Annotated in this window: 61 protein-coding genes (1 of these 61 only partly in view); 45 read left to right on the forward strand and 16 right to left on the reverse strand. The window is 63.1% G+C overall.

The features are described 5' to 3' along the window. The 5 genes from ACYP01_RS08040 to ACYP01_RS08060 form a co-directional block, all read left to right on the forward strand. Positions 1-468, forward strand: a 468-nt coding sequence (locus tag ACYP01_RS08040; RefSeq protein ID WP_459679301.1) for a pyrroline-5-carboxylate reductase family protein, incomplete at its 5' end; no start/stop codon positions are given. Positions 469-594: 126 nt separating this feature from the next. Continuing rightward, a complete protein-coding gene (locus tag ACYP01_RS08045) occupies positions 595-831 on the forward strand; it encodes a helix-turn-helix domain-containing protein (RefSeq protein ID WP_003941845.1) in 237 nt (78 codons plus the stop codon). A 244-nt stretch (positions 832-1,075) separates the two neighbouring features. Next, positions 1,076-1,177: a 30S ribosomal protein bS22 gene (locus tag ACYP01_RS08050; RefSeq protein ID WP_003402602.1), complete on the forward strand. Its 102-nt coding sequence runs from the start codon at positions 1,076-1,078 to the stop codon at positions 1,175-1,177. A 217-nt stretch (positions 1,178-1,394) separates the two neighbouring features. Beyond that, on the forward strand, positions 1,395-2,528 hold the full coding sequence (locus ACYP01_RS08055) for an NAD-dependent epimerase/dehydratase family protein (RefSeq protein WP_007735316.1): 1,134 nt from the start codon (positions 1,395-1,397) through the stop codon (positions 2,526-2,528). Continuing rightward, positions 2,525-3,562 carry a lysophospholipid acyltransferase family protein gene (locus ACYP01_RS08060; protein WP_007735315.1) on the forward strand — a complete coding sequence of 346 codons (1,038 nt, stop codon included), beginning with the start codon at positions 2,525-2,527 and terminating at the stop codon, positions 3,560-3,562. Before ACYP01_RS08055 ends, ACYP01_RS08060 begins: the two co-directional genes overlap by 4 nt. Positions 3,563-3,601: 39 nt before the next feature. Here ACYP01_RS08060 and ACYP01_RS08065 read toward each other — a convergent pair whose 3' ends face one another. Further along, on the reverse strand, positions 3,602-4,597 hold the full coding sequence (locus ACYP01_RS08065) for an HAD family hydrolase (protein ID WP_003941873.1): 996 nt from the start codon (positions 4,595-4,597) through the stop codon (positions 3,602-3,604). Between the two features lie 200 nt (positions 4,598-4,797). Between ACYP01_RS08065 and ACYP01_RS08070 the strand changes: the two genes are divergently transcribed. The 12 genes from ACYP01_RS08070 to ACYP01_RS08125 all read left to right on the forward strand — a co-directional run bounded on the left by ACYP01_RS08070 (position 4,798) and on the right by ACYP01_RS08125 (position 13,552). Beyond that, a complete protein-coding gene (locus ACYP01_RS08070) occupies positions 4,798-5,058 on the forward strand; it encodes a glutaredoxin family protein (protein WP_058227478.1) in 261 nt (86 codons plus the stop codon). A gap of 140 nt (positions 5,059-5,198) precedes the next feature. After that, on the forward strand, positions 5,199-6,086 hold the full coding sequence (locus tag ACYP01_RS08075) for a redox-sensing transcriptional repressor Rex (RefSeq protein WP_007735314.1): 888 nt from the start codon (positions 5,199-5,201) through the stop codon (positions 6,084-6,086). Beyond that, positions 6,083-7,444, forward strand: coding sequence for a glutamyl-tRNA reductase (locus ACYP01_RS08080; protein WP_003941867.1), 1,362 nt, complete (start codon positions 6,083-6,085; stop codon positions 7,442-7,444). Before ACYP01_RS08075 ends, ACYP01_RS08080 begins: the two co-directional genes overlap by 4 nt. After that, positions 7,441-8,415, forward strand: coding sequence for a hydroxymethylbilane synthase (gene hemC, locus ACYP01_RS08085; protein WP_019744374.1), 975 nt, complete (start codon positions 7,441-7,443; stop codon positions 8,413-8,415). Before ACYP01_RS08080 ends, hemC begins: the two co-directional genes overlap by 4 nt. A gap of 60 nt (positions 8,416-8,475) precedes the next feature. Further along, positions 8,476-10,038: a bifunctional uroporphyrinogen-III C-methyltransferase/uroporphyrinogen-III synthase gene (locus ACYP01_RS08090; protein WP_003941969.1), complete on the forward strand. Its 1,563-nt coding sequence runs from the start codon at positions 8,476-8,478 to the stop codon at positions 10,036-10,038. A gap of 75 nt (positions 10,039-10,113) precedes the next feature. Then, positions 10,114-11,088 (forward strand): porphobilinogen synthase, encoded by a 975-nt coding sequence (gene hemB, locus ACYP01_RS08095; RefSeq protein ID WP_007735309.1) that lies wholly within the window; start codon positions 10,114-10,116, stop codon positions 11,086-11,088. A gap of 49 nt (positions 11,089-11,137) precedes the next feature. Continuing rightward, entirely contained in the window at positions 11,138-11,800 is a 663-nt protein-coding gene (locus tag ACYP01_RS08100) for a hypothetical protein (protein ID WP_003942024.1), read from the forward strand. A 57-nt stretch (positions 11,801-11,857) separates the two neighbouring features. Continuing rightward, positions 11,858-12,013, forward strand: a complete 156-nt coding sequence (locus ACYP01_RS08105) for a hypothetical protein (RefSeq protein ID WP_003941930.1) — start codon at positions 11,858-11,860, stop codon at positions 12,011-12,013. A gap of 15 nt (positions 12,014-12,028) precedes the next feature. Continuing rightward, positions 12,029-12,466 carry a hypothetical protein gene (locus ACYP01_RS08110; protein WP_003942066.1) on the forward strand — a complete coding sequence of 146 codons (438 nt, stop codon included), beginning with the start codon at positions 12,029-12,031 and terminating at the stop codon, positions 12,464-12,466. Further along, the gene (locus ACYP01_RS08115) at positions 12,459-12,974 is read left to right on the forward strand and encodes a hypothetical protein (protein ID WP_003941872.1); all 516 of its coding nucleotides are present in this window, start codon (positions 12,459-12,461) and stop codon (positions 12,972-12,974) included. Before ACYP01_RS08110 ends, ACYP01_RS08115 begins: the two co-directional genes overlap by 8 nt. Next, entirely contained in the window at positions 12,967-13,239 is a 273-nt protein-coding gene (locus ACYP01_RS08120; RefSeq protein ID WP_007735305.1) for a hypothetical protein, read from the forward strand. The genes ACYP01_RS08115 and ACYP01_RS08120 overlap by 8 nt, the downstream gene beginning before the upstream one ends. A 31-nt stretch (positions 13,240-13,270) precedes the next feature. Next, on the forward strand, positions 13,271-13,552 hold the full coding sequence (locus tag ACYP01_RS08125) for a metal-sensitive transcriptional regulator (protein WP_003942012.1): 282 nt from the start codon (positions 13,271-13,273) through the stop codon (positions 13,550-13,552). 12 nt (positions 13,553-13,564) lie between these two features. Here ACYP01_RS08125 and ACYP01_RS08130 read toward each other — a convergent pair whose 3' ends face one another. Beyond that, entirely contained in the window at positions 13,565-14,176 is a 612-nt protein-coding gene (locus tag ACYP01_RS08130; protein WP_003942004.1) for a TetR/AcrR family transcriptional regulator, read from the reverse strand. Between the two features lie 254 nt (positions 14,177-14,430). Between ACYP01_RS08130 and ACYP01_RS08135 the strand changes: the two genes are divergently transcribed. The 9 genes from ACYP01_RS08135 (at position 14,431) to ACYP01_RS08175 (ending at position 24,022) form a co-directional block, all read left to right on the forward strand. Further along, a complete protein-coding gene (locus ACYP01_RS08135) occupies positions 14,431-15,177 on the forward strand; it encodes a 3'(2'),5'-bisphosphate nucleotidase CysQ (RefSeq protein WP_042453014.1) in 747 nt (248 codons plus the stop codon). Further along, positions 15,174-16,079, forward strand: coding sequence for a sulfate adenylyltransferase subunit CysD (gene cysD, locus ACYP01_RS08140; protein WP_042453017.1), 906 nt, complete (start codon positions 15,174-15,176; stop codon positions 16,077-16,079). Before ACYP01_RS08135 ends, cysD begins: the two co-directional genes overlap by 4 nt. After that, positions 16,079-17,980, forward strand: a complete 1,902-nt coding sequence (gene cysN, locus ACYP01_RS08145) for a sulfate adenylyltransferase subunit CysN (RefSeq protein WP_007735300.1) — start codon at positions 16,079-16,081, stop codon at positions 17,978-17,980. Before cysD ends, cysN begins: the two co-directional genes overlap by 1 nt. Positions 17,981-18,004: 24 nt before the next feature. Next, the gene (locus ACYP01_RS08150; RefSeq protein ID WP_003942015.1) at positions 18,005-18,364 is read left to right on the forward strand and encodes a nuclear transport factor 2 family protein; all 360 of its coding nucleotides are present in this window, start codon (positions 18,005-18,007) and stop codon (positions 18,362-18,364) included. Further along, complete coding sequence (locus ACYP01_RS08155) at positions 18,358-19,149, forward strand: SDR family oxidoreductase (RefSeq protein WP_459679360.1); 792 nt, start codon at positions 18,358-18,360, stop codon at positions 19,147-19,149. Before ACYP01_RS08150 ends, ACYP01_RS08155 begins: the two co-directional genes overlap by 7 nt. A gap of 22 nt (positions 19,150-19,171) precedes the next feature. Next, on the forward strand, positions 19,172-20,317 hold the full coding sequence (locus ACYP01_RS08160; RefSeq protein WP_459679363.1) for a sulfotransferase family protein: 1,146 nt from the start codon (positions 19,172-19,174) through the stop codon (positions 20,315-20,317). Between the two features lie 88 nt (positions 20,318-20,405). After that, positions 20,406-21,467, forward strand: a complete 1,062-nt coding sequence (locus ACYP01_RS08165) for a DUF1214 domain-containing protein (protein ID WP_459679365.1) — start codon at positions 20,406-20,408, stop codon at positions 21,465-21,467. Between the two features lie 24 nt (positions 21,468-21,491). Next, positions 21,492-23,150 (forward strand): ABC transporter substrate-binding protein, encoded by a 1,659-nt coding sequence (locus tag ACYP01_RS08170; protein WP_039973476.1) that lies wholly within the window; start codon positions 21,492-21,494, stop codon positions 23,148-23,150. Continuing rightward, positions 23,147-24,022 (forward strand): TIGR03619 family F420-dependent LLM class oxidoreductase, encoded by an 876-nt coding sequence (locus tag ACYP01_RS08175; protein WP_054187829.1) that lies wholly within the window; start codon positions 23,147-23,149, stop codon positions 24,020-24,022. Before ACYP01_RS08170 ends, ACYP01_RS08175 begins: the two co-directional genes overlap by 4 nt. Here ACYP01_RS08175 and ACYP01_RS08180 read toward each other — a convergent pair. Further along, on the reverse strand, positions 24,013-24,573 hold the full coding sequence (locus ACYP01_RS08180) for a TetR/AcrR family transcriptional regulator (RefSeq protein ID WP_314674978.1): 561 nt from the start codon (positions 24,571-24,573) through the stop codon (positions 24,013-24,015). The two genes, ACYP01_RS08175 and ACYP01_RS08180, sit on opposite strands and share 10 nt — an antisense overlap. A gap of 131 nt (positions 24,574-24,704) precedes the next feature. Between ACYP01_RS08180 and ACYP01_RS08185 the strand changes: the two genes are divergently transcribed. Further along, entirely contained in the window at positions 24,705-25,721 is a 1,017-nt protein-coding gene (locus tag ACYP01_RS08185) for an ABC transporter permease (RefSeq protein ID WP_054187827.1), read from the forward strand. A gap of 40 nt (positions 25,722-25,761) precedes the next feature. Here ACYP01_RS08185 and ACYP01_RS08190 read toward each other — a convergent pair whose 3' ends face one another. Both ACYP01_RS08190 and ACYP01_RS08195 read right to left on the reverse strand, forming a co-directional pair. Then, complete coding sequence (locus ACYP01_RS08190; protein WP_024487810.1) at positions 25,762-27,693, reverse strand: acyl-CoA dehydrogenase family protein; 1,932 nt, start codon at positions 27,691-27,693, stop codon at positions 25,762-25,764. Between the two features lie 59 nt (positions 27,694-27,752). Further along, positions 27,753-28,100, reverse strand: a complete 348-nt coding sequence (locus ACYP01_RS08195) for a hypothetical protein (protein ID WP_459679369.1) — start codon at positions 28,098-28,100, stop codon at positions 27,753-27,755. Between the two features lie 110 nt (positions 28,101-28,210). On the opposite strand from ACYP01_RS08195, the gene hemL reads away from it, so the two are divergent. The 7 genes from hemL to ACYP01_RS08230 all read left to right on the forward strand — a co-directional run bounded on the left by hemL (position 28,211) and on the right by ACYP01_RS08230 (position 36,140). After that, positions 28,211-29,536 (forward strand): glutamate-1-semialdehyde 2,1-aminomutase, encoded by a 1,326-nt coding sequence (hemL, locus tag ACYP01_RS08200; protein ID WP_037129903.1) that lies wholly within the window; start codon positions 28,211-28,213, stop codon positions 29,534-29,536. A gap of 66 nt (positions 29,537-29,602) precedes the next feature. After that, complete coding sequence (locus ACYP01_RS08205) at positions 29,603-30,262, forward strand: histidine phosphatase family protein (protein WP_459679371.1); 660 nt, start codon at positions 29,603-29,605, stop codon at positions 30,260-30,262. Next, positions 30,259-30,864, forward strand: coding sequence for a TlpA disulfide reductase family protein (locus ACYP01_RS08210; RefSeq protein ID WP_007735280.1), 606 nt, complete (start codon positions 30,259-30,261; stop codon positions 30,862-30,864). The genes ACYP01_RS08205 and ACYP01_RS08210 overlap by 4 nt, the downstream gene beginning before the upstream one ends. 2 nt (positions 30,865-30,866) lie before the next feature. Then, positions 30,867-31,715, forward strand: coding sequence for a cytochrome c biogenesis CcdA family protein (locus tag ACYP01_RS08215; protein ID WP_007735278.1), 849 nt, complete (start codon positions 30,867-30,869; stop codon positions 31,713-31,715). After that, positions 31,712-33,376 carry a cytochrome c biogenesis protein ResB gene (gene resB / locus ACYP01_RS08220; protein WP_003942064.1) on the forward strand — a complete coding sequence of 555 codons (1,665 nt, stop codon included), beginning with the start codon at positions 31,712-31,714 and terminating at the stop codon, positions 33,374-33,376. The genes ACYP01_RS08215 and resB overlap by 4 nt, the downstream gene beginning before the upstream one ends. Then, positions 33,373-34,335, forward strand: a complete 963-nt coding sequence (ccsB, locus tag ACYP01_RS08225; RefSeq protein ID WP_047268895.1) for a c-type cytochrome biogenesis protein CcsB — start codon at positions 33,373-33,375, stop codon at positions 34,333-34,335. The genes resB and ccsB overlap by 4 nt, the downstream gene beginning before the upstream one ends. A 143-nt stretch (positions 34,336-34,478) precedes the next feature. Next, a complete protein-coding gene (locus tag ACYP01_RS08230) occupies positions 34,479-36,140 on the forward strand; it encodes a MinD/ParA family ATP-binding protein (protein WP_459679376.1) in 1,662 nt (553 codons plus the stop codon). A gap of 25 nt (positions 36,141-36,165) precedes the next feature. Here ACYP01_RS08230 and ACYP01_RS08235 read toward each other — a convergent pair whose 3' ends face one another. Next, the gene (locus tag ACYP01_RS08235) at positions 36,166-36,372 is read right to left on the reverse strand and encodes a hypothetical protein (protein ID WP_003941996.1); all 207 of its coding nucleotides are present in this window, start codon (positions 36,370-36,372) and stop codon (positions 36,166-36,168) included. A 165-nt stretch (positions 36,373-36,537) separates the two neighbouring features. Next, entirely contained in the window at positions 36,538-36,750 is a 213-nt protein-coding gene (locus ACYP01_RS08240) for a BldC family transcriptional regulator (protein WP_003942029.1), read from the reverse strand. 291 nt (positions 36,751-37,041) lie between these two features. On the opposite strand from ACYP01_RS08240, the gene ACYP01_RS08245 reads away from it, so the two are divergent. Next, a complete protein-coding gene (locus ACYP01_RS08245; RefSeq protein ID WP_030535490.1) occupies positions 37,042-37,428 on the forward strand; it encodes a DUF4229 domain-containing protein in 387 nt (128 codons plus the stop codon). Further along, entirely contained in the window at positions 37,425-38,528 is a 1,104-nt protein-coding gene (gene cds1 / locus ACYP01_RS08250) for an L-cysteine desulfhydrase Cds1 (protein ID WP_003941980.1), read from the forward strand. The genes ACYP01_RS08245 and cds1 overlap by 4 nt, the downstream gene beginning before the upstream one ends. On the opposite strand, the gene ACYP01_RS08255 is transcribed toward cds1, so the two are convergent. Next, positions 38,426-39,049, reverse strand: a complete 624-nt coding sequence (locus tag ACYP01_RS08255) for a GNAT family N-acetyltransferase (protein WP_054187825.1) — start codon at positions 39,047-39,049, stop codon at positions 38,426-38,428. The two genes, cds1 and ACYP01_RS08255, sit on opposite strands and share 103 nt — an antisense overlap. A 122-nt stretch (positions 39,050-39,171) precedes the next feature. On the opposite strand from ACYP01_RS08255, the gene ACYP01_RS08260 reads away from it, so the two are divergent. The 4 genes from ACYP01_RS08260 to ACYP01_RS08275 are packed head-to-tail and all read left to right on the forward strand — an operon-like array spanning position 39,172 to position 41,217. Beyond that, positions 39,172-39,909 (forward strand): lysophospholipid acyltransferase family protein, encoded by a 738-nt coding sequence (locus ACYP01_RS08260; RefSeq protein WP_054828445.1) that lies wholly within the window; start codon positions 39,172-39,174, stop codon positions 39,907-39,909. Positions 39,910-39,963: 54 nt separating this feature from the next. Next, positions 39,964-40,215: a helix-turn-helix domain-containing protein gene (locus ACYP01_RS08265; protein WP_003941869.1), complete on the forward strand. Its 252-nt coding sequence runs from the start codon at positions 39,964-39,966 to the stop codon at positions 40,213-40,215. Positions 40,216-40,220: 5 nt separating this feature from the next. Further along, positions 40,221-40,787 (forward strand): Clp protease N-terminal domain-containing protein, encoded by a 567-nt coding sequence (locus ACYP01_RS08270; protein WP_459679382.1) that lies wholly within the window; start codon positions 40,221-40,223, stop codon positions 40,785-40,787. A gap of 49 nt (positions 40,788-40,836) precedes the next feature. Beyond that, positions 40,837-41,217 carry a phage holin family protein gene (locus ACYP01_RS08275; protein ID WP_003941998.1) on the forward strand — a complete coding sequence of 127 codons (381 nt, stop codon included), beginning with the start codon at positions 40,837-40,839 and terminating at the stop codon, positions 41,215-41,217. Between the two features lie 12 nt (positions 41,218-41,229). Here the strand turns inward: ACYP01_RS08275 and ACYP01_RS08280 are convergent, their stop codons facing one another. Next, positions 41,230-42,099, reverse strand: a complete 870-nt coding sequence (locus ACYP01_RS08280; protein WP_019744341.1) for a 1,4-dihydroxy-2-naphthoate polyprenyltransferase — start codon at positions 42,097-42,099, stop codon at positions 41,230-41,232. A gap of 49 nt (positions 42,100-42,148) precedes the next feature. On the opposite strand from ACYP01_RS08280, the gene ACYP01_RS08285 reads away from it, so the two are divergent. Beyond that, positions 42,149-45,397, forward strand: a complete 3,249-nt coding sequence (locus ACYP01_RS08285) for a BTAD domain-containing putative transcriptional regulator (protein ID WP_387390729.1) — start codon at positions 42,149-42,151, stop codon at positions 45,395-45,397. 21 nt (positions 45,398-45,418) lie between these two features. On the opposite strand, the gene ACYP01_RS08290 is transcribed toward ACYP01_RS08285, so the two are convergent. The 7 genes from ACYP01_RS08290 to ACYP01_RS08320 all read right to left on the reverse strand — a co-directional run bounded on the left by ACYP01_RS08290 (position 45,419) and on the right by ACYP01_RS08320 (position 50,650). Then, positions 45,419-46,246 carry an ABC transporter permease gene (locus tag ACYP01_RS08290; protein ID WP_003941848.1) on the reverse strand — a complete coding sequence of 276 codons (828 nt, stop codon included), beginning with the start codon at positions 46,244-46,246 and terminating at the stop codon, positions 45,419-45,421. Then, positions 46,243-47,250 carry a daunorubicin resistance protein DrrA family ABC transporter ATP-binding protein gene (locus ACYP01_RS08295; RefSeq protein ID WP_003941960.1) on the reverse strand — a complete coding sequence of 336 codons (1,008 nt, stop codon included), beginning with the start codon at positions 47,248-47,250 and terminating at the stop codon, positions 46,243-46,245. Before ACYP01_RS08295 ends, ACYP01_RS08290 begins: the two co-directional genes overlap by 4 nt. 88 nt (positions 47,251-47,338) lie before the next feature. Then, positions 47,339-48,478, reverse strand: coding sequence for an o-succinylbenzoate--CoA ligase (menE, locus tag ACYP01_RS08300; RefSeq protein WP_459679387.1), 1,140 nt, complete (start codon positions 48,476-48,478; stop codon positions 47,339-47,341). Continuing rightward, positions 48,475-48,777, reverse strand: coding sequence for a DUF3349 domain-containing protein (locus ACYP01_RS08305; RefSeq protein ID WP_003941976.1), 303 nt, complete (start codon positions 48,775-48,777; stop codon positions 48,475-48,477). The genes menE and ACYP01_RS08305 overlap by 4 nt, the downstream gene beginning before the upstream one ends. Positions 48,778-48,781: 4 nt before the next feature. Next, the gene (locus ACYP01_RS08310) at positions 48,782-49,117 is read right to left on the reverse strand and encodes a DUF3349 domain-containing protein (RefSeq protein WP_387390734.1); all 336 of its coding nucleotides are present in this window, start codon (positions 49,115-49,117) and stop codon (positions 48,782-48,784) included. 54 nt (positions 49,118-49,171) lie between these two features. Next, positions 49,172-49,435 carry a hypothetical protein gene (locus ACYP01_RS08315; RefSeq protein WP_003942079.1) on the reverse strand — a complete coding sequence of 88 codons (264 nt, stop codon included), beginning with the start codon at positions 49,433-49,435 and terminating at the stop codon, positions 49,172-49,174. Between the two features lie 15 nt (positions 49,436-49,450). Next, positions 49,451-50,650 (reverse strand): inorganic phosphate transporter, encoded by a 1,200-nt coding sequence (locus ACYP01_RS08320; RefSeq protein ID WP_007728486.1) that lies wholly within the window; start codon positions 50,648-50,650, stop codon positions 49,451-49,453. Positions 50,651-50,934: 284 nt separating this feature from the next. Between ACYP01_RS08320 and ACYP01_RS08325 the strand changes: the two genes are divergently transcribed. The 4 genes in view from ACYP01_RS08325 to ACYP01_RS08340 are tightly spaced (at most 60 nt apart) and all read left to right on the forward strand, a layout consistent with a single transcriptional unit that may run on beyond the window. After that, a complete protein-coding gene (locus ACYP01_RS08325) occupies positions 50,935-52,359 on the forward strand; it encodes an ABC transporter substrate-binding protein (RefSeq protein ID WP_283543059.1) in 1,425 nt (474 codons plus the stop codon). A gap of 60 nt (positions 52,360-52,419) precedes the next feature. Next, positions 52,420-54,678 carry an ABC transporter permease gene (locus ACYP01_RS08330; RefSeq protein WP_063314759.1) on the forward strand — a complete coding sequence of 753 codons (2,259 nt, stop codon included), beginning with the start codon at positions 52,420-52,422 and terminating at the stop codon, positions 54,676-54,678. Beyond that, entirely contained in the window at positions 54,671-55,414 is a 744-nt protein-coding gene (locus tag ACYP01_RS08335; protein WP_003942056.1) for an ABC transporter ATP-binding protein, read from the forward strand. The genes ACYP01_RS08330 and ACYP01_RS08335 overlap by 8 nt, the downstream gene beginning before the upstream one ends. Next, positions 55,411-55,887 carry the 5' portion of an ABC transporter ATP-binding protein gene (locus ACYP01_RS08340; protein ID WP_003941866.1) on the forward strand. The gene runs 282 nt beyond the window's last position, so 477 of the gene's 759 nt are visible here — the first part of the coding sequence; it begins with the start codon at positions 55,411-55,413; the stop codon falls past the right edge of the window. Before ACYP01_RS08335 ends, ACYP01_RS08340 begins: the two co-directional genes overlap by 4 nt.

A 55,887-nucleotide genomic window follows, 5' to 3' on the forward strand; every position in this document is an offset into this window, starting at 1 on the left:
CGCGTCATGCCGAACACCCCCATGTTGGTCGGGGAGGGCGTGAGCGTGCTCTCGCCCGGACGGCACGTCAAGGCCGAGCATCTCGAGCTCGTACGCGGCATCCTCGGCAGCGTCGGCAAGGTGGTCACGGTTCCCGAATCGCAGATCGACGCGGTCACGGCTGTCTCCGGTTCCGGCCCGGCCTACTTCTTTCTGGTCGCCGAAGCGATGATCGACGCGGGAGTCGGTCTCGGCCTGACGCGCCCAGTCGCTACCGAATTGGTGGTGCAGACGATGGTCGGTTCCGCAGCGATGCTCGATCGCACCGGCGACAGCGCGACGGATCTTCGCGCCGCGGTGACGTCACCGGGCGGAACGACGGCTGCGGCACTGCGTCAGCTCGAAGCGGGCGGCCTGCGGACGGCGTTCTTCGATGCCTTGGATGCCGCCAAGTCGCGCTCGGCCGCAATGGGTGCAGCTGCGGATTAGTCGTCCGTTTAGCCACACCCGTCGCTTTAACCCCACCAGTACAGCTAAGCTCGACTTAGTACGTACGTGTCTGTTCCGCCGGAGGGGAAGCCGGCGGCGCGAGTCGTGCTGGAGGTATGTGGATTAATGGTGTCTGCAAACAAGCCGTCCATGGGTTCGTCCCACGACGGAAAGCCGGCAGTGGCCGGCACGCAATTCCTCACTGTTGCTGAGGTAGCAACTTTGATGAGGGTGTCGAAAATGACTGTGTACCGGTTGGTACACAGTGGCGAATTGCCCGCTGTACGAGTGGGCCGTTCGTTCCGTGTACATGCGAAGGCAGTACACGATTACCTCGAAACCTCGTACTTCGATGCCGGCTGACCAGCCGGTTCGAAGAGGATGACCTCGGCGTGAGCCGAGTCGCGGGCACAGCGGTTGCTGTGCCGGAGGCTCGGTTTATGCCGAGTGACTCCACACCGGTACGATGAGTCACTGTCGTACCAGCAAGCTGGTGTCGTAAGGCGCTGAGCTAGTTAAAACGAGGGCCAGGCGCCAATTGCTTGGCGCAGGCGTACGTGACCGGCGTGCGCAGGAACGCTAGAGAAGAACGTGAGGGACACCCGCTATGGGTTCAGTGATCAAGAAGCGTCGCAAGCGCATGTCGAAGAAGAAGCACCGCAAGCTGCTTCGTCGTACCCGAGTACAGCGCAGGAAACTCGGTAAATAAGCAGTACCGGTTGATGCCCGCCACCCCTTCCGGGGTGGCGGGCATCAGCATATTCGGGGGGAAGCGATGTGTGCCACGTCTCATTGGCTGGGCGGTTTGTCTTGAATGGCCGAAATTTGGGTAGTCAGCGCGGGACCCCCTCTGCCCGTAAAGTGGGGGAAAATCGCGGGAGGGACGCTTCGGCAGAGCGCGTTTCTACTGGATATGGGGGTACTTGGTGGTTGAAGGTGACAACACTTCAGGGGGCACGACGCCTCGCGTCGTACTGGTGACCGGGGCGAGCAGATTTCTCGGCGGCTACCTGGTGACCAGGCTTGCGCAGAATCCGTCGATCGAGCGTGTCATCGCCGTCGACGCCGTCAGTCCGAGCAAGGACATGATGCGCAGAATGGGCCGCGCGGAATTCGTGCGAGCAGACATCCGCAATCCGCTGATCGGCAAAGTGATCCGAAACGCCGAGGTCGACACCGTCGTGCACGCGTCGACGCTTCAGAAAGCCCCCAAAGCCGGCAGCCGCGCCGCGATGAAGGACATGAACGTCATCGGCGCCATGCAACTGTTCGCGGTCTGCCAGAAAGCGCCGACGGTTCGCAAGGTGATCCTGCGCTCGGCTTCGGTCGTCTACGGGTGCAGTGCCAAGGATCCCGCTCAGTTCACCGAAGAAATGAGTGCGCGCCGCCGGCCGCCGGGCGGATATGCCCGCGACAGCCTCGAGATCGAGGGATACCTCCGTGGAATGGGGCGTCGGCGCCCGGACATCTCGGTCGGGATTCTGCGGTTGGCGCCGTTGATCGGACCTCAGCTGACTGCAACCGTCGGGCACTACGTCACCGCCCCACTCGTGCCCACCATCGTCGGGCGCAACGCGCGCCTGCAATTGCTCCACGTCGAGGATGCCCTCGCGGCGCTGGAGAAGGCGACCATCGGACACGCTTCGGGTACGTACAACATCGCCGGCGACGGAGTGGTCATGATGTCGCAGGCGATCCGCCGGGCAGGCAGGGTGGAAGTTCCCATGCCGCTCGCTCTGTTCCGCAGCGTCGGGAGCGCGTTGGTGGGGTCGTCCATGAGGCTGTACACCGACGAGCAACTCGAGTACTTCCGGTTCGGCTGCGGACTCGACACCACTCGCATGCGCAGCGAGCTGGGGTTCGAGCCGCGATGGACCACCATGCAAGCACTCGACGATTTCATGCGTGCGATGCAGACGCGCCGGATCATCAAGTCCGAGTGGATCGATCGGGCGGAGAATGCGTTGACCACCATCCTCGGCGGTGACACCGCCGCGGCGGCAACAAGTGCAGACGTGATGCACATGCCGCTGTCGGGACGAAGTGCGGTGAAGGGGTGACTGACGTGGCGAAGGTAATTCCCCTGCGGCCCAGCGCAACTCACACCGGAAAGTCGGCAACTTCCCGTTCGCGTGAGTCGGTCACCGGTGCGGAGCGTGACATCCGTGAACAAAGTGAACGTCGGCATCCGTCCGGAGTGTCCTCGGCGGCCGACCACGGCGGTGAGAGCACGTTCGTCGATTCGGCCAGGTCGGCGATCGTCGACCAGATCGCCTCGGCAGCAGAATTCCTCCGACGTCGGGTGTCCGGCGACTACGAGGTCGACGAGTTCGGATTCGACCCGCATTTCGCGGACAACGTCGTCATGCCGATGTTGCGCCCGTTGTTCGAGAAGTGGTTTCGCGTCGAGGTCAGTGGGATCGAGAACATTCCCCTCACCGGGGGAGCGCTTGTGGTCGCCAACCACGCCGGTGTGATCCCGATCGACGGACTGATGACGTCGGTTGCCGTGCACGATCACCATCCAGCGCATCGTCCACTGCGAATGTTGGCTGCGGACATGGCATTCGAGATGCCAGTGGTGGGTGGACTGGCGCGCAAAGCCGGTCATACGTTGGCCTGCAACCCCGACGCCGAGCGTCTGCTCAACGACGGTGAAGTCGCGGCCGTGTTCCCGGAAGGATTCAAGGGCATCGGGAAACCGTTCAGTGAGCGGTACAAGTTGCAGCGGTTCGGGCGCGGTGGCTTCGTGTCGGCCGCAATGCGAACCGGTGTTCCGATCATTCCGTGCTCGATCGTGGGTTCGGAGGAGATCTATCCCAAAATCGGTGATCTCACCACACTCGCACGCGTTCTCGGTCTTCCGTATTTCCCGGTGACACCGCTGTTTCCACACTTCGGGCCGCTCGGCCTGGTTCCGTTGCCGTCGAAGTGGTACATCGAGTTCGGAAAGCCCATCGTCACCGACACCTTCGAGAGCGGTGCCGCCGACGATCCGATGGTCCTGTTCGAGGTCACGGACCACGTCCGGGAAACCATTCAGCAGACGCTGTATCGACTGTTGGCCAAGCGTCGCAACGTCTTTCTCGGCTGAGTTCGGTCCGGATCGCTGCTCGATCCGGACCGAACCCGCTCAGACGTTCTGTTCTTTGCGCCTGGCGAGAATTGCCGCGAGCGCCCCGCCGACCGCTCCGAGCACCAGCGCCGTCGGTACGCCGATCTTGGCGGCCTTTCGTCCGGTGCGGAAATCGCGAACTTCCCACCCGCGGTTCTTCGCGAGTTCACGAAGATCTGCGTCGGGATTGATCGCCACCGGTGTCCCCACCAACGAGAGCATCGGAACGTCGTTGTGGCTGTCGGAGTAGGCGGAACAGCGCTTGAGATTGAGTCCTTCACGCACCGCCAACGTCCGTACGGCGTGCGCCTTGCCCATGCCGTGCAGGATGTCGCCGACGAGTCGGCCGGTGAAGACGCCGTCCTCACTCTCGGCGACAGTGCCCAAGGCGCCGGTCAATCCCAGTTTCTCGGCGATGACCTGAGCCAGTTCGACCGGAGTTGCCGTCACCAACCACACCTGTTGTCCGGCGTCGAGGTGCATCTGGGCCAACGCCCTCGTGCCTGGCCAGATCTTGTCGGCGATGACCTCGTCGTAGATCTCCTCGCCGAGGCGGGCGAGTTCGGCGGTGGATCGACCGGCCACGAAGGACAGTGCTTTCTCGCGGCCTTCGGCGACGTCGTCGCTACTTTCTCGGCCGGTGACTCGGAACTTGATCTGCTTCCACGCGAAATCCACCAGATCCGAGGTCTTGAGATACTTTCGTGCAGCGAGACCACGGGCGAAGTGGATGATCGACGCACCCTGCACCATGGTGTTGTCGACGTCGAAGAATGCGGCGGCCGTGAGGTCGCGCGGAACGGCCGGGGGCTCTTCGCCGGTTTCCGGTTCTGTGGGGTTGGCAGCTTCGTGCAATGCCAGAGCTGCGTCAGCGCTCGCCTCGCCGGCGAGATTGGCTCGAACTTCCGACTCACTCGGGCCCAGCGGATTCTTCACATGGCGACGTCCGGGGAGAATGACCCCGGCAAGCCCTGATCCGAATCCGGAGCCGTTCGGTAGTGATCGCGCAGGCACCCGCACCTCCCGTGTTGCATTCTCGAGCAGAGAACTCTTCGAGTCAGCCTATCCTCCGCGATGAGGCCCGATGGGTTGGATGGTGACCTTCCCTGTGGTGTGTGACGTTCCTCTCCGCCGATTTGGTACCGAGTGGGGCTCCGGAGGCACACTCGACCGATCAAGTAGATGGCGTCCCCGTAGAAGAAAGGTATGCGTCGATGACTGCAGCTACGCATGAAGTGACCCTGTTGACACGCGCAGGATGCGCGTCCTGCGTCGGCGCGGCGGAGGTCCTGCGACGGGTCTGTTCCGAGTTCGAGCTGGAATTGACGTGCATCGACGTGGACGAAGCTGCCGCGACGGATCCAGAGCTGAGAGCGGAGTACGGAGACAGATTGCCCGTCGTTCTTCTCGACGGACGCGAGCACGGTTACTGGGAAGTCGACGAGGAGCGCCTTCGTGACGATTTACGCAAGTAAGGCAACCCTCAAAGTTGTCCGCGGAGCCGCTTTGCAGGTGAACGGCACATCGAACCCGTCTCGAGCAACTTTGTGCATGGGTTCACAAGCGGTTACCGTGGTGTGAACATTCCCCCGGAGCATCGTGGAGGTCGACAGTCGTGTCGACCGGACGAGGAGCCAGCGACGTGACCGAACCGCACCAGACGCATGAGCCTGTGGCTCAGCGCGTCACCGGCGCTGCGGGCTCTTCCGTCACCGACGCTTCCAGCGCCTCGGTTACCGACCCGATCGCTCAGGATCGCGTCATCCCCCAGGCTACGGTGACGCGCTTGGCCGCATACCTGCGGGTCCTCGGAGTGATGTCCGACCGGGGTACCTCCATCGTCTCGAGCGAGGAACTCGCGCAGGCGTCAGGTGTCGGATCAGCGAAGTTGCGTAAGGATCTGTCGTTCCTCGGACCCAACGGTGTCCGCGGCGTCGGGTACGACGTCAACAGGCTCCGCATCCGCATCGAGCGTGCACTCGGACTCGATCGTGGGCACAAGGTCGTTCTCGTCGGAGTCGGAAACCTCGGCAAGGCACTGGTCGGCTACGGCGGATTCAGCCGCCGCGGTTTCGAGATGGTCGGACTCTTCGACAGTGACGCAGATCGAATCGGAAGCAGAGTCGGGGATCTCGTCGTGCGCAGCACCGAGGAACTGACCGTCGCCTGCCGTGAACTGAATGCGACCATCGGCGTCATCTCCACACCGGACGAGGCAGCTCAGGGCGTGTGCGACCAGTTCGTCAGCGCCGGGCTGCGCTGCATCATGAGTTTTTCGCCGATCGCCCTCGACGTTCCCGATCACGTGGAACTGCGACGCGTAGATCTAGCCGTCGAGATGCAGGTTCTCTCCTTCAACAGTGCGCGCAATGCCGATCAGGCATCCAGCGCGCCGCGAGTACGAGTGGCTCACGCCGCATCCGCTTCGTCAGTCCCATCCACCAGTTCACCCGCTCCGGTCGGAGCAGGTTCGACAAGAAACGGATCAGTGATCGCGCCGTGAGTGTTCTGCTTGTCGGGGTCTCGCATCGAACCGCGCCCGTCCCGGTGCTCGAGCGAGTAGCTGTCACCGACACCGATCGTCCGAAGCTGATCGACAAGCTTCTGGCGTCTTCGCACATCTCCGAAGCGATGATCGTCTCCACCTGTAACCGGGTGGAGGTCTACGCGGTGGTGGACGCGTTCCACGGTGCACTCACCGAGGTCGGTGAAATCCTGGCCGACCATTCGGGTCTCGACCTGACAGCGCTGCACGCTCACGCGTACGTCCGCTACAGCGAAGCAGCCGTCGAGCACCTCTTCGCGGTGGCCAGCGGCCTCGATTCCATGGTGATCGGCGAACAGCAGATCCTCGGCCAGATCCGTTCGGCCTACGCATCTTCGGATGCGCAGCAGGCCGCCGGACGCGTCGTCCACGAACTGGCTCAGCAGGCACTGCGCGTCGGCAAGCGAGTGCATTCCGAAACCGGAATCGACTCCGCCGGAGCATCAGTCGTGTCCGTGGCTCTCGATCGTGCAGCGGGCATCATCGGTGAGGGCGGCCTGGTCGGCCGCACTGCCGTGGTTGTCGGTGCAGGCTCGATGGGCGGTCTGTCGGTTGCGCATCTCACCCGCGCCGGAATCGCACGCATCGTCGTCGTCAACCGGACACAGGAACGCGCCGAGCACCTGGCGGAGACGGCACGCTCCAACGGCGTCGACGCCGACGGTGTTGCCTTCGATCAGCTTTCGGCCGCGATGGCGCAGGCAGATGTCATGGTCACCTGTACCGGCGCGGTCGGGGCAGTGGTCACCCTGGCGGATGTGCACCGCGCACTCGCCGAGCCCGATCGCGACAACACCAAGCACCTCGTCATCTGCGACCTCGGGCTGCCGCGCGACATCGATCCCGCCGTCGCCGGCCTGCCGGGTGTCACCGTTCTCGACATGGAGACGCTGCAGCGTGATCCAGCGGCGGGCGCAGCCGCTTCCGACGCAGATGCCGCACGCACCATCGTCGCCGGCGAGCTTGCGACCTACCTTGCCGGACAGCGCCTCGCCGAGGTCACTCCGACCGTGACGGCTTTGCGGCAGCGCGCCGCCGACGTCGTCGAAGCCGAACTGATGCGACTCGATTCGCGTCTGCCCGGCCTGGACGATCCGCAGCGCGACGAGGTTGCACGCACCGTGCGACGCGTCGTCGACAAGCTGCTCCACGCCCCGACCGTGCGCGTCAAGCAACTGGCGTCGGCTCCCGGCGGCGACTCCTACGCAGCAGCGCTGCGCGAACTCTTCGAACTCAGCCCCGGATCTCCCGCGGCCGTGGCCACACCCACCGATCTGGTGGACGGCGACCGCACTGGAAGGGACCTGCAGGCATGAGCGTCACCACCCCTCGATCGGGGAGCCCGCTGCGGATCGGCACTCGCGGAAGTCTTCTCGCGACCACGCAAGCCGGTACCGTGCGCGATGCCCTCATTGCGGCCGGACATCCCGCCGAGTTGGTCATCATCAAGACCAAGGGCGACCAGTCCACCGATCCCGTCCAGAAGATCGGCGTCGGAGTGTTCACGGCAGAGCTTCGAGAAGCCTTGCTGGACAACCGCGTCGACGTTGCGGTGCATTCCTACAAGGACTTACCGACCGCGCAGGACCCGCGTTTCGTCATCGCGGCGATTCCGCCACGCGAAGATCCGCGTGACGCGCTGGTCGCCCGTGACGGTCTGGTCCTCGGGGAGCTTCCGGCCGGTTCCAAGGTGGGAACCTCCGCGCCGCGCCGTGTTTCGCAGCTGAAGGCACTCGGTCTCGGCCTCGACATCGTGCCGTTGCGGGGCAACCTGCAGCGCCGTCTCGGCAAGGTCGAATCCGGTGAACTCGACGCCGTGATCCTCGCTCGCGCCGGCCTGTCCCGTATCGGCCTGCTCGATCTCATCACCGAGAATATCGAGCCCGTGCAGATGCTCCCCGCTCCGGCGCAGGGTGCTCTGGCCGTCGAATGCCTCTCTGCCAATGCGGAATTGGCGGCGATCCTCGCCGAGCACGACGACGCGGGTACCCGGGCGGCAGTTACGGCCGAGCGCGCCCTGCTCGCCGAGTTGGAAGCCGGCTGCACCGCTCCGGTGGGAGCGATCGCGGAGATCGTCGAATCCCTCGACGACGACGGCAGAATCTTCGACGAACTGTCGGTACGCGGCTGCGCAGCCGCCATCGACGGTTCGGACGTCATCCGTACCGGCGCCGTGGGTGCGCCGGACAAGGCCGAGGAACTCGGCCGAGCGGTAGCGCGCGAGTTACTCGAACTCGGCGCCCGCGAGTTGATGAACGTGACTACAGGCGAGGCAGCCGATGTTTGACGCCCCACTTTGCACTTGCACCAAGTTCCCATTTCGATACAGCGCACTGGAGAATCACCGATGACCCGAGTCCGAAAGAACACTCCCGGACGGATCCTGTTCGTGGGATCGGGACCGGGCGACCCCGCCCTGCTCACCGTTCGCGCACGTGACGTCCTCACCGGCGCCGCAATGGCATTCACCGATCCGGATGTCGACAAGGGCGTCGTCGCACTCGTCGGCATCGATATGGGCCGCGACGAGGAGACCGGCGAGCTGATCGCGGACGTGCGTCCGGCACTCGGCGAGCCTGCCGAGGTTGCAAAGACATTGGTGCACGAGGCCAAGAACGGTCACGACGTCGTGCGTTTGGTCTCCGGCGACCCGCTGACCACGGATTCCGTGATCGCAGAGGTCACCGCAGTCGCCCGCACGCAGGTTCAGTTCGAGGTTCTCCCAGGTCTGCCTTCCGGTTCGGCTGTGCCGAGCTACGCCGGCATGGCGCTCGGCTCGGGTCACACCGAGGCCGACGTTCGCGGTGAAGTCGACTGGGCTGCTCTGGCCGCTGCACCGGGACCGCTTGTCCTGCACGCGACGTCCGGACATCTCGCCGAGACCGCCAGCGCGCTGGTCGAGAACGGCTTGGCTCCGCAGACGCCTGCTGCGATCACCGTCCGCGGTACCACTCGTCAGCAGCGAACCGTCGAGGCAACTCTCGCGACGCTCAACGAAGCCGGATCCGAACTGGTGGGCTCGCTCATCGTCACCGTCGGCAAGGTTGTCGCGCAGCGCAACAAGATGTCGTGGTGGGAATCGCGCGCTCTGTACGGCTGGACCGTCCTCGTGCCGCGCACCAAGGATCAGGCCGGCGAGATGAGCGACCGTCTGGTCACTCACGGAGCGATCCCGATCGAGGTTCCGACCATCGCCGTCGAGCCGCCTCGCAGCCCGGCTCAGATGGAGCGTTCGGTCAAGGGACTCGTCGACGGTCGCTACCAGTGGGTCGTCTTCACTTCCACCAATGCTGTTCGCGCAGTGTGGGAGAAGTTCGAAGAGTTCGGCCTCGACGCTCGCGCCTTCTCCGGTGTGAAGATCGCCTGCATCGGTGAAGCAACCGCAGCCAAGGTGCGCTCGTTCGGCATCAACCCCGAGCTGATCCCGACCGGTGAGCAGTCCAGCGAAGGCCTGTTGGCCGAATTCGCCCCGTACGACGACGTTTTCGATCCGGTCAACCGGGTTCTGTTGCCGCGGGCGGACATTGCGACCGAAACCCTCGCAGAGGGCCTGCGCGAACGCGGTTGGGAGATCGACGACGTCACCGCCTACCGCACCGTCCGGGCAGCGCCGCCGCCGGCCGAGACCCGCGAGATGATCAAGACCGGTGGATTCGACGCCGTCTGCTTCACCTCGTCCTCGACCGTGCGCAACCTCGTCGGCATCGCCGGCAAGCCGCACGCCCGCACGTTGGTCGCGTGCATCGGCCCGAAGACGGCCGAAACCGCTATCGAGTTCGGTCTGCGCGTCGACGTGCAGCCCGAGACCTCGCAGGTGGGACCGCTGGTGGAGGCTCTCGCCGAGCATGCTGCTCGTCTGCGCGCCGAAGGTGCTTTGCCGCCCCCGCGCAAGAAGTCTCGAAGGCGCTAGCGCACCCGTGAGGGGTTGAGGAGTCTGTGGACTCCTCAACCACTCACAGGTTCCGACGAAGGAGGGCTACTTCTCGTGTTTCCCACTCATCGCCCTCGCCGGCTCCGGCGCACTCCTGCGCTCCGGCGACTCGTGGCAGAGACCTCGCTCGAACCCCGGCACCTCGTTTTGCCGATGTTCGTCGCCGACGGCATCGACGCACCGCGTGAGATCAGTTCCATGCCAGGCGTTTTCCAGCACACTCTCGATTCGCTGCGGTCCGCAGCGGTGGAAGCGGTGGAAGCCGGCGTCGGTGGCCTGATGCTGTTCGGTGTTCCGAAGGCGGAGGACAAGGATCCCCAGGGGTCCGGTGCCTCCGATCCCGACGGAATCCTCAACGTCGGATTGCGCGCTCTGGCAGACGAACTCGGCGATTCGACGGTCATCATGGCCGATACCTGCCTCGACGAGTTCACCGATCACGGCCACTGCGGCGTGTTGACTGCCGGCGGCGCTGTCGACAACGACGCGACCTTGATCCGATACGTCGAAATGGCTCTCGCACAAGCTGAATCGGGTGCGCACCTGCTCGGTCCCAGCGGCATGATGGACGGTCAGGTGGCTGCGATCCGCGGTGCACTCGATGCTTCGGGGTATGTCGATGTCGGTCAGCTCGCCTATGCCGCGAAATATGCGTCAGCGTTCTACGGGCCGTTCCGTGAAGCCGTCGGATCCTCACTGCAAGGCGACCGTCGTACGTATCAGCAGGACGGCGCCAATCGCCGCGAGTCGATGCGCGAGGTAGACCTCGACGTCGCCGAGGGCGCCGACATGGTGATGGTCAAGCCTGCAATGTCCTACCTGGACATTCTGCGTGAGACCGCCGACCGGTCCCCGGTTCCGGTCGCTGCGTACCAGATCTCGGGGGAGTACTCGATGATCACCGCGGCCGCGCAGAACGGGTGGATCGATCGGGACGCGGCGATTCTCGAATCGCTCATCAGCATTCGCCGCGCTGGTGCCGACGTGGTCCTCACGTACTGGGCGTCGGAAGTTGCCGGATGGCTGTGACGGAGTCACGCATGGTGGCTGCGCCGGTATCGACCGATACGCTGGTGTCATGACCGAGCAGTGGCCGCCGTCGCGCCAGGAACCGCCCCGCCGGGAACCTCCCTACGAGAACCAGCCGTTCGAGAATCAGCCGTACCGCGAACTCGGACCGATGCCGACGGGTCAGATCCCGGGATATGGCCCCGGTTACAACGGATACCCGGGACCTGCGCCGAAACCCGAGCCGCCGACGGACGTCGTGACTGCGATTCAGTTGTGGTGGGCTGTGACGGCGCTGGGGTTGGTCCAGGGCGGCGCGATGATCTGGATGCTGCTCGGGCAGAAGTCGATGTTCGTCGACGAGATGCTCAGAAATCAGGCAGCTGTCGACGCCGGTCTGACGCGTTCCGACGTGGAGGGCATGTTCCCACTGGTCATCGTGTTCTCTGCGGTTTTGGTCGTGATCGTCACCGCGGTGTTCCTTCTGTTCGTGCGCGCGATGAGTCGCGGCAAGAACTGGGCTCGAATGTTGCTGACGTTCTGTGGCGTCTTCATGCTGGTCTCCGCGATCCCGGTGATCTTCGGGCTCGGCGGAGACGGCGGCGCGGCCACTCTGCTGTTCGGCGGAGCCGAAATCCTGCAGGCAGTTGCTGCTGTCGGGGCGATCGTGATGATGCACCGAAAAGAGTCCAATCCGTACTTTCTTCGTTTCCCCCCGGCGGGGAACCGGTAGGTAGCTCGGGGTACTGTGAAACGGGTCACTGAAGTAGTAGGGGAGAGGTCGGACGCGATGAGTTCTCAGGAAGCCCTGCGTACGGAAAGCACCCACGACGCGCCACTGCGCCAACGTGGTTCACGCACCGAAGTGATCTTGTTCGCGATCCTCGGAGCCTCTGTTCTGGTGACACTCCTGATGCTCATGATTCCGGGCATCGTCAGCGGATAGCGCACACTTGAACCCGTGAGTATCTCTACGAAGGTCAGGCGCCCGACGGCTGTCGAGGCAGCATTCTGGCTGTGGATCGCCAGCGCGTTCCTGCTCATACTCTTCGGCCTGATCAATGTCACCAGCGCTTCGTATTCGTTGCGTGAGCAGTTCACCGATCAAGGCGTTTCGGCCGGAAACATCGACATCTACGTCACCTTCGTGCGGGTGTCAGGGCTGGTTCTGCTGTTGACCGGCCTCGCGATCGGCGGCCTCGCCGGTCCCACTCGCGCCGGAAGGGCGTTGTGCCGACGGATCCTGGTGATCGTGTCCGGAGTGTTCGCGGTGCTGCAGATCGCGCTGGTCGTCGCCGGGATCAGTACCGTGCTCGCGCTGGTTGTTCCCGTCATGCTGATCTGTGCCTGCGTCGCGATCTACCGCGACACCACCCGAAGTTGGTTTGCCCGTGGCTGATCGCGCGCCGGAAATCGGCCCGGACGTTCTGTACTACGAACCGGGTTCTCGGTGGTGGGCCATCGCGTTCGGTCCGATCTTCTGCCTGATCGCCTTGGTCATCGAACTGTTCACGGGCCCGGTGGTGCATTGGTTCGGTCTGGCGATGTTCGCCGTGATCCTCACCGGATTGGTCTACGTGCAGGTGATCGCAGCACGGCGGCACGCGAGCGTACTTCTGACCGCGACCACGTTGCGTCAGGGAACCGAAGAGGTGCCGATCACCGAGATCGCCGAGGTGTTCCCGGAGTCCGACGACGCTGCCTACGAGGACGAAATGGAACCGTGGGAAACGGCACGCGCGCTCGGTGAGCTGTCCGGAGTGCCCAGGCGTCGGCACGGTATCGGCTTACGTTTGACCACCGGGGGATTGGTGCGGGCGTGGGCAAAGGACGATCAGGCACTTCGCGAGGCGTTGAGTCAGGTCGTTGTGGTTGGTGTCGAACCGGACGGGTCTGCCGATGACTGAGCCACAGCCATCCCCGCGTGTCGACGTGAAGACGTGGATCGGTGTACTCGGTATCGTCGCCGCAACGATTCTGGCGGTCGTGTGCTGGCGAGCGGGTACGACGACGTCCGACTTCGGACCGATACTGGAGGGCGCTCCACCGTTCGAGAGCACGCACTACGACGGTCTCTGGATCTCGGGCGCCGGGTTGTCGATTCTGGTTGCGGGGCTGATGGCCATCGATGTCGTGCGCCGCGTCCGGGTGGGCTTCGTCGCATCGCAGTAGCCCTCATACGGGTAGGGGGTATAGTTGCGGTATGAGTAGTTACAGCCCCGAGCAGGACGATCTGCTCAAGCGCCTTCGTCGTATCGAAGGTCAGGTAGCCGGAATTTCACGCATGGTCGCAGACGACCGGTACTGCATCGACGTGCTCACCCAGGTATCCGCCGCGACGAGCGCGTTGCAGTCCGTGTCCCTGAAGCTTCTCGACGCCCACCTTGCGGGTTGCGTCGTCGAAGCTGCCAAGCAGGGTGGTCCGGAAGCGGACGTCAAGATCAAGGAAGCTCAGGCGGCCATCGCTCGCCTCGTTCGTTCGTAAGGTGTCGGTCCGTCACTCCGTGATGGACCGCGCGAGCGCCCGGGCGGAGAAGCTCACGAAGTACTCGGGTGTGACTTCTTTGGCGATGTTGATGACGATGGTGTCCGACAGGCCTTTGAGTCCGGAGAGCACGAGATGGATCAACGCGGGGTCGTCGATCAACCGGCTCCCTTCGGCTGCAGCAGATTCGGTGAGCGCTCGAATCAATGCCGAGTTGTAGACCGCTACGGATGCGTGAAGTTCCCGCATGCTTTCTCGGTCGGACCCGGCCATGCCTTCGATGTCGCGCCAAGTGGTGGTGAGTCGACCCACCCGTGCCCAGTGCCGAGCAAACTCGGAAATCATGGACTCGAGTAAGGCGCTCAGTCCCTGCTCGCGGGGGAGCGAGTTCACGAAGTCCGCCATTTCCAGCTGACTTTCGCTGAGGAGGGCGGCGAAGATGTCCTGCTTGTCGACGAAGTACTGGTAGATCAGGCCAGTACTGGTGCCGGCTCGTTTGGCGACAGCGCGGATCGTGAGCGCGGAGTAGCCTCCTTCGTCCAGAAGCGAGATCGCCGCGTCGAGAGTTCGGCGTCGACGCACTTCGGCGTCGCCGTAGATCGACTTGCTGCTGGTACTGCTCATTTGATCACCGTAGTCGCGGTGGTCGGCATCCTCAATTCACATCGAACACTGTTCGTTGTCGAACGCCACGCAGAATTCGATGTGACTCAGATCATAGAATGAACATTGTTCGAAATAGAATGAACATCGTTCATTCTGGTGTTACGGTATGGCGCAGACCACATCGAGGCCAGTGCAAAGTGCTGGACACTCTGCGGTCGGCCTGACCTTTCTTCCCGTATCGATCGGGAGGTCTACACAGTTGTGGAGTACCTATGACACGCACTAACGATGAACGCGCGGCGATCGACATCGCCGCTGCGGCTGGAGAACTTCTGCTCGACCATCGGAAATCCCTCGGCGAAAACGACGGTGATGTCGCGACTTTCAAGAACGCGGCCGATCGGCTCAGTCACGAATTCATCGTCGCCGAACTTGCCCGACGCTTTCCTGCGGATGCAGTGCTGTCGGAGGAAGGGGCTGACGACCTCGCGAGGCTGGCTGCGGATCGGGTGTGGATCGTCGACCCTCTCGACGGCACCCGTGAGTACGGCGAGGCCGGACGATCGGACTGGGCCGTTCATGTTGCGCTGACCGAAAACGGTGTCCTCACAACCGGTGCGGTCGCAATGCCTGCCCTTGGCGTCACCTATTCGAGCAGCGATGATCGGACCGAACGGGATGCCGCAACGCCGGTTCGAGTCGTCGTATCGCGGACGCGTCGTCCGGAACCGGTCATGCGCATGGCCGACTCGATGGGCGCGGAGTTGATCGAAATGGGATCCGCCGGAGCCAAAGCAATGGCGGTCGTCTCGGGTGAGGCAGACATCTACGCACATGCGGGCGGACAGTACGAGTGGGATTCGGCGGCGCCCGTTGCTGTCGCACATGCTGCGGGACTGCATGTTTCGCGTATCGATGGCAGCGAACTGCGCTACAACCAGGAAAACCCGTGGTTGCCGGATCTGCTGATCTGCCGACCCGAACTCGCCCCGAAAGCACTGGAGGAACTGGGCCGATGACCGCGACACTGACGCACCTCGAACGACTCGAAGCCGAGAGCATTCACATCATGCGTGAAGCTGTTGCCCAGAGCGAGAACCCGGTGATGTTGTACTCGGTGGGCAAGGACTCCGCCGTGATGCTGCATCTGGCGCGCAAGGCCTTCTATCCGTCGAAGCTGCCGTTTCCGCTTCTGCACGTCGATACCACGTGGAAGTTCCGTGAAATGTACAAACTTCGTGACAGTACCGCTGCTGCAGGCGATCTCGATCTGATCGTCCACACCAACCCGGACTGCGTGAAGCAGGGGATCAACCCGTTCACACACGGCAGCGCTGTCCATACCGACATGTGGAAGACCGAAGGCCTCAAACAAGCCCTCGATCACTACAAGTTCGACGCTGCATTCGGCGGCGCCCGCCGTGACGAAGAAAAATCCCGCGCCAAGGAACGCATCTTCTCGATCCGATCAGCTGCGCACCGTTGGGATCCCAAGCGGCAGCGACCGGAGCTGTGGCGGATGTACAACGTCCGCAAAGCGCCGGGCGAGAGCCTGCGCGTCTTCCCTCTCTCGAACTGGACCGAGCTGGATGTGTGGGAATACATACGCCAGGAAGAGATTCCGATCGTTCCGCTGTATTTCGCCGACAAGCGGCCCGTCGTAGAGCGGGACGGTGCGCTGATCATGGTCGACGACGACCGGATGCCGTTACTGCCGGGAGAGACCCCGGAACTCAAGAGCGTTCGTTTCCGCACCCTCGGCTGCTACCCGCTGACCGGAGCCGTCGAATCGACCGCAACGAGCCTGACCGAGATCATCTCGGAAATGTTGCTCACCACCACTTCCGAACGCCAGGGACGGGTCATCGACCACGACTCCAGTGCGTCGATGGAAAAGAAGAAGCAAGAGGGGTACTTCTGATGACTGTTTCCTCGGATCTGATCGCTGACGACATCGAGGCGTACCTCGAACGTCATGCAAACAAGAGCATGCTGCGATTCATCACGTGCGGCAGCGTCGACGACGGCAAGAGCACCTTGATCGGCCGTCTGCTCTACGAATCGAAACTCGTCTTCGACGACCAGTTGACGGCGCTCGAAGCCGATTCGCGCAAGAGCGGAACCCAGGGGGAGGGGCTCGATTTCGCGCTCCTGGTCGACGGCCTCGCCGCCGAACGTGAGCAGGGCATCACGATCGACGTCGCCTACCGCTACTTCACGACCGAGCGACGCAAGTTCGTCGTCGCCGATACTCCGGGGCACGAGCAGTACACCCGAAACATGGTGACGGGCGCGTCGACCGCCGATCTTGCTGTGATCCTTGTCGATTCCCGCAAGGGGATACTGACTCAGACCCGCCGGCACTCGTATCTGGTGTCGTTGCTGGGGATCAAGCACGTGGTGCTTGCCGTGAACAAGCTCGACCTCGTCGATTACTCGCAAGAGGTCTTCGATGCCATTACCGCGGATTATGCAGAGTTCGCTCACGAGATCGGTCTGGACGGGTTCGTCGCCATCCCGATGTCGGCATACATGGGTGACAATCTCACCGAGCGCAGTGCGAATACCCCGTGGTACTCCGGACCAAGCCTGATCGAGCATCTCGAAAGCGTGGACATCGACGATGCTGCCGCCGCGGCTCCGTTCCGGATGCCGGTGCAGTGGGTCAACCGGCCGGACCTCGACTTCCGCGGATTCTCCGGCCAGATCGTTTCAGGCACCGTATCTCCCGGAGATCCCATCCGCGTGCTCCCCAGTGGAAAGACGTCCACAGTCGAGCGCATCGTGACCATGGGTGGCGACCTCGACGTTGCCGGTGCGGGCCGCTCGGTCACCATCACGCTCGCCGACGAGATCGACATCAGTCGCGGTGATGTGCTGTCCATCGGCGACAATCCGCCGGCCGTAGCCGATCAGTTCGAGGCCTGCATCGTCTGGATGGGTGAGGCTCCCATGCTGCCCGAACGGCCGTTCCTGTGCCAGATCGGTACCGTGACAGTCACTGCGCGCATCACCAAACCGAAACACAAGATCAACGTCAACACTCTCGAGAAGACCGCAACGACTACTCTCGCGCTCAACGAAATCGGTGTGTGCAACCTCAGTTTCGATCGGCCGGTCCCGTTCGACCCGTACGTCGGCAACCGTGACACCGGTAGCTTCATCCTCATCGACCGCCTTACCAACGGCACTGTCGGTGCGGGCATGATCACGCACTCGCTGCGTCGATCGGACAACATTCACTGGCAATCCGTCGACGTCGACGAGGCCGCGCACACCAGGCTCAAGGGACATCAACCCGCAGTTCTGTGGTTCACCGGTCTCTCCGGTTCGGGAAAGTCGACCATCGCGAACGATGTCGAGCGTCAACTGCACGCACTCGGCGCGCACACCTACCTCCTCGACGGAGACAACGTCCGTCACGGGCTGAATCGAGACCTCGGATTCACCGAAGCCGACCGCGTCGAGAACATCCGTCGCGTCACCGAGGTCACCCGACTGATGGCGGACGCCGGTCTGATCGTGCTCGCGTCCTTCATTTCACCGTTCGAGGCCGAGCGTCATGCCGCCCGTGAATTGATCGGCGACGAACAGTTCGTCGAAATCTTCGTCGACACCGCTCTTGCCGTCGCAGAGGAGCGAGATCCCAAGGGTCTGTACAAGAAGGCTCGACGGGGCGAGTTGGTGAACTTCACCGGAATCGATTCGCCGTACGAACCGCCGCAGAACCCTGACATTCACATCGACACCAGTGTCACGACGACCGAGGACGCTGCGATCGCGATCGTCGACCATCTCCGCGCCCGCGGAACCATTTCTTGATCCGCCTGAACACGAGGAGCATCCATGCCTGACAGGGCTGAAATAGTTTCTGCCGTAGAAGATTACGTCAAGTGTCTCGGAAGTCACGACGTCGACGGACTGGTTGCGCTGTTTGCGCCCGACGCAGTTCAACACGAACCGCTGGGGGTCCAGACCTACCGCGGCATCGACGAGATTCGCGAATTCGATACCGCGAACGCGCAGGTCGATTTCACAGTCAGCCTGCTCGGTCCGATTTCGGTGACGGGAAAGTACGCAGCCATGCAGCTTCGGGTGCAGCGCGCCGGTATCCCTGACTTCGCTGCCACCGATGTGTTCGAGTTCGACGAGAACGGCAAGATCATCTCCCTGAGTGTTGTTCTCGATCCGCAGGCGCTGTGCTGACCCATCAGGGCCTGCTGGCAGGCAAGGTTGTCGTCGTCTCGGGAGTGGGCCCGGCGCTGGGTCGTTCGATTGCGATGCAGAGTGCGGCGGCCGGAGCGAAGGTTGTTCTGGCTGCCCGCACACCCGAGCGCTTGGAATCGGTGGCAACGGAGATTCGAGACCGCGGCGGAATCGCGTTGGCCGTCCCGACGAACCTCACCGACGTCGATTCGATCGCTTCGTTGGCGGAGACAACTGTCGCTGAGTTCGGTGCGGTGCATTGCTTGGTGAACAACGCATTTGTTCAACCCGCGCAGGTCCCGCTCCTGGACGCCGACGTGGTGTCCATCCAGTCGGGCATCGACATCAACTTGCTCGCGGCGTTGAACGTCACCAGGGAATTTGCTCCGGCATTGATCGAGTCGCACGGGTCCGTCGTGATGGTCACGTCCATGGTGTTGCGCAACCAGCTTCCCGGGTTCGGGGCCTACCGCATCATGAAATCCGGGCTCCTGGCAATGGCACGCAGTTTGTCGATCGATCTCGGTCCCAAGGGCGTTCGAGTCAATTCGGTTGCTCCCGGCTATATCTGGGCGGACTCGGTCAAGAACATGTTCGAGAAGAAGGCGGCGGCGGCAGGAGTCGACCCCAAGGTGATCTACGACGAGATCGCAGCGGGCGCCGATCTGCGCCGATTGCCGGAGCCAGATGACATCGCAAACGCTGTCGTCTTCCTCCTGTCCGATTCAGCCAGGGCCATCACAGGGCAATGTCTCGACGTCAACTGCGGTCACACGCACCACTGATCAACTCATACAAGGACTAGCCATGACACAGGATTACGACGGCATCGGTTCCATCGATCACCTTCACCAGGCTGCGCGTGAGGCGGCCGGGTACGAAAACTTCGGCAGCGAAGGCTATCTCGAAGGACTTCGAGTTCTCCTCGAGTCGTTCCAGAACGAGGCCGACCTCACTCCTCACGGCAAGGTGATCGCTCGCAAGATGATCGTCGGAGCGCTCGCGGGTCGCCTGACCAGTGAGGCCGGATTCGCGAAATATCCAGAGCACGTAGACGTTCCGATCGAACGCCCGATCTTCGTGGTCGGGTTGACCCGCACCGGCAGCACCGCGCTGCACCGCTTGCTCGGTGCCGACCCGGCGCATCAGGGCGCCGAGATGTGGCTCGCCGAGACGCCGCAGCCGCGCCCCGAGCGCGACAAGTGGTCGGAGAACGAAGATTACGTTCGCTCCGACGCCTTCTACCGTGCTCGCCAGCGTAACGAGGCAGACCTGATGAAGGTTCATTTCATGGGGGCGGAGGAGGTCGAGGAATGCTGGCGGCTGCTGCAGCAGACGATGCTCTCGACCGCGTTCGAGACGGTGGCGTACGTGCCGAGTTACACCCGGTGGCTGGCGGAGCAGGACTGGACCGAAACATATGCGCGGCACAAGAAGAACCTGCAGTTGATCGGGCTGCACGACCAGGACAGACGGTGGGTGCTCAAAAGCCCGAGCCATGTCTTCGCGATCGACGAGATCATGTCGGTCTATCCGGATGCACTGTTCGTTCGGACCTTCCGGGACCCGTTGACATCGATGGCGTCCACCTTCAGCCTCGTAGAGCAGGGCGGACACGACATGTCGAGGGCCTTCGATCGTCCGGCCATCGGGCGCACGCAACTGGAGTTGTGGGCGCGAGGGAATGCGAACTTCAACAATGCCCGTAGCCGTTACAACCCCGATCAGTTCATCGACGTCGACTACAAGGACTTCATCGCCGATGCGGTCGGCACCGTCGAGAAGATCTATGCACAGTTCGCCCTGCCCTTCACAGACGACGCCCGCGCCGCGGTGGAGGCGTCGCATCAGGCCAGCCTTGCCGAGCACCGTCGTCCGTCGCATCGCTATTCGCTCGAGGATTTCGGCGTGAGCGCTGCCGACGTCGAAGCGAAGTTCGCCACCACACCCTGAAGCCCTCCGGCCCTGTGCGCCTTTTTGGTAGTGCCGACTACCAAAAAGGCGCACAGGGCGAAGCCCCAACCGAAACAAGGAGATTCACATGAATGCTGTTTGGGAAAAGTTCTGCGCAGATCTGCTCGAGGTCGGAAAGGTCCTGGAAGACGAGATCGTCCCTCAGGATCCGCTGACTCAAGCCGAGGGCGTCCGCTACCTGAGTCGGTTGCTTCGGTACGGCACGATCAACTGTGTCGAGTACACCGATCCACGGTGGCCGCAGTTCTCGTCGGCTCCGAACCCGAACATGATGACGAAGATCGGTGCCGACAACCCGGACAACGTCTACATGCGCGCCAACATTTCCGGGAAGTACAACTACCGGATCATCGGCACCCGAGGCACCGTCCCGCTGATCACCTTCGGCTCGCGCGTAAATCGGTACCACATCGACGGCACCATGCTGCAGACCGGCGATCTGCATATCCACGACCTCGAGGTCGACGAGAACGGCCGTTTCGAGTTCATCGCGAGCGTCGACAAGCCCGATGAGGGCGCTTGGCTGCCTTTGGCGCCCGACAGCAACCTCATCTCCGTTCGGCAAACTCACAAGGATCGGCGCAACGAGGTCATCGGTGATCTGACCATCGAATGCCTGAACCCGGACGGGGAGTTCGTCCCGTTGGGTCCGGAAGAGATCGGCGAGCGCCTCACCAAGTCCGTCGGGATCGTGAAGGGGATGGCGGAGACCTTCCTGGAATGGTCGCGCAAATTCCAGCCGCACACCAACGAGATCTTCGACTGGGGACAGGACTACTTCCAGGATGCCGGCGGCGATCCGACGATCTTCTACTTCCACGGTTACTGGAAGCTCGCCGAGGACGAGGCGTGGGTCATCGAGACCGAGGTTCCGAACTGCGAGTACTTCAACTTCGTGCTGCAGAACTTCTGGGTCGAGTCCCTCGACTACAACCGCACGAACATCTACATCAACAATCACACCGCAAAGCTCAACGACGACGGCACCATGACAATCGTCGTGGCGGCGAAGGATCCGGGTTATGGCAACTGGATCGACACCGATTCGCATGCCGAGGGGACATGGGCGCTGCGCTGGATCAAGGCGGACTCGCACCCGATCCCGACGTCGAAGGTAGTCAAGATCTGACACGCTGACGGAGATTGGGAACGTATGTACACCAGGAAGATTAGGTTCGGCCCTCGCTTTGTCGCGCTCGGGCTTGCCGGTGCATTGATGTTGGCCGGTTGCGCGTCGAGCAGTGGGGACAACTCGGGATCGGCTTCACCGAGCAGTAGTGGCGCAGCTGGTTTTGTGGGCGCCCCAGATGTGGGGGAGCGGATCGACGGCGGTGTTCTCACCTTCGGGTCCTATTCGTTCCCTTCCTCGTTGGACCCCACGAGAACGCAAGCCGCCGGTTCGACCGGCGGAACCGAAATGGCCGCGATTTACGACACGCTGGTACGCAGCGACTCCACAAACGGGAGCTTCGTGCCACAACTCGCGAAGACACTGTCGAACAACAGCGACTTCACTTCGTACACCGTCACTTTGGCTGATGGCCTCACCTTCAGCGACGGAAGTCCGCTCGACGCGGAAGCGGTGAAGTGGAGTATCGATCGATTCGTGGCAGGCAAGGGTGATGTATCGCAGACCTGGCTCAACATCGTGGATCGGATCGAGACGCCCGACGCCACCACAGTCGAATTCGTGCTCGAGCGGCCCTGGCGTCAATTCCCGGCGCTGTTGTCGCTCGGGCCCGGAATGATCGTTGCGCGAAGTTCAGGGGGAGAGGCAGGGTCGGTTTCAGGAACCGGGGAGGGAGCGTTCACACCGATCGGGGCGGGTCCGTTCACCTTGGCCAAGTTCGCCCCGCACGAAGAACTGGTACTCGCCGCACGCACGGATTATCAGGGCGGTAAACCTCCACTGGACACAGTGCGGTTTGTTCCCACGTCGGGTGCGCAGTCTCAGTACGAATCGTTGAAGAGCGGCCAGATCGACATGACGTACATTCTCCGCGACGAGGCCGTGATCGAACAAGCTCTCGACGACGGATACTCGGGTTACCTCAGTCCGACCGGACAGAACGGGATCGGCACGATCAACAACCGTGAGGGCAAGCCCGGGGCCGATGTTCGCGTCCGTCAGGCGATCGCCTACGGGGTGGATCCGGCGGCGGTCAATACCCGGGCGAACAACGGATTGGGCACCGCCAGTTCCGAACTGGTCCCGCAGACGTCACGTTGGTACAACAACACAGCAGGCATTCCGTTCGATCAGGTGAAGGCAAAGGCGCTGCTCGATCAAGCGAAGTCCGACGGGTACGACGGGAAACTCCGCTACCTCACCACCTCGGAGCCGAGCCAACAGGCGACGGCACTGACGGTTCAGGCGTCGCTGAACGCGATCGGTTTCGACGTCACCATCGACTACGCGACCGATGTGACCGATCTGGTTCGACGGGTATACAAGGACCACGATTTCGACATGACCAGAGGTGGCGCTCCGGTCGGAGAAGAAGCGCCGTACCTCAATTTGTACAACAGTATGGCCAGTGATTCGAAGAACAACCCGTCCGGCTTCGCGGACCCGGAGATGGACGCGATGATCACAGCTGTGCAGACGGCATCGACGGACGATGCTGTCCGTGAGGCGATCAGCAAGGTGCAGGAGTACGCCAACGCGACTGTGCCTTACGTGATCTGGGGGCCGGCGTCGGTGTTGACCGCATGGGACGGCAACGTTCACGGCGTCGTTCGCAACATCACCGACATCATGTTCTTGGGCGGCGCTTGGATCTCGCCCAACGGCGAAACGGTGGAACGATGAAGTGGTCCTTGGCGGGTGCGATGATCGACGCCCTGGAACTGTGCGAGTTGGCGCAGGTCGCCGAAGAGGTGGGGTTCGACGGAATCGCGATGCCGGATTCCGTGTTCTATCCGGAGCAGGTGTCGGCGCCGTACCCGTACACTGCAGACGGGAAGCGGATGTGGGCGCCCGAGACGCCGATGCCTGATCCGTTCATTGCCATGGCGGCGATGGCGGCCGTCACATCGCGAATTCAGTTCTACACCAACGTGTTCAAACTTCCACTGCGCGATCCGCTGTTGACTGCCAAGCAGGTCGCGACCATGGCCGTGATGTCGAGGAACCGCGTCGCTCTCGGCGTCGGTTTGTCCTGGATTCCCGAGGAATTCACCTTCACCGGTACCGAGATGCGCACCCGCGGCGCGCGTACCGACGAAGCCATCGAGATCATCAAGGCGGTGTGTGCGGGACGTGGGCCGGAATGGGTCGAATACCACGGCAAGCACTACGATTTCGACGCTCTGATGATCAGTCCTGTTCCGGAGATTCCGGTTCCGATCTACATCGGTGGGCACAGCGAACCGGGGTTGCGCCGTGCAGCCAGGCTGGCTGACGGTTGGATGTCGGTGAACACGACCAAAGCCGAATTAGCCTGCGCCATCGATCGTCTCACGGAATTGCGGGTCGAGTACGGTCGTGCCGATGTTCCTTTCGGCGTCAACGTCTCGCCGACGGATGTTCGTGATCTGGACGGATATCGCGAACTCGAGACTCTCGGAGTCACGGAAATCAGAGTGTTGCCCTGGTATCGCTACGGAGTTGACGCCGGTGATCGTCAGGGACGACTCGACTCCGTTCGGCGGTTTGCCGAGGAGGTCATCGCTCAGTACTGATCGATCAGCGTCTGCATCGCCCGGCCGTAGAGTTTTGCCAACTCGTCGCGATCTGCGGACTGGGGGATACTTTCGTCGCTGAGGACGCTCAACAGCCCGGACACCTGGGCGGAGACCAGGAGTGCGCGGGTGTACGCGTCTTTGCCGTCTAGACGAGCGGCGAGATTGGTGGCGAATACTCCGGTCATGTCTCGGAGTCGCTCCCGGATGCGTGGACTGTCCGACGCTCGCATGAGCGCTGTGTACACCGACAGCATCCGGGCGTCGGCCTTGCCCAGGACGAAGGCGGCGATTCGCTCACCGAGGGTGTCGAGTGGGCCGTCGAACTGGCCTTCGAAGTAGTCCGCAACCGGCGTGGTTTCCAGGAACAGTGCTTCTTTGGACCCGAAATGCCGGATGACCAGGGCCGGATCGATTCCGGCAACTTTGGCGATGGCGCGAACTGACGTGCCGCCGAACCCGTGCTCGCCGAACAGTTGGAACGCCGCCGCGCGAATCGCCTCGGATGTCGAGGGTTGCTCCTGCTCTGGCGTGTGCCTCGTGGGTGTCACGACATCGACCTCTGTGCTCGCTCGCCGACCGCGTTGTCAACGGCGTTGACTATAACGTGTCAACGGTGTTGACTGTTGAGTCTGTCAACGGTGTTGACAGCTAGATGCGGTTAGTGAAGAGAGCGTGGAATATGACAGATACCGACGTCCGAGTACCCAGCGAAGAAGTTGTCGATCCGCCGACCAATTGGAAGATGGTGGGCAGTGGACTCGCATTTCCGTTGTTCTTCGTCATCATGTTCTGCCTGTGCTACGTCAGCGCCTTCCATTCGCCGACGCCGAATCAGGCACCGATCGTGGTGGTCGGGTCGCCGTCCGTCACGGCCCCGCTGATCGACGGAATCCAGGCTTCGTCGGGTGACAAGTTCGACATCGTTGCCACAGCCAACGCCGCCGACGCACTCTCTCGGATCGACAACCGCGATGCGATCGGCGCCATCGAGATCGGTGACACCGTGACCGCACATATCGCCACCGGCGCGGGCGCCTCGACGGTTTCCGTGGTGAGCAGCTTGGCGCATTCGGTTGCGGAGCAGACGGGGCAGCAGGTCACGGTGATCGACTCGGCGCCTGTCACGGCGCGAGACTCCTCGACCGTCGGACTCTTCTACTTCCTGATCGTCTGCACCCTCGGTGGCTACCTGACCATCACGGTGCTCAGTCAGGTTGCGCCGAGAATGCGGTTGCGAGAGCAGTATTCGATCCTGGCCGGTGCGGCGATACTCACCCCGCTCATAGCCTTCGGCATCACCAGCATCTTCATGCACGCCTTCGGGGCGTCGTTCGGCCAGATCCTGCAACTGCTGGGAATCTCGATGGTTTACACGTTCACCGTCGGTACGGTGAGCATCCTGCTCAATCGACTGCTCGGCCAAGCCGCGATCTTCGCGGTGCTGACGGTGCTCGTTTTCATCAACTTCCCGAGTTCGGGTGGTGCCATTCCGGTGTCGTTCCTGCCCGGATTCTGGCAGCACATCCATTCGTTCTGGCTCGGATCGGCAGCCATGGAGCCCATCCGCTCCGTTATCTACTTCAGTGGCAACGGCGCCGGACCGCACCTGCTCGTTCTGGGGATCTGGCTGGTCGCGGCACTCGGCCTGACCGGACTGCTCGCCTCTCGCCAGTCGAAAAAGGCAGCAGCGCACTGAGTGTGGTGGGGCCGGCGATTGCCGACCCCACCCGAACCCTTTACTTCAGCCGTACCGCGTCGGTGCCCGGTCCGTCGAGCATCGCGGACCCCAGCAGGATGTCCGGAATGCCGAACCCGTCGATCAGTGTCTCGACGTGGGGGCGCAGGGTGCGGCAACGCTCGTTGATTCCGCGCGTCACGGCCTTCGAACGCTCCACCGACAGATGCCGGTGCTCCATGAACCAGGCCTTGTCCTCTTCGATCACGGACAGTGCGTAGAGATCGCACACCTCGCCGAAGAGTTCCTTCGCGGTCTCGTCCTCACACGAGTCGATGCCGGCGACGAATGCTTCCAGGATGACGCGCTCGATGTGCGCCTGAGCGGCTTTGAGTACGTGGTCCTGCACGAAGTTGAACGCGTCGAACGGGTTCTCCTCGCGCTTCTGCGCTGCCTGCAATCGCCTTGCCGCAGTGGCGAGTAGGTACTCTTCGCGGTCTTCGAACATCTTCATCTGGGTGCCGCGATTGAAGAGGCTGCCGTCCTCTTCGTTGTCCTGGCGAGTGTCGACGATCGTCTGCAGGATCTGCTGCGCTGCCGTGCGTTTCTTGACCACGTCGGAGACCGTCGTAGCGGCGAAGCGCATCCAGTCGACCGGGCTCATGCCGCGGACTTCGTCGGCGTAGGAGGTGAGGAGTTCTTTTGCGACCAACTGCGTCAGAACGTGGTTGTCACCCTCGAACGTGGTGAAGACGTCGGTGTCCGCCTTGAGTGCGGTGAGGCGGTTCTCGGCGAGATAGCCTGCGCCGCCGCAGGCTTCGCGTGCCTCCTGGATGGCCCGAGTGGCATGCCAGGTGTTGGCGGCCTTGAGTCCGGCGGCGCGACCTTCGAGTTCGCGCTGCTCCTGCGGATCCGGGTCGTCGCTGCTCTGGATGTCGTGCATCGCGGCGACGAGTTCGTTCTGTGCGAACTGCAGAGCGTACGAGCGGGCGATCAACGGCAGCAGGCGCTTCTGGTGGACGAGGTAGTCCATGATCAGGACTTCGTCGTCACTCTTCGGAGCACTGAACTGCCTGCGCTGCAGGGCGTATCGACCGGCGATGGCCAATCCGACGCGGGCGGCCGCTGCCGCGGAACCACCGACGGTGACACGTCCACGAACCAGTGTGCCGACCATCGTGAAGAAACGACGGTTCGGGTTCTCGATCGCCGAGCTGTACGTGCCGTCCTCGGCGACGTCGGCGTAACGGTTGAGTAGATTCTCACGCGGGATGCGGACCTGGTCGAAGACGATGCGGCCGTTGTCGACTCCGGGCAGTCCACCCTTGAGCCCGCAGTCGGACGTCGTGACGCCGGGGAGGTCGTTGCCGGCGTCGTCACGAATCGGCACGACAAAGCAGTGGACGCCCTGACTTTCGCCTCCGGTGATCAGCTGTGCGAACACCGCTGCGACGGTGGCGTGCTGGGCAGCGCCGCCGATGTAGTCCTTGCGAGAGGACGGAGTGGGGGAGTTGACGACGAACTCGCCCGTCTCGACGTCGTAGGTCGCCGTGGTTTCGAGTTCCTGGACGTCGCTGCCGTGACCGGTCTCGGTCATCGCAAAGCAACCGAGCAGGTCCAGATCGATCAGCGGCTTGACGTACGCCTGGTGGTGACGCTCGGTGCCGAGGTTTTCGATGGCGCCGCCGAACAGACCCCACTGGACGCCGGCCTTGACCATCAGTGAGAGGTCGGACATCGCGAGCATCTCGATGCTGGTGACGGCGCCACCCGCGTCGCCCGTTCCGCCGTGAGAGACCGCGAAACCGTTTGCGGCGTACCCGAGATCGGCGAGGACCCGCATCTGTTCGAGAGCCTTGGAGCGCGCAATGGCGGTGTTGGGTGTGTAGTGCGGAGCAAAACGTTCGTCGTTCAATTCGCCGCGAACGCGCTCACGCACCTCCCGCCAGCGTCCGTCGAGTGTTGTCCTGAGGTGGTCCGCTGTGGTGGCCATGGAACCGACGATAGCGCGTAGCGCACCGCGGGCAACCCGGTTCGATCCCAACCTCACATTCAGCAGGAGCCCGCGGCACCCGCTTCGATTCCTTGGCGGAAGAGTTCCTTCTCGCTCTCGGACATAGCCTGGTACGAAGGGTCGTTCTCGACGATCTTCAGGAAGTCGGCGCCCGCCGTCTGGGTCGACGTGTCGCCGCTCTGAACACGCTGCTGAACGTAGACGGACACCGCCGAACACCCGCCGAGAAACGCGGGGTCGGTGCTCATCGCCGCGGTGGTTCGAGCCGAGTCGGTGGCGCTCGGCGGCGACGAAACTGTCGCCTTGTCGTCGTTCGAAGCGTCCGAACCACACGATGTGAGAAGAATCGCAGCCGAGACCATCAGCGTCGTCAACAGTCGCTTCATGCCCGGAATCGTCTCACACGGGGCCCGGTTCGACCGGAAAACTCGCCTCGAGCACCGAAGTCCTACACCCTGTCGTTGTCAGATTCGACAGAACTGGGACACTGGAAGCCGTGACTGTGTCTTCCGGTGATCCCGACGTGCATGCAACGAACTCCGCTCGGCTCTTCGAACGTGCCGGCAACGTGATTCCGGGTGGCGTCAACTCGCCCGTCCGCGCGTTCGGTTCGGTCGGCGGAACACCGCGATTCATTCGCGAAGCATCCGGATACACCCTCACCGACGTCGACGGAAACAATTACGTCGACCTGGTGTCGTCCTGGGGTCCGATGATTCTCGGGCACGCTCACCCGGCAGTCGTCGAAGCCGTTCGCGAAGCAGCCCTCGGAGGTCTCTCCTTCGGTGCGCCGACCGAAGGCGAAGTTGCCCTCGCCGAGGAAATCGTCGCCCGCGTCGCGCCCGTGGAAAAGGTTCGCCTGGTCAACTCCGGAACCGAAGCCACGATGAGCGCAGTCCGCCTCGCCCGCGGATTCACCGGACGCACCAAGATCGTCAAGTTCTCCGGTTGCTATCACGGCCACGTCGACGCCCTTCTCGCCGACGCCGGATCCGGCCTCGCGACGTTCGGGCTGCCGACCTCTCCCGGCGTGACCGGCGCTCAAGCAGAAGACACCATCGTCGTGCGCTACAACGATCTCGACGCGGTGGCCGCGGCCTTCGCGGCCAATCCCGGCGCCATCGCGTGCGTCATCACCGAAGCTGCCGCCGGAAACATGGGCGCCGTCGCACCGCTTCCCGGTTTCAACGAGGGACTGCGTCGTCTCACCCGTGAGCACGGCGCACTCCTGATCATGGACGAGGTGATGACCGGATTCCGCGTCAGTGCCTCGGGTTGGTACGGCATCGACAACGTCGCAGGCGACCTCTACACCTTCGGCAAGGTCATGAGCGGCGGCCTGCCCGCCGCAGCATTCGGCGGCCGCGCCGACATCATGGGCCACCTCGCACCGGACGGTCCCGTCTACCAGGCAGGCACCCTCTCGGGTAACCCTGTCGCCGTCGCCGCCGGACTCGCGAGCCTGCGCGCCGCCGACGCCGAGGTGTACGCCAAGCTCGGCCGGAACGCGACCGCCCTCGGCGACCTCATGACCCAAGCACTCACCGCCGAAGGCGTCGAACACCGAGTGCAGTACGCAGGCACCTTGGTGAGCGTGTTCTTCACCGAGAACACGGTGACCAACTACGACGAAGCCAAAGCCGCGCAGACCTGGCGATTCCCCGCCTTCTTCCACGCACTGCTCTCCCGCGGCGTGTACCCGCCGCCGAGCGCGTTCGAAGCGTGGTTCGTCTCCGCAGCACTCGACGATCGAGCCTTCTCGATCATCGCCGACGCCATGCCGCACGCAGCCAAGGCCGCAGCTGCTGCCGTCAAGCCCTGACCAGTTCCCATTCCAGAACACCCGCACGCTTCCGACATCCATCATCTTCAGCGAGGACCCTCGACTGTGACCGACGCCGATCACCCCGACCACACGTCCACCCGCACCATCGTCCACGTCCTGCGCCACGGCGAAGTACACAACCCGCGCGGGATCCTCTACGGACGGCTCCCGGGTTTCCGGTTGTCGGTGGCGGGCGAAGCTCAGGCTCGTGCGGTCGCGTCGGTGCTCGCCGATCACGAGATCACCCACGTGGTCGCGTCGCCGCTGCAGCGGGCACAAGAGACCGCGACTCCGATCGCCGAGGCACACAAGCTCGACATCGTCACGGACGAAAACCTGATCGAGGCAGGCAACGAGTTCGAGGGTCTCAAGGTTGCCGTCGGGGACGGTGCGCTCTCGCGTCCGCGTCACTGGTGGAAACTGCGTGACCCGTTCACCCCGTCCTGGGGCGAGCCCTACCTGCAGATCGCCCATCGCATGCTCGCAGCCGTCAATGCCGCACGCGTCGCGGCAGTCGGACACGAAGCCGTCGTCGTCAGCCATCAGCTTCCGGTCTGGACTCTGCGTCGATTCCTGCAGGGTGAGCGTCTGTGGCACGATCCCCGTCACCGTCAGTGTGGACTGGCGTCGTTGACGTCACTGGTCTACGAAGGCGACACCCTGGTCGACATCGTCTACTCCGAACCTGCCGGCGCCTCCGACCCGAGAGTGACAGGAGCATGATTTCGCGCCGCATCGCCGCAGCATTCGCAGCCGCTGCGTCGGCGATGCTTCTTCTCTCGTCCTGCGCGACCGGCGACGACGCCGTCGCACAGGGCGGAACTTTCGACTTCGTCTCACCGGGCGGACAAACCAAGATCTTCTACGATCCGCCGTCCGACCGAGGCACCATCGGCAAGCTCTCCGGGCCCGATCTGATGAACGAAGGTCAGAAGGTCGGTGTCGAGGACTTCGAGGGCAAGGTCGTCGTTCTCAACGTCTGGGGTCAGTGGTGCGGACCGTGCCGCGCCGAAGCCGACGACCTGGAACAGGTCTACGAGCAGACCAAGGATTCGGGCGTGCAGTTCCTCGGCATCAACGTCCGCGACGACACCAAGAACAAAGCGCAGGACTTCGTGGTCGACAACAAGGTCTCGTACCCGTCGATCTACGACCCGTCGATGCGTTCGCTGATCGCCCTCGGTGACGGCTACCCCACGTCGGTCATTCCGACGACGATCGTCCTGGACCGCCAGCATCGCGTCGCCGCGGTGTTCCTCCAAGAACTTCTCGCCGAGGATTTGCTGCCCGTCGTCCAGCGAGTAGCTCAGGAAGACGCGCAGTAAAGATGACAACCACGACCACTACGCTGCTGGCCGGCAGCGACACATTGAGTGCCGGTGTGGGCGAAGCGTTTCAGAACGCGGCGTCGTCCGGTCCGCTTCTGCTCGCCCTCGGCGCCTGTGTGCTCGCCGGTCTGGTGTCGTTCGCTTCACCGTGCGTCGTGCCGCTCGTTCCCGGCTACCTGTCCTACCTGGCCGGCGTCGTCGGTGCCGACGCTCCCGCGATCACCGCCGAAGAGGCGAAGACGCGGACGATCACCCGGAGCAGTCGACTGAGGGTGGCCGGTGCGGCCGGACTGTTCGTCGCGGGCTTCACCGTTGTGTTCGTCCTCGCGACCGCGTCGGTATTCGGCGTGATCTCCACGCTGCTCGTCAACCGCGAGGTCCTGATGCGAGTGGGCGGTGTCGTCACCATCGCAATGGGTCTCGTCTTCATCGGGCTGATTCCGGCGCTGCAGAAGGACGTTCGTTTCGAACCGCGTCGCGTGTCGTCACTGGTGGGTGCGCCGCTGCTCGGGGGAGTGTTCGCTCTGGGCTGGACGCCGTGCCTCGGTCCGACATTGGCAGGCGTGATGTCCGTAGCGGCGGGAACCGACGGGATGACCGCCGCGCGTGGTGTCACGTTGATCGTCGCGTACTGCATCGGACTCGGCCTGCCGTTCATCATCTTGGCGCTGGGATCGGCGCGCGCGCTGACCGGCGTCGGCTGGTTGCGTCGTAATGCACGCACCATTCAAATTTTCGGCGGAATCATGTTGGTGGCAGTGGGAATCGCCCTCGTCACCGGCGCGTGGGACCAGTTCGTCGGCTGGGTTCGCGACGCATTTATCTCGGAGGTGACGCTGCCGATATGACAGCTGACGACAATAACGACCACCCGAAACCCGTGCTGCCGAAGCAGTCGGTGATCGGTCGAGTCGTTGCACTCGGGCGCAACACCTGGCGCGGGCTCACCTCGATGCGGACCGCGCTGGTACTGCTGTTCCTCCTCGCGCTCGCTGCGATCCCCGGCGCCCTGCTGCCACAGCGAACCCTCAACGAGGGCAAGGTCACCGACTACATCGCCGCGCGTCCGACGCTCGGTCCGTGGATGGACCGCCTCGAATTGTTCGACGTGTTCAGCAGTTTCTGGTTCACCGCGATCTATGCATTGCTCTTCATCTCGCTGGTCGGCTGCATCCTGCCGCGTTGCGTGGAGCACGCGAAGGCGCTGCGCACCCGTCCGGTGAATGCGCCGCGCAATCTTGCTCGCCTGCCGCACCACACCAAGAGCGTCGTGGACGGCGAGACTCCCGACGAACTTGCTGCCCGGGTGTCGAAAGAACTGCGCGGGTGGCGCGTCGAAACGCGTCGCGGCGATTCGAAATCACGACGCGAAGGCGAGATCACCATCTCGGCGGAGAAGGGATACCTCCGCGAGTTCGGCAACCTCGTGTTCCACCTCTCGCTGGTCGGATTGTTGATCGCGATCGCCGCGGGCAAGTTGTTCGGCTACGAGGGCAATCGCATCGTCATCGCCAACGACGGCCCCGGGTTCTGCACGACCTCGCCGGCAGTGTTCGACTCCTTCGTCGCCGGTCTGAGCCTCGACGGCACCGGCATGACCCCGCTGTGTGTACGTGTGAAGAATTTCCAGGCCGACTACCTCGAGACCGGTCAGGCCGAGATGTTCACCTCGGACATCTCGTACCAGGCAGGCGACGACCTCGAGTCCGATACCTGGCGGGACACGACCATCCAGGTGAACCACCCGCTGCGGATCGCCGGCGATCGTGTGTACCTGCAGGGACACGGATACGCGCCGACGTTCACCGTCACGTTCCCGAACGGTGAGACCCGCACCGAGACGCTCCAGTGGCGTCCGGACGACGCCACGACGTTCCTGAGCAGTGGCGCGATGCGCTTCGACCCGCCGGGCGGCATGTATCCCGATGCGGACGAGCGTCGGAAGAATCAGATTGCCATCGAAGGATTGTTCGCGCCCACCGCGCTGTTCCACGGCAACCTGCTGTCGTCGAGTTACCCGGCGATGAACGATCCGGCAGTCGCCATCGACATCTACAAGGGCGACACCGGACTCGATACCGGTAACCCGCAATCGCTGTTCGAACTCAACACCGAACTGATCAATCAGGGCCGACTGGTCAAGCAGGATCGAGTCAATCTGTTTCCGGGGGAGAGCGCGACGCTTGCCGACGGAACCCAGGTGCGATTCGATGGTGCCGTCGACTTCGTGAACCTGCAGGTCTCCCACGATCCCGCTCAGGTGTGGGTGTTGGTTTCGGCGTTGACCATGATGGCGGGCCTACTCGTCTCGCTCGTGATCAAGCGTCGCCGCGTCTGGGCACGTATCTATCCAGATGACGAACGACGTACTGTAGTAGAACTTGGTGGGCTTGCCCGCACCGACCACGCAGGCTGGGGCGACGAGTTCGACCGCCTCGCCGACCGCTTGCTGAAAAGCAATCCGACCACCGCGGTGAACCAACCGCACGCGCAGGAGAACGCCCGATGACAACGAACGAGACACTCGCGCAGTACAGCGACTGGGCCTTCAAGTCCGCCTTCACCGTGCTCGTGCTGGCGTTTGTGCTGCTCATCGTGCAGTACGCGTCGGCCAGAGCAAAGGCGGTTCAGGACAAGGAACTGGTCTCCGCCGGCGGTGTCGACGCATCCGTGCCTGGCAGGGTCGCGGAGACTCCGAGCAAGTCGCTCTCGGAACGATTCGGCGGAATGGGCCGAGCTGTCCTGGTCGTCGGAACGGTGCTGATCATCGCGTCGATCGTGCTCCGCGGATTTGCGACGGAACGATTCCCGCTCGGCAACATGTACGAATTCGTGGCGATGGCGTGTGCGGCGTCGTTGCTGGTCGGGCACGTCCTGTTGATCAAGCCGGCGTACCGTCCGATGTGGGTCTTCTTGCTGGTGCCGGTTCTGATCTTGATGTTCCTCGCCGGCACGGTCCTCTACGCCGACGCGGCTCCCGTGGTGCCGGCGCTACGCTCGTACTGGCTTCCGATTCACGTGACGATCGTCAGCGTCGGCTCCGGAATCTTCATGATCGGCGGTATCGCGAGCCTTCTGTTCCTGCTGCGACTGAAGTTCCCGCCCGGTGAGGAAGGCACGAGCATCGGTGGCCGGATCGCAGAGCGACTGCCGGATGCCCAGACTCTCGACCGCTTGGCGTACAAGAGCACGATCATCGCGTTTCCGCTGTTCGGCGCCGGCGTCATCCTCGGTGCCATCTGGGCGGAAGCTGCGTGGGGACGCTTCTGGGGTTGGGATCCGAAGGAGACGATGTCCTTCATCGCCTGGGTGATCTACGCGGCCTACCTGCATGCGAGGGCAACCTCCGGGTGGCGGGAGACGAAGGCCGCCTGGATCAACATCGCCGGTTTTGTTGCGATGCTGTTCAATCTCTTCATCATCAACATGGTCGTCTCCGGCTTGCACTCCTACGCGGGACTCACCTGATCTTCTCGAGGTACCGTGGGTGGCTGCCGACCGGTCTGTAGGTATTACCGGTAGGTACGTCAGGGGCGGGCAACAGTTACGATGCAGCTTGGCGAATTACTAGCTGTCTGGTAGCTGTGGGATCGACGAGGGGGAGCGGCGAGATGGCCGACAAGATTGAAGACGCCGGAGCAGGATTGTGGGAGCCGGTGCGCCCTGCCGAGCCGACGCGGCGCGAGCCGCGCGCATCCGCGCCCGAGCCGTCATCGGACTCGGTTCCCAGCGACGTTCGTAGTCTCTTCGTGGCCCCGGTCGACTCCGGGCCGCTCCAGCAAGTCGCCGGCCAGGCGCCCAGTGCACCCGCCGCTCCGTCGCCGACGACGACCCCAGCGGCTCCGGTACCAGGTCCCAAGACTCCGGTCATCCAGTATCCGGCAGCGCAGCCAGGCCCGATCAACGGCCAGTTCTCGACCTCGCCTGCGATGCCGATGCAGACCTACGAACCTACGAATCGTGGAGGGTCGCTTCCGGATTCACGAACTGGCGTTCCGCAGCCTGTTCAGAATTCGCAGCCTGTTCGGAACTCGCAGCCTGTTCAGAACCTGCATCCTGTTCAGAATTCGCAGCCCGGCCCGACGGCGCATTCATCCGCGAGACCGCTCCAGCAACCGCAGGCACCTTTTTCGCCCGGCGTCCATCCGCCCAATCCCGCGATTCGGCAGTTCGGTCATCCCGGCGCTGCGCCGGTGCCGAACGGCCACACCCTCCAGAATGGTCAGGCCGTGCCGATGGCCCCGCCGACAGTGCCACCTACTCGCGCTCCGATGCCGCAGACCGGACTCACCTCGGCTCCGGACAGTCGCTTCGAGTCCGCTCTCCCGATGACTGCGCAAGATCTCTCGGCTGCGCTCCTCGTCAAGCGGCCTGTCCGACCTGCGCCGGTGGGCGGCTGGCGCAAGGCGCTGTACACGTTGTCCGGCCGATCGGTGAACCTCGGAAACGGTGCAAAGGAGCAGCACCTCGTCGAGTTGACGCGCCAGATCAACCAGCCGCTGCAGGGCTGCTACAAGGTTGCGGTGCTCAGTCTCAAAGGCGGCGTCGGAAAGACCACGACCACAGCGACACTGGGGTCGATGTTCGGCTCGATCCGCGGCGATCGCGTCGTCGCTGTCGATGCAAACCCCGACCGGGGAACGCTGAGCCAGAAGATCCCGCTCGAAACTCCGGCAACAGTGCGAAACCTGCTGCGCGACGAGAACAGCATCGAGAAGTACAGCGACGTCCGTGGCTACACATCGCAAAATCGACACCGGCTCGAAGTGCTTGCCTCCGACAGCGATCCAGCAGTTTCAGAGGCCTTCAGCGGTGGGGACTACACGCGCACGGTCGACATGCTCGAGAAGTTCTACAGCATAGTTCTGACCGATTGCGGCACCGGATTGATGCACTCGGCGATGCAGGCCATTCTCGAAGGTGCAGATTCGTTGATCGTCGTCAGTTCCGGTTCCGTCGACGGTGCACGTAGCGCCTCCGCAACACTTGACTGGCTCGACGCTCACGGTTACAGCAGGCTGGTCGCCACGTCCGTAGCTGTCATCAACGCGGTACGGCCTCGCTCGGGCAAGGTTGATCTGCCGCGGGTCGTCGAGCACTTCGAGCAGCGCTGTCGAGCGGTGAAACTGATTCCGTTCGATCCGCATTTGGAAGAGGGCGCCGAAATCGATCTGGACCGGCTGCGTCCAGGTACTTGGGAAGCGGTGCTGGAGTTGGCTGCGGTGGTTGCGCAGGACTTTCCGGCCTCCCCGTTCGCGTTGACGGGGCGGTAATCGGATAGCCGGGCGAGCCCGGACGCTACGTCGACGCGTCAGTCGGCGGTACGTCCGGACCTTCCGTGCGCTTGCGTCGTGTTTGCTGGTTCACATTCCACAGGAATTCGGGATCGTCATCCGGCCCGCGTACACCGCTCACCGGGGTGCGCGTCGACGGATCGGGCCCGAATGCCTTCCACATCAGAACGATCAATGTCACCAAACCCACCAACGCCAACAGATACAACACGGCGCACCTCCTCAGGGAACTGAAGTCGAGCCTACTCAGTCTCCGCCCCGCTTCACCAGAAGTGGTGCGGACAAGCGTTTCGGCTCAGTGCGCTAGTGCTGTATCTGTCGGGTACTGCAAGATCTGTCGGGTACTGCAAAGTGCTTCGAAGTGAGCCGAGTTTGCTCAGTTGTTGTCTGCTTCGGTGGTCAGCGAGCGCAGAAGCTGCATGACCTCGGTCTCACGGAATCGACGATGTCCTCCTGGCGTGCGAAGCGAGCCCAGTCGTCCTGCGTGTGCCCAGCGGGTCACGGTCTTGGGATCGACATGAAACAATGCCGCTACCTGTCCGGGCGTCATGAGTGCGTCTGCGGCGGTATTGAAGGTTGGTGCGCTCATTGTGAGGTCCTCCATGTTGATGTCGAACGTTTGACGAACAGTGATTCCGAACCGAGCAGTGATTCCGAACTTTGGTTCCGAACCGGTGTGTCGACCAGTTGCCAAAAACCTGCGTCGAGTTTGTTTCGAAGTCCTTCGCTCACATTCGACCGTTTTCTGAGTGGTAGCGCAATGTTTGCACAGATATAGCCGGGTAGTCGATCTTTCAAGAAAATGTAATGTTTAAGTAAAGGACAAAATGGATATAGCGGGCTCGGTCCCACCCGTATTCGGAATGGGTAACCTGAGAGGGTGAGTCAGTTGTCTGAAAACCCCGAAAATGTTCCTTCTGAGCCGGTCAAGGCCAGTAAACCTTCCGCAAACTCTGGGCAAGCAAAGTCGGCTTCCGGGCCGGTGACCAAGGGTCAACTAGCCCGCGACGTGGTGCTGTACTCGGTCGCTCGGCTGCTGCTTGTCGTCGTGATCGGTGCCGTCATCATCGGTGGCGGAAAGCTCGCCGGCACGGACGTTCCCTTGATCGTCGCGGCGCTGTTCGCAGTTCTGATCGCGCTGCCGCTGTCGTTGCTGCTCTTCGCGAAACTGCGCAAGCGTGTTAATGCGGGCATTGCGGCGGTCGACGCCCAGCGTCGGTCCGATCGTGACGATCTTCGCTCCAAGCTGCGCGGAGACGGGCGGTGACCACGGGGTCGCTCGACGTCGACCGTCGGACCTCACGCCAGTGGGTCGACAACGCGGTGCGGTTGATCGAAGCCGACGCGCAACGCAGCGCGGACACTCACCTGCTGCGCTATCCGCTGCCGAGTAACTGGACCGTCCAGCTTTATCTGAAGGACGAGTCGACCCACATCACGGGGAGTCTCAAGCATCGACTCGCACGGTCGCTTTTCCTCTACGCGATCTGCAACGGCTGGGTTACCGAAGAGACCACTGTCATCGAAGCGTCGTCCGGATCGACGGCTGTCAGCGAGGCGTATTTCGCGAAGTTGCTGGGCCTGGATTTTGTCGCGGTGATGCCCGCGAGCACGAGTCCCGCCAAGATCGCGTTGATCGAGGCGCAGGGGGGACGTTGTCATTTCGTGAGCGATCCGTCGTCGATCTACTCGGAATCGCATCGGCTCGCGAGTGAGTTGAACGGTCACTACATGGACCAGTTCACCCACGCCGAGCGCGCGACGGATTGGCGCGGAAACAACAACATCGCCGAATCGATCTTCACTCAGCTCGAACACGAGGAACATCCGATTCCCGACTGGGTGGTCGTCGGAGCCGGGACGGGCGGAACCGGTGCCACGATCGGCCGCTTTCTTCGTTACCGGAAATTCGACACGGGGCTGTGCGTGGTGGACCCGGAGCACTCCGTGTTTTTCGACGCGTGGCGAGCGAGCGATCCGTCGATCGTCGGTACTCGAGGTTCCCGGATCGAGGGCATCGGCCGTCCGCGCGTCGAACCGTCGTTTGTCGGTCAGGTGGTCGACCGAATGATCAAGGTGCCGGACGCAGGCTCGATCGCGGCCGCACGGCACGCCAGCGCGGCCCTGGGGCGCAAAGTGGGCGGCTCGACGGGGACGAACCTGTGGGGAGCTTTTGCGTTGATTGCCGAAATGATGGCGGCCGGGCGCAGCGGCAGCGTCGTCACCCTCCTGTGCGACGGCGGAGAGCGTTACTCGGGCACCTATTACAACGACGAATGGGTGGCTTCGGAAGGGATCGACCTGCTCGGCCCGACGACAGTGCTGGACGAGTTCGTCCGTTCGGGTGCGTGGACGGCCAGTTCCTGAATCGCCGGCGCCGGACCGTGTGACGGGCGGCTCATCGTCACCCGCGGCCAGGCGTCCAGCCCGGACGACTGCTCGTCCGTTCTGATGCGTATCAGGCCGGGAGAGAGCGTGTTCTCGGCCAGACGCACGAACCCGAGTCGCTCGTAGTACGGCGCGTTCCACGGAACGTCGACGAACGTCGTCAGAGTCACGAGATCGTGGTGATGGTCCGCCGCCCATTCGGTGACGGCGTCGATCAGCTGAGCTCCGAGGCCTTTGCGGGCATGATCGGGGTGAACGGAGACCTGTTCGATATGCGCACCGCCGTCCACGATCTCGACGAGCGCGTACGCAACGGGTACGTCGTTTGCGTCGGTCTGAACCCAGATGTGCTCGGCTGCGAGAAAATCGTTCAACTCGTCGAGCGTCGGCGGTGGATCGTCTGCGATGGCGTCCATCCCGATGTCTCGGAACGGTTCGCCCGCGGCGATCTCGATCTGTTGCAGTGCGGGTAGGTCGGTGGATATGGCCGAGCGGATCACAGAAACCGTTTTACCTCGAGAGTGGAGTTTCTCCCAGCGCTACGCCTTCTGTAACGCAAACCTACGCAACCGTAGGTTGTGTATCGTTTGGTCAAGGGGCACTTCTCCAGCGAGGGCGGACCATGGGCAATCCTGAAGTTTCACTCGACAATTACGAGGCTGTGTACGAGTACTACCGCAGTCATCAGCAGAACCGATTCGTGGCGAAGCTCGCTTATGCCGCATTGGCGCTGAAGTACCGCCCGCGAGTGAGGTACGCGCCGGGTGCGGAAGCTGCGCTGAAGACTCTGCTGGAACGTAAGACGCAGTTGGTCGTGGCGGTCAATCATCTGACCGAGAGCGACCAGTTCACGCTCGCCGCGACCGCGTGGCGTACTCCGTTGCGTCGAGTGATCGGACGGACCCGGGTCCTCGCCAAAGACGAACTCTTCGTTGATCCTTCACAGCGCAAGAAGGTCGACATGATGGGCAGCATCCCGGTTTTTCGCAGCAAGAACTACGGCCTCCGGGCTGTTTCGGATGCCGGCCGAGTGATGATGGACGTCGCGGCCGAGCGTCTGGGCAACGGGGATTGTCTGGCGATTTTCCCGGAAGGGACGTGCAACACCGAAGATCCGACGCGGTTGCAGCACGTCAACAGTGGAATCGGCCACATCATCGCGCGCGCCGAGAAATTGGGATGCTCACCGGCTCTGGTGTCGATCGGCATCAACTACGGTCCGGTGGCCGGCGACGTCAAGGCTGCGAGTGTCTTTGTCGGAATGCCGGTGACCGAACTTCCGGACAAGCCGATGGATATCGCCCGAACTGTGCAGGCGGATTTGCAGGTGGCAGTGAACGGGGCCGTCGCCGGATACTAGGCGCGCCTGTCAATTTTGGTTGACAGATTCCGGTTGTCAACCTAAATTGACATCATGACCGAAGCAACCTCTCTCGCTGCTGCCGCCGGTAGCCCGGATCCCACCGAGGGATTGCGTGCTGTTCGAGCGCTGCGTCGTCTTCTCGAAAAACTCGAGGCCATTCAGGTCGCCAATGCGCGCCGTCACGGATGGTCCTGGCAGGCGATCGCGGAAGCTCTCGAGGTCAGCCGTCAAGCCGTCCACAAGAAATACGCGTCCGCGCAGTCGGAATCGATGCTGCGTTCACTGCGCGAGAAGGGCAGGTAATTGCCATGTTCGAAAGGTTCTCCGCACAGGCTCGAGGCGTCGTTGTCGATGCTGTCGCCGGCTCCGGTCCTGTCACGCCGATGGAACTTCTGACCGCGCTGCTCACCTCTGATCGGGGCATCGCCACCGAGGTGCTCACCGAGTCTGGTGTCACGCTCGACGTGATCCGCCACGCCGGCGCCGGATCGAACGAAGGTAGCTCCAACAATTTCGACGACGACGCCGAGATACTCAAGTCGATCGGCATCGATCTCGATGCGGTTCGGGAGAGTCTCGAGCAGTCCTTCGGCGAAGGTGTGCTGGACGAGACTCCTGTGCCGGACGGCGTCGACACTTCTCGCAAGAGCCGATTCAGGTTCCCTCGTTCACGATTCGAGAAGGACTCCAAGAAGGTGTTGGAACTCTCGCTCCGTGAAGCGCTCGCGCACAAGGACAATCGAATCGGTGCCGAACACATCCTGCTCGGCATCCTGCGTGTCGCCGACGGGCCTACCCGTCAGGCCCTCGAAACGCAGGTCACGATGACGGTGATCCGTGAGCGGTTGGAAGCGAAGATGAATCGCGCCGCCTAGATTCGGCACGGCTCCGCATGCACGGGGCGGGATGTGCCAGCATTCAGACATGACATTTCTGGCACGTCTCATCATCAACGGCATAGCCATCTGGCTGGCGTCGGCGTGGGTCACCGGCATCACGATCGCCAACCACGACAACGGCACCTGGGGCACGGTTCTCGTGATCGCGGTGATCGCTTTGATCTTCACGGTGGTCAACGCGTTCATCAAGCCAGTAGTGCAGCTTCTCTCGCTACCGCTGCTCATCCTGACTCTCGGATTGTTCACGCTCGTGATCAACGCCCTCATGCTGATGCTGACGGCGTGGATCTCGTCCGGAACGTCCTACGGCTTGACGGTCGACGGCTTCTGGACGGCAGTCTGGGGCGCGCTGATCATCTCGATCGTGAACTTCCTGCTCAGCGCGTTCGTCCCGGACAACCGTTGAGTCCGTCGACTTTCAGGCGAGACTGAGCGCAACTGCGGTCGCGGCACCCCAGACGAGCATGGCGAGTCCGGTGTCGCGCAACGCGGGGATCAGGGCCATACCCTGCCCGCCCGAACGCAGTGGGGCGTTGGCTCGGATTGCCAGTGGCAACGCCAGCAATCCGAGCAATGCCCACGGAGTACGCAGGATCAGCAGCAGGGTCGCGACGAACGGGACGGCCAGCAGGATCACGTGCAGCGTGCGGGTCTTGGCGTCGCCGAGCCGGACTGCGAGAGTGATCTTTCCGGACTCGGTGTCGGTCGGGATGTCTCGAAGATTGTTGGCAACGAGCACCGCGCTCGAGAACGAACCGATGGCAATCGCGCCGGCCAGCCCGGCCAGATCCACCCGCTCGGCCTGTACGAACTGAGTTCCCAGCACTGCAATCAGTCCGAAGAAGATGAACACGGCGATCTCGCCGAACCCGCTGTATCCGTAAGGCTTCTTGCCGCCGGTGTAGAACCAGGCACCGATGATGCAGAACACGCCGACCGCAACCAGCCACCAGGCTGTGGTCGCCGCCAGAACGAACCCGGCTACCGCGGCAACGGTGAAGCAGCTGATCGCCGCGGCCTTCACAGCTCCGGGACTGACCAACTTCGATCCGACCAAGCGCAGTGGCCCGACGCGGTCGTCGTCCGTTCCGCGGATTCCGTCGGAGTAGTCGTTCGCGAAATTCACCCCGACGATCAAGGCCAAGGAGACGATCAGTGCCAGGAGCGCCTTCCACCACACTGCGAGGTCCAGGGACGCCGCGGCTCCGGTGCCGACCAGCACGGGCGCAATCGCGTTCGGGAGTGTGCGCGGCCTCGCGCCTTCGATCCATTGAGCAGCTGTTGCCATACAACGATCTTTGCACTGTGCAATACGATCGAACGCGGTGGATCAGCACATGACTCGAGACGTGAGTGAGCGCGCCAGGTACGCGCAGTCGGGCGAAGACCTGGCAGACATTGCCTTGCTCGGACCCGTTTCGACCAAAGTGGGCGATCGTCTGGTTCCGTTGCCGGGTCCGCGAGCTCGAACTCTGCTGGTTGCGCTGGCTCGCAATCCGGGTGAGCCACGTACCGCGCAGAGCCTGATCGACGACGTCTGGGGGCTGGAGCCGCCGCGCTCACCGATGAACGCCCTCCACACTCAGGTCTCGCGCCTGCGATCTGCACTCCCGGACGGGGCCCTCGAAGTCACGGCGGCCGGATACCGGCTCACTCTCGCTCGGGAGCGTGTCGACCTGGCCAGGGCAGCGGACGCCGCCCGTGGTCTGCGCACCGTCGGCGCCGACGCGTCCGAAGCGCTCGCAGTCACGACCGCGTCATTGCGCCTGTGGCGCGGTACCCCCGGGAGTGACGTCGTCGGCGACGTTGCAGATCGTCTGGCGCTCGACGCAGGCCGGGTGTACGACGAACTGGAGACGGCGCAGATCGACGCGTTGCTCACATTGGGGGAGTACGCGGCAGCCATTCCCCTGGTGCGCGGACGCCATCTGGCGAGCCCATTCGACGACACAGCGGCCGAGGCGTTGATGCGTGCGCTCGCCGGAGCAGGCCGAGTCAACGAGGCACTCGAAGTGTTCGCGGAGTTCCGCAACCACCTCGCCAATCGCCTGGGCGCTGATCCGTCACCCGCACTGGTGACTCTCAACGCGGAACTTCTCGGGGCACCTGCGGCTACACCGCGGGCCGCCCGTGCGATCGGTCTGCGCGCTGCCCCCAACACCTTGCTCGGTCGCGACAACGACATCGACCAGATCGAATCCTTGCTCGCCCGCTCGCGCGTCGTCACCATTCTCGGACCTGGTGGCGCCGGAAAGACCCGTCTCGCACACGAATTGGGCCTGCGCGGATCCGTGAACCAGCCGGGCGTCTCGGTGGTTCTCGTGGAGTTGGCGTCGTTGCGCAGCAGCGAAGATGTCATCGCGGCCATCGGAGGCACCCTCGGAATCAGCGAATCCGATCTGGCGCCAGGCAAATTGACCGTCGGCCGAACGCATTCGGCGAGAGAGCGACTCAAAGAGGCGCTGTCCGCCGGTCCGATGTTGCTCATCCTCGACAATTGTGAGCACGTGATCGGCGCGTGTTCGGAGATCGTGGCCGAGATGATCGCGGCCGGTCGTCAGCTGACGGTTCTGACCACCAGTCGTTCTCCGCTCATGATCAGTGCCGAGGCAGTGTACCCGTTGCCGCCGTTGGCGATCGAAGACGGAACCGGCTCGGCAGTCGAACTCTTCTCGGCGAGAGCCCGTGCGGTGCGGCCGTCTGTTCATCTGGACGTCGACGCGGTAGTCAAGCTGTGTACGACGCTCGACGGACTCCCGCTGGCGATCGAGCTCGCTGCCGCGCGGGTCCGCACCATGAGCGTCGACGAAATCGGTTCGAGACTGCGAGACAGGTTCGCGTTGTTGCGCTCCGATGATCCGACGTCTCCGGATCGGCATCGCACCCTGCACGCGGTGATCGACTGGAGCTGGAATCTGTTGGGCAGCGGGGATCAGATTGCTTTGCGTCGATTGTGCCGATTCCCGGCCGGCTTCACCCTTTCTTCGGCGCAGGCCGTTGCCGGGTGGGGCGAGTTGACCGATGTGGCAAGTGCCGTCGAAGCGCTGGTGAATCAGTCACTTCTTTCCGTCAGCGACGGGCAGGGAGATCTTCGGTACTACATGCTCGAGACTGTCCGTGAATACGGCGAGGAGCAACTCGCCGCGTCCGGGGAGGGACCGGAAGTGATTCGGCGCCTCGACGACTGGGCGATTGCGATCGCCGAGGATGCCGTCGTGCGTGCACGGACGGATCAGCTCCGTCTGATTGCCGACCTCGATGCCGAGCACGACAACCTTCTGGCTGTACTTCGCTGGGCCGTGGAACGCGGCGACGCGGTGACCGTAGCCAACGTCTTTCCCGTCCTCGCGATTCTGTGGGCCGTACGAGGATCGAACTCGGAAATCTCGAACTGGGCGTCGAAGATCGTCGGGGCGACCGCGGACAACGATCTGCGCGACGTGAATGCAGAACTGGTGGGCGCTACGTTCATCCTGGTGGCGATGCATCTCTTCTTCGGAGAGGCCGATCGAAACCATGCCCGTGCGCGGATCCGACTTCGAAAGCTGTTGCGTGAGCGCGATGATCTCGGTCCGTTGTTCGCATTTCTGATCAAGCTGACCACGAGTGGGATCGCCAACCACAAACTTGCGCGGTTGGTGGCCGAAGGCGTTCGCAGTTCCGATCCCGAGACCCGCATGGCGGCGTTGTCCGCGCGTTCGAACATGCGGGAGAACATCGGAGATCTGCGCGGTGCGTTGCTGGACGGGGAGACTCTGTTCGACTACGCCACCAGCATCGGTGACGAGTGGGGTCTGGCGATGGCGGCCCAACATGTCGGGTCGGTTCACAGCCAATCCGCCCGCTATGGCGAGGCCATCGAGTTCTACGCGATCGCGGCGGCGTCGATGGAACGCCTCGGTGCGCGTGACGAGGCGATGCAGCTCATCTGCTTTCAAGCCGGAGCAATGATCGCGGCCGGTGACACCGCTGGTGGTCGGGTGCTTCTCGATCGTGCACGTCCGGCATTGGCGCACTCGGGTGGGACCGGGGCCATCGAAACCGATCAACGGCGTGCAGCGCTCATAGCGAGTATCGCCGAGGCGGATCTCGCGGACGGCCGTATCGACGAGGGCTTGGCTCGGTATCGAGAAGCGCTGGAGCTGTTGGGTTCTGCGATCGAGAACATCTTCGGTGATCCCTTCGTCGTTTTGCTCGGTGCCGCGGCTGTGTGCGCTCACGCAGTTCACGGCCGGCACGAACTGGTGGCGGGCCGCGTTCTGCAGATGAAGGAGTCGAGTGCTCTCAAGCTCGATCCCAACGGTTACGCGGACCTGCCGCTCGCGGGTTCGTTGGCGTCGGCGATCGGGTCGTTCGATCTTGTCACGGGCAACATCGAACGCGGAGTCGAACTGATGGCTTTGTCGTTGAAAATGCCGGGGAGACAAGACTTCGTCTCGCTCCATCATGCGCGCCTCTCCGACTTCGCGGTTGGTCTGGTCGGAGCCGACAGGTGGACTGTGGAAACCGAGAAGGTATCGGGTTACTCACGCAGAGCGGTCCGCGAAGCAGTGTTGGCTGCGCTTCGCGGACCGGTGCTGGACTAGGTCTGGACGATGGTGCGGGACTTATGTCTTGCGCATGTACATCCGCACGGTCAAAGGTGCCATGACGGCAACGATCACCGCGGCGCCCACCAGCGACCACACGACGTGGATACCGAAGTGGCCGTCGTTGGCCAGCTCGCGAACCGCGGTCACCAGGTGTGAGACCGGATTCACGTTCACGAACTTCTGAAGCCAACTCGGCATGGTGGCAGGATCGACGAACGCATTCGACAGGAACGTCAGCGGGAACAGCACGAGCATCGAAACACCCTGCACCGTGGACGCTTTGTTCATCAGCACGCCCATCAGAGCGAAGATCCAGCTGATGGAGAACGCGCACACCATGACCAGGATCGCGGCAGACAGAATGCCGACCACGCCGCCTGCGGGGCGGTAACCCATCGCGAAACCGACGATGAACGTGATGGTCGTGGCGATGCCGTAGCGCACGACGTCGGCGAGCAATGCACCGGACAGCGGGGCGATACGAGCGATGGGAAGGGACTTGAAGCGGTCGAACACGCCCTTGTCCATGTCCTCACGAAGCTGAGTGCCCGTGACGATGGAACCGGTGATGACGGTCTGGACGAGGATGCCGGGGATGATCGTCGGCAGATATGCCGTCACGTCACCGGCGATCGCGCCGCCGAAGATGTAGGTGAACATCAACGTGAAGATGATCGGCTGGATGACGACGTCGAACAGTTGCTCGGGGTTGTGCTTGATCTTGAGAATTCCGCGGTACGCCATCGTGAACGTGTTCGCGAAGCTCTGCTGCAGGCTGATGCGGCGGGGTGCGGCATCCGGCTGGGCTATCGGCGACCGGGGTTTGGTGAGGGTGGTTGTCATGCGACGCTCCGATCGGAGTCGTTGTCGGACTGGGCGTCGTTGCGTCCACCGTCTTCGGGCTGGTGCCCGGTGATGGTCAGGAACACTTCGTCCAGGCTGGGTTTCTGTACGTTGATCTCGTCGACGGCGATACCTTGCTCACGCAGACGGATCAACAGGTCCGCCGTGATCGACGGGTCGCTCAGTGGTGCGGTGATCCGCCCGACCTCGGGAGTGACACCCACCTCGACGCTCAGCGCAGCGGCGATGAGCGAGCGAGCCTCCTCGGTACGATCACGATCGACCAGCTTGAGTTGGAGCGAGGAGATCCCGACCGAAGCCTTGAGTTCGTCGGCGGTGCCGTTGGCGATCACGCGGCCGCGGTCGATCACCGCGATGCGATCGGCCAGTTGATCGGCTTCGTCGAGGTACTGCGTGGTGAGCAACACCGTCGAACCCTCGGCGACGAGTCGCCGGATGGTCACCCACATCTGGGCGCGGGTGCGCGGATCGAGGCCGGTGGTGGGCTCGTCGAGAAACAGCAGCGGCGGGCGCGCGATCAGGCTTGCCGCCAGATCCAGGCGTCGACGCATGCCACCGGAGAAGTTCTTCAGCGGTTTGGTCGCGGCCTCGACCAGATCGAACTCCTCGAGGAGTTCCAGGGACTTGGTGCGCGCATCGCGGCGGCTCAGGCCGAGCAGCCGCGAGAAGATCACGAGGTTCTCGGTCGCCGTCAGGTCCTCGTCCACGGAGGCGTACTGACCGGTGACGCCGATCAGGGATCGGACCGCGGTGGGTTCACGGCTGACGTCGTGGCCGAAGATGCGCGCCTCACCGCCGTCGGGGCGAAGGAGAGTGGCGAGCATGCGGACGGTGGTGGTCTTGCCGGCGCCGTTCGGCCCGAGGACGCCGAACACCGAGCCGGTGGGGACGGTGAGGCTGACGCCGTCGACCGCGCGATGCTCGCCGAACTTCTTGACGAGTCCGTCGGCCTCGATGGCAAGAGGCGAAGCTGTGTGGTTCATGGGATGAAGCTTGGCAGACCGATCTTGCATGGACCTTGCGTGGAACTTGCGGTTACTTGCACAGCGCGCGAGGTCGGTGCTGCGGCTGCTAGCTGAACCGCGCTACCAGGGCGGCGCGGTCGAGCTTGCCCGGTCCGCGCAGGGGGAGCGCGTCCAGGACGAAGAGTTCCCGCGGCGCCGCGGTGACGTCGAGTGTCCGCTGAGCATGTGCGCGCAGTTCGTCGAGCGTCGGAGCTTCGCCCTCGGGTACGACCACGGCCACCACCCGCTGCCCCAGCCGCGGGTCCTTGATGCCGATCACCGCGCACTCGCGAACGGCGGGGTGATCGGCCAGCGCGGCCTCGACCACCTGCGGTACGACGGTCAGCCCACCGGTGGAGATTGCCTCGTCCAACCGGCCGCTGATGCGCAGGACCCCGTCGACCACAGCTCCGGCGTCGTCGGTCCGGAACCATCCGGGTTCGGCGAAAGCGGGGTGGTCGGGAAGCCCGCGGTACCCGGACGCGAGCATCGGACCGCCCAGCAGTACTCGCCCGTCGTCGATACGAATCTGCGCTCCGGACAACGGGATTCCGTCGTAGACGCAACCGCCGGACGTTTCGCTCATCCCGTAGGTGCGGACGACGGTGATGCCCGCTTCGGTGGCCTGCGCGAGTACCGGTGCGGGAGTAGCAGCGCCGCCGAGCAGAACCGCGTCGAGCGAAGCCAGAGCCTCGACCGCGGCGCGATCACCGAGTGCCTTGACCAACTGCGTCGGCACCAACGAGGTGTAGCGGCGCGGTCCGCTCATCGCGGCAACAGCGCCCGGCAATGCGGCAGGGTCGAAACCCGCACTGACGTCGACGATCACCGGTTGTGTTTCGGCGAGGACACTGCGCAACAGAACTTGCATCCCGGCGATGTGGTGCGGGGGGAGAACCAGCAACCAGGATCCGGTGCCGCCGAGGCGTTCATGGGTCGCGTCGCCGCTGGCTCGCAGTGCGCTCGCGGTGAGCATCGCGCCCTTCGGGGTTCCGGTGGTCCCCGACGTGGCGACCACCAGCGAGATGCCGTCGTCGATGGGCTGATCGGGGTACAGAGCGTCGCTCAGTCGGGCCGTCTCGCGTGCGTCGGCCGCCGGGACGGGAAGCACGGCGTCGTGCACGCCGTCCAGGATCTGCGCGATGGCAGGCAGTACCTCGAAGACCGCCTCACCCTGTGGAACGGCCAGTGTGCGAAGAACGTTCACCGGACGTCCGGTCCAGCCAGTGGCCAACCACCGGCAGCCAGATGGCTTCGTACGCGGTCGACGTCGGTTTCGAGTGGCATCTCGTTGGTGATCTTCGTGATGAGGACCTGGATGTCGGTCTTCTCGATGGGCAGATCGCCGTCCTCGATCAACGCGTCGGCGACGGCGTCGACCTCGGTTTCGGAGAGTCTGCGAGTGAGGAGCGCGAAAAGTGGGATGTAGTCCTGCTCGGGGACGCCATTGGGATAGCCGGCCCGCAACCAGCCGACTATCGACGTGAGGAAGGGCGGAAGGGCCATGACGTCAGCTCACGTCTCGAACTTCGTTGTCGGTGTCCACGTCTTCGATGACCGGCCACCCACCTGCGCGCAGCTTTTCGGTGACACGATCGACATCGTCCTCGGACGGCTCCTCGTTGAGGATTCCCTCGATGATGGCGCGGATGGTGTCGTAGTCGACATGGCGGTCCGGCACTTCGTGTGCCGACTCGATGGACATCGAAACGACCTGCTCGATCTCCTCGTCCGTCAGACGACGACGGAGAACGGCGAGCAGCGCAAAATGATCCTTGTCCGGGATGCCCTCGGGATACCCGGCACGCAGCCAGTCGAGCACGCTGCGCAATGAATACTTGCTCAAATCCTCGGCCTCATTTTCGTTTCGGTGGTTTCAGTGGTGTGCCGCGACGACCACTCAGAAGACGTGGATTCCGAACGTGCTGGCCAAGAAGTTCTTCATCAACAACAGTATTCCGGCGAAGATCGTGACGAGCACGACCGCAAAACAGAGGTACGCACCCATTTTACCCAGGGTGGACGGTCCTTCGGTGCCGTCGGCGTTCGGCAGACTCAGCGACTTGAGGCCGAAGGCGAAGATCGCCGGCAGTCCGGCTCCGAAGAGCAGTCCGACTGCCACTACCTGCCAGAGCGAATCGAGGGTATCGGTGAGTAGATGCATTCTCTTGCGCCCCTTTCAGGAGTTGCGAGTGGGTTCGGTGGACGGAGTGGGATCAGCAGTCGGAATCTCGCGAGCCGTCGCATCCGGATTCTCGTCCCATTCGGCGGTCACGTTGGCGGCGTCTACGGGTTCCTTACGCGAACGCAGGTACATGAAGATCGCGAACGCGATGAGGGCAGCGAAGACGACGAGAACGCCGGCCAGGCCGCCGATCAGATGCGCGAGTGCCCAGCAGATGGCGCCGACCACTGCGGCCGACGGCAAGGTGATCAACCAGGCGGCGGCCATCCGGCCTGCGACGCCCCAGCGGACCTCGGCGCCCTTGCGCCCGATGCCGGTACCGAGGATCGATCCGGTGGCGACGTGGGTGGTCGAGAGGGGGAGTCCGAGGTGGCTCGACGTGAGAATGATGGCTGCGGACGACGCTTCGGCTGCCAGACCCTGCGGAGCTGCGATCTCGACTAGGCCCTTGCCCAGGGTGCGGATGATGCGCCAACCGCCCAGGTAGGTGCCGAGAGCGATCGCGACGGCACAGGTGAACTTCACCCAGAACGGCATCTCGGTCTCGGCGGTGATGGTGCCGTGAGCGACCAGGGCCAAAAAGATGACGCCCATAGTCTTCTGGGCGTCATTGGTGCCGTGCGCAAGTGAGATCAATGAGGCGGTGCCGATCTGGCCGAAACGGAAACCGCGCTCACGCTCGTCTTCCTTGACGGATGCGGTGATTCGGTACACGAGCTTGGTACCGACGCCTGCGACCAGGGCCGCGACGACCGGCGCGAGGATCGCGGGGACGACGACCTTGGTCAGAACTCCACCCCACTCGACGCCGCCCATACCGATGGAGGCGATTGCGGCGCCGATCAATCCGCCGAACAGTGCGTGTGAGGAGCTCGACGGCAATCCGAGCAGCCAGGTCGCCAGATTCCAGATGATTCCGCCGACGAGACCGGCGAAGACGATCAGCAGCAGATCCTGCCCACTGACCGCACCGAGGTTGACGACGCCTTTGGCTACCGTCGCGGCGACCTCGACGGACAGGAACGCCCCGACCAGGTTCAGGATCGCGGAAAGTGTGACCGCAACTTTGGGCTTGAGTGCACCGGTCGCGATGGAGGTGGCCATTGCGTTACCCGTGTCGTGAAAACCATTCGTGAAATCGAACGCGAGGGCGGTGACAACTACCACCAGGAGGATTACGAGCTCTGCGGTCACAACGTGAATTGTGCGTATCGAACGCGTAAAAGTACAGCGAACGGGATGCGAACAGGGGCTCCGCGGAGTACGTCCCCGCGCGTGGGCTGCGGCGCTGCCGTTCGCGATGTGTTCAGCGCCACGAAATCGGAACCCTGTGTGGGACCTCACTTTTTGGTCTCACTCACCGGGAAGGCACATTCGGACCGTTTTAAACGCTGATTACCTACGGGCACCGAGCGCACCGGAACAGGGGTTTCACCCCTGTTTCTCGGTGTCTGTCAGTGAGAAGGAGAGCTCCGACCGTGAAGCCCAACAAGTCCACGAAGCTGATCGTGGCACTCGCCGCGACCGCCGTTCTGGCGTCAGCCTGCGCATCGAATCGTGGTGACGATCCCTACGCCGTCGCTGTCGGCGGACCCGGCGTCAGCGCCGACCTTGCGTCGAGCACATCCGACGCGAAGTTCGGCACCCTCGATTCGCCCTGCGGTGAAGGCGATGCCACCGGCGCAACCGATCAAGGCGTCAGCGACACCGAGATCAAGATCGGGTTCGGTGACGACCGCGGTTATGTGAAGTCTCCTGGGCTGAACAAGGAAATGAGCGATGCGGTGAACGCGCTCATCTCTTGGTGCAACGATCAGGGCGGCATCAACGGCCGCAAGGTCGTCGGAACCGACTACGACGCCGCGATGACGCAGGCCAACTCGGTCATGCAGGAAGCGTGCGCGAGCCAGTTCATGATGGTCGGCTACGGCTTCGCGATGGATCAGACCGCCGAGCAGACGCGTGTCGCGTGCAACCTGGTGTCCGTGCCAGGCTTCACCGTGTCACCCGACGCAGCCAACGGACCGATGACATTCCAGGGAGTTCCGTTCCCGGTCGACTACGCGAACGGTTCGCAGTGGTTCCAGATGGCCGAGATGCATCCCGATCTGGTGAACGACTTCGACGTCGTCAACAGCACGATGCCCACGATCATCAGCTCCACCACGAAGATTCGCTCGATCGCCGAGGCTGCGGGTTTCAAGCTCAAGGATTGCGGCGTCACCCTCAACTACGAGGGGGAATCGAGCTATGTGCCGTTCGCCGAGAAGTACAAGGAGTGCGGCGCGAAGGGGATCTGGACGTCACGATCGGCGAGCCCGTCGGAGCTGAACTTCGTGAAGGCCCTCGACCAGGTCGGGATCGATCCCATCTTCTTCGGTGAAGCCACCTGGTACGGCGCGACCGTCTCCGATTGGAACAAGGACACCGGACTGCTCGACAACCTCAACGCGGGCATGACCTTCCAGATGCTCGAGAACGCGGACAAGGTGCCCGCAGTGAAGAAGTACGTCGATCTGGTCTCCGAGCAGGGTGGCAAGACCGCGCTCCTCGGTATGCAGGCGGCGTCGTCCTTCCTGCTGTGGGCGGCCGCCGCGGACGAGTGCGGTAGCGATCTGACGCGTCAGTGCATGGTGAACGAACTCTCGAACATTCACGAGTGGGACGGCGGCGGATTGCATGCCGTCACCGATCCCGGCAAGAACATGCCGGCCACCTGCGGACTCATGACCTCGTTGAAGGGCAGTACCTACTCGCAGGCGTTCCCGTCCACCGCGGGCGAATTCAAGTGTGACCCCAAGTACCTCGTCGCGACCGACAAGAGCACCTGGGGAACCGAGCTCGGCGCTGACCGCGTGTCGACGAAGTACCAGAACGCCAACGTCATCAAGCCGCAGTCCTGATTCTTCCGACTCGGGCGGCGAGCGCCAACCGCCGCCCGAGTCCCTAACGAGGGTTCAGCCATGAACACTTTTGTCACTTTCACGATCCTGGGCCTGGTCCTGGGGTCGGTGTACGCGATCGCCGCCTCCGGGCTGGTACTCACGTACAACACGTCAGGAATCTTCAACTTCGCGCACGGTGCACAGGCAATGCTCGGTGCGTTCATCTACTGGCAGTTGCGCTACGGCTGGGAACTTCCCACAGTCGTCGCCTTGCTGATCTCGTTGGTCCTGGTCGGTCCGCTGATGGGTCTCGGCCTCTACGTCCTGATCATGAAAGGGCTACGCGATACCGCCGAGGTCACCAAAATCGTTGTGACGGTCTCGATCCTGCTCGGAATGCTCTCGATCTCGCACTGGTTCTGGCACCCCGAGACCGCTCGGACGATGCAGATGTTCTTCGGCGACCAGTCCAAGATCACGGTGTTCGGCGCGAGCATCCGCTACCACGAGTTGATCTGCATCCTCGTTGCGATCGCCATCGCCGTCGGCCTGCGCATCCTGTTCACGCGCACCCGCGCCGGTGTCGCGATGCGCGGCGTCGTCGACGATCCGGAACTGTTGCGCCTCAACGGCCACAATCCGGAGCGTCTTGCGGCCCTGTCCTGGGCGATGGGTTCGACGCTCGCAGTCCTGGCCGGCATCCTGATCACCCCGATCAGTGGCGGCACACTCGAGGCGAACATGTTGACACTCTTGGTGATCGACGCGTTTGCCGCGGCCATGTTCGGCCGGTTGCGCAGCATTCCGCGCACGTTCGTCGGCGCCGTGGTCCTCGGGCTTGCCGGTACGTACGTATTGGCATACTTCCCGACGAGTTGGAGTTGGACATCGAATTTCCGTGTCTCCCTACCGATGATCGCGCTGTTCGTGGTGCTGATCGTGCTCCCACAGGACCGCTTGCGTGGCGCGGTCACGCGTACTCGCGAGCGTTACCACGTGCCGAGCGTGCGCAAGGCCGTCGTCTGGGGCGTGGCACTGATCGTCATCGTCTACCTGATCCGTCTGCTGATGGTGACCTCCGCCGTCACCACACTGACCATCGGAATGACGTTCGCGATCATCGCGCTCTCGCTCACACTCCTCACCGGTTACGCGGGTGAATTGAACTTGGCGCCGGTGTCTTTCGGCGCTATCGCGACCATCGTGGCCTTCCATTTCGGGATCTCCGGTTCCGGGTTGGCTGCGCACCTCAACCTGTGGGGCATCGTCGTCGGAGTCCTCGTCACCGCAGTCATCGGTGGCCTCGTCGCCCTGCCGGCGCTGCGGCTGAGAGGGCTGTATCTCGCGCTGGCAACCATGGCCTTCGGAGTGTTCCTCTCCAACATGGTTCTTCGTGACACCACCGAACACGAGATGTTCGGCATGAAGTACTCGCTGTTCAAGGACGGGAACATCGCCCTCCCTCCGCTGAAGATCGGTCCGCTCGATCTGAGCAACGAGACGGTGTTCCTGATGACCGTGACCGCGCTGTTCTCGATACTCGGCGTCGGCGTCATCGCGTTGCGTAACAGCGGCTACGGCCGCCGACTCGCTGCGATGAAGGACAGCCCGGCCGGTTCGGCCATGCTCGGACAGAGCCTGGTTCGGCTCAAGCTGAGCGTCTTCATGATCTCTTCGGGGATCGCCGGTCTCGGCGGCATTCTGATGTCGAGCGCCATGGGGTCCGTCTCGGGCGAGAGCTTTGCCATCATGGTCAGCCTCTCGCTGCTCATGCTGACCGTCGTCGCGGGTATCGGATACGTCACCGGCGCCCTGTTCGGTGGACTGATGGCCGGAATCGGGTTTGCGGTCATCATGGTCTCGTTCACCAATCTGGCTTCGGCGCAACCGGAGTTGGAGGGAATGTGGCTGCTCTTCGGCAACATCGCGGCAGTCAGCCCGGCACTGATCGGCATCGGCGTCGGCGCGAACCCCAGCGGAACGGTCCACAGCGTGATCGAGGGCTACCGACGGCTCGCCGGTGCCAAGCCTGTTCTGATCGGCGGCGCCGCAGTCGTTCTGCTGACCTACGTCCTTGCTCTGACCGGTGTACTCGGCAACTGGTGGTTCGCGTCCATCACGATCGCGGTGGTGTTCATGCTGCCGGTGATCGGTGAGATGGTCATGCCCAGCGCGGTTCTCACTCCGGAGGAACTGGCCGCCAAAGCGACAGTCGTTCCCGAGGACATCGGGATCGATGTCCCCTACAGCCCCGAGATCCGTGACGAGATCGACCGCGAACTGGGGATTCCTCAGTACCAGGGTGGCTCGCCGAAGGAGTTGACCGTCCATGTCTGATACACCACTTCTCGAAACGCGCGGTGTGAGCGTTCGTTTCGGTGGACACGTCGCGGTCAAGGACGTTTCGCTCACCGTGCAACCCGGCACCGTGACAGGACTCATCGGACCGAACGGTGCCGGCAAGACGACGCTCTTCAACACCATCACCGGGCTGCAGAAACCCACCTCCGGTCAGGTGTTCCTCGGTGGCGTCGACGTGACGAAGCTGCCGCCGCACAAGCGGGCGGGTCGCGGGCTGGCACGTACCTTCCAGCGGCTCGAACTGTTCGTCTCGCTGTCGGTGCGTGACAACCTGCGCGTCGCGGGAGACATCCACAAGGCGAACGGCCGCAACAAGATCGACGTGGATGGCGAGACCGATCGCCTGCTGGAGCTGACCGGGCTCACGGATGTCGCGGACAAGGACGTCGCGGACATCCCCACCGGACGGGCTCGCGTCGTCGAAGTTGCACGAGCCCTCATGACCGACCCGCGAGTGCTTCTGCTCGACGAACCGGCCTCGGGTCAGACCGAGCAGGAAACCGAGGTCTTTGCCGAGATGCTCACCGAACTTGCTGCGGGTGGACTCGGAATCTGTCTGGTGGAGCATGACATTCCGCTGGTGATGAAAGTGTGCTCGACCATCCACGTGCTCGACTACGGCGCAGTCCTCGCCTCGGGTGATCCGGAGAAGATCCGGACGGATCCGGAAGTGATCGCGGCCTACATCGGGACCGAGGAGGAGGCGGTATGACCTCAGCGAAAATTGGCGAGGCGAAAATCGACGAGGGTATACGCAGCCCCGACCGCGCCGAACCGTTGCTCGAACTGTCCGGTGTCCGCGCCGGTTACGGATCCATCGAAGTTCTGCACGGGGTGGACCTGATTCTGGAACCGGGCGCCGTGGTGGCGCTACTCGGACCCAACGGCGGCGGCAAGACGTCGACGCTCAAGATCTGCTCGGGCGTCCTTCCGGTCACCCGCGGCGAGTTCCGGCTCGCGGGCCAGGTCGTGAACGGAGTCGAGCCTTCGGAGTTGGCTCGGCTGGGGGTCTGCTCCATCCCCGAAGGACGCGGGATCTTCGCCAACCTCACTGTGCGGGAAAACCTGTGGATCGCCACCGGAACGGGCGTCGGGCTGGCCGAACTCGAAGAGGTTGCGTACGGCAGGTTCCCGATCCTGGGGGAGCGGCGCGGACAGTTGGCCGGATCGATGTCCGGTGGTGAG

The sequence above is a fragment of the Rhodococcus sp. no. 34 genome, from assembly GCF_054589475.1.

What these genes read in the sequence shown, in the direction of transcription:
- ACYP01_RS08045 (WP_003941845.1), top strand. Translation starts at nt 595, where the DNA reads ATGGTGTCTGCAAACAAGCCGTCCATGGGTTCGTCCCACGACGGAAAG.
- ACYP01_RS08050 (WP_003402602.1), top strand. Translation starts at nt 1,076, where the DNA reads ATGGGTTCAGTGATCAAGAAGCGTCGCAAGCGCATGTCGAAGAAGAAG.
- ACYP01_RS08070 (WP_058227478.1), top strand. Translation starts at nt 4,798, where the DNA reads ATGACTGCAGCTACGCATGAAGTGACCCTGTTGACACGCGCAGGATGC.
- hemC (WP_019744374.1), top strand. Translation starts at nt 7,441, where the DNA reads ATGAGCGTCACCACCCCTCGATCGGGGAGCCCGCTGCGGATCGGCACT.
- ACYP01_RS08090 (WP_003941969.1), top strand. Translation starts at nt 8,476, where the DNA reads ATGACCCGAGTCCGAAAGAACACTCCCGGACGGATCCTGTTCGTGGGA.
- ACYP01_RS08100 (WP_003942024.1), top strand. Translation starts at nt 11,138, where the DNA reads ATGACCGAGCAGTGGCCGCCGTCGCGCCAGGAACCGCCCCGCCGGGAA.
- ACYP01_RS08105 (WP_003941930.1), top strand. Translation starts at nt 11,858, where the DNA reads ATGAGTTCTCAGGAAGCCCTGCGTACGGAAAGCACCCACGACGCGCCA.
- ACYP01_RS08120 (WP_007735305.1), top strand. Translation starts at nt 12,967, where the DNA reads ATGACTGAGCCACAGCCATCCCCGCGTGTCGACGTGAAGACGTGGATC.
- ACYP01_RS08125 (WP_003942012.1), top strand. Translation starts at nt 13,271, where the DNA reads ATGAGTAGTTACAGCCCCGAGCAGGACGATCTGCTCAAGCGCCTTCGT.
- ACYP01_RS08130 (WP_003942004.1), bottom strand. Translation starts at nt 14,176, where the DNA reads ATGAGCAGTACCAGCAGCAAGTCGATCTACGGCGACGCCGAAGTGCGT.
- ACYP01_RS08135 (WP_042453014.1), top strand. Translation starts at nt 14,431, where the DNA reads ATGACACGCACTAACGATGAACGCGCGGCGATCGACATCGCCGCTGCG.
- cysD (WP_042453017.1), top strand. Translation starts at nt 15,174, where the DNA reads ATGACCGCGACACTGACGCACCTCGAACGACTCGAAGCCGAGAGCATT.
- cysN (WP_007735300.1), top strand. Translation starts at nt 16,079, where the DNA reads ATGACTGTTTCCTCGGATCTGATCGCTGACGACATCGAGGCGTACCTC.
- ACYP01_RS08150 (WP_003942015.1), top strand. Translation starts at nt 18,005, where the DNA reads ATGCCTGACAGGGCTGAAATAGTTTCTGCCGTAGAAGATTACGTCAAG.
- ACYP01_RS08160 (WP_459679363.1), top strand. Translation starts at nt 19,172, where the DNA reads ATGACACAGGATTACGACGGCATCGGTTCCATCGATCACCTTCACCAG.
- ACYP01_RS08165 (WP_459679365.1), top strand. Translation starts at nt 20,406, where the DNA reads ATGAATGCTGTTTGGGAAAAGTTCTGCGCAGATCTGCTCGAGGTCGGA.
- ACYP01_RS08170 (WP_039973476.1), top strand. Translation starts at nt 21,492, where the DNA reads ATGTACACCAGGAAGATTAGGTTCGGCCCTCGCTTTGTCGCGCTCGGG.
- ACYP01_RS08175 (WP_054187829.1), top strand. Translation starts at nt 23,147, where the DNA reads ATGAAGTGGTCCTTGGCGGGTGCGATGATCGACGCCCTGGAACTGTGC.
- ACYP01_RS08185 (WP_054187827.1), top strand. Translation starts at nt 24,705, where the DNA reads ATGACAGATACCGACGTCCGAGTACCCAGCGAAGAAGTTGTCGATCCG.
- ACYP01_RS08190 (WP_024487810.1), bottom strand. Translation starts at nt 27,693, where the DNA reads ATGGCCACCACAGCGGACCACCTCAGGACAACACTCGACGGACGCTGG.
- ACYP01_RS08195 (WP_459679369.1), bottom strand. Translation starts at nt 28,100, where the DNA reads ATGAAGCGACTGTTGACGACGCTGATGGTCTCGGCTGCGATTCTTCTC.
- ACYP01_RS08210 (WP_007735280.1), top strand. Translation starts at nt 30,259, where the DNA reads ATGATTTCGCGCCGCATCGCCGCAGCATTCGCAGCCGCTGCGTCGGCG.
- ACYP01_RS08215 (WP_007735278.1), top strand. Translation starts at nt 30,867, where the DNA reads ATGACAACCACGACCACTACGCTGCTGGCCGGCAGCGACACATTGAGT.
- resB (WP_003942064.1), top strand. Translation starts at nt 31,712, where the DNA reads ATGACAGCTGACGACAATAACGACCACCCGAAACCCGTGCTGCCGAAG.
- ccsB (WP_047268895.1), top strand. Translation starts at nt 33,373, where the DNA reads ATGACAACGAACGAGACACTCGCGCAGTACAGCGACTGGGCCTTCAAG.
- ACYP01_RS08230 (WP_459679376.1), top strand. Translation starts at nt 34,479, where the DNA reads ATGGCCGACAAGATTGAAGACGCCGGAGCAGGATTGTGGGAGCCGGTG.
- ACYP01_RS08240 (WP_003942029.1), bottom strand. Translation starts at nt 36,750, where the DNA reads ATGAGCGCACCAACCTTCAATACCGCCGCAGACGCACTCATGACGCCC.
- ACYP01_RS08260 (WP_054828445.1), top strand. Translation starts at nt 39,172, where the DNA reads ATGGGCAATCCTGAAGTTTCACTCGACAATTACGAGGCTGTGTACGAG.
- ACYP01_RS08265 (WP_003941869.1), top strand. Translation starts at nt 39,964, where the DNA reads ATGACCGAAGCAACCTCTCTCGCTGCTGCCGCCGGTAGCCCGGATCCC.
- ACYP01_RS08270 (WP_459679382.1), top strand. Translation starts at nt 40,221, where the DNA reads ATGTTCGAAAGGTTCTCCGCACAGGCTCGAGGCGTCGTTGTCGATGCT.
- ACYP01_RS08275 (WP_003941998.1), top strand. Translation starts at nt 40,837, where the DNA reads ATGACATTTCTGGCACGTCTCATCATCAACGGCATAGCCATCTGGCTG.
- ACYP01_RS08280 (WP_019744341.1), bottom strand. Translation starts at nt 42,099, where the DNA reads ATGGCAACAGCTGCTCAATGGATCGAAGGCGCGAGGCCGCGCACACTC.
- ACYP01_RS08285 (WP_387390729.1), top strand. Translation starts at nt 42,149, where the DNA reads ATGACTCGAGACGTGAGTGAGCGCGCCAGGTACGCGCAGTCGGGCGAA.
- ACYP01_RS08290 (WP_003941848.1), bottom strand. Translation starts at nt 46,246, where the DNA reads ATGACAACCACCCTCACCAAACCCCGGTCGCCGATAGCCCAGCCGGAT.
- ACYP01_RS08295 (WP_003941960.1), bottom strand. Translation starts at nt 47,250, where the DNA reads ATGAACCACACAGCTTCGCCTCTTGCCATCGAGGCCGACGGACTCGTC.
- ACYP01_RS08305 (WP_003941976.1), bottom strand. Translation starts at nt 48,777, where the DNA reads ATGGCCCTTCCGCCCTTCCTCACGTCGATAGTCGGCTGGTTGCGGGCC.
- ACYP01_RS08315 (WP_003942079.1), bottom strand. Translation starts at nt 49,435, where the DNA reads ATGCATCTACTCACCGATACCCTCGATTCGCTCTGGCAGGTAGTGGCA.
- ACYP01_RS08330 (WP_063314759.1), top strand. Translation starts at nt 52,420, where the DNA reads ATGAACACTTTTGTCACTTTCACGATCCTGGGCCTGGTCCTGGGGTCG.
- ACYP01_RS08335 (WP_003942056.1), top strand. Translation starts at nt 54,671, where the DNA reads ATGTCTGATACACCACTTCTCGAAACGCGCGGTGTGAGCGTTCGTTTC.